We start from the raw sequence: 57,234 nt of genomic DNA on the forward strand, positions 1-57,234 counted from the left end.
TCTGAGGCCCGGGACGGCACCCACCGTTTGATAGGCGACCCGATACACTTGATGCCTGTGGCGGCTAGGGTCGGGATTTGCTTATTGCACGATCGAGGTTTGAAGCGATTTTGTTCGGTGCGAGGAAGCAAGGCGCAGGAATATGTCGATATTTCCAGACTTGCCCACGACGCAATGGACAAAATCGGTCAAATCCCGAAGGGACGCCGAAATGACTTCGATCTCTGGCCCGCGCGGCCCCCTCGACGCCGCCTGCGGCGTCGAGGGGGACAGGCTTACGGGCAGCGATGCTACCCGCCGCCGCCACCCGAACCCGATATCTTCGCCATTTCGACGCCTCGATCGTGCAATAAGCAGGGCCTGACCCTGGTAAGGGCTGGTCGCGCCGACGGGCGCGATGAGCGTGGCAAGGCGATGAAAAGGACAGAAGTCCCGGATCGGCCCCTAAGCGGGCTAGGTTGGGCTGAAATACCGCCTTCCTGAGTAGTCATCCCGGCGAAGGCCGGGATGACGAAAAGGGTTGGGATCGGTGCTTCAGATCAGTCCCGCATAATTTTGGATGCCCGGAAAGGCGAGCTTGGCCCCCCCATTGCGCCGGATTGCCCCGATGGCTTCATCGACACGCAGGTATCGCGCCCGCGCCTCAGGTTCGAGCATGATCGCAGCCGGTTCCGGCCGGTCTGCGGCTTCTTTGACCAGCATCCCCAACTGCGCCAGATCGACCGCCTCGTCATTCCAGCGGATCACGTCGGCCGTGTCGATCGTCACGCGATTTTCGTCGAGTATCTGCGTATGCGGCGGAGCCTCTCCCGGCAGCGTGACGTCGACACTGTGCGTCGGTGGCGGGATGGTGATGATGAACATCACCAGCATCACCAGCATCACGTCGATCAGCGGCGTTGTGTTGATATCGGGATCCCCATTGGGGTCGGCGCGAAAAATGCTTCGATGGAACATGCTGCGGCGTTTGCGCATCGTCTCTCTCCCGCTCGGGGGACATGCTCCGCGATGACGAGCGCCTGCCCCGCATCCTGGGCCCAAGATCACCTCGCGCCCATGTGTGACGGTATATCATAAAATTGAACTGGCAAGAAGAAACTGGAATTGACGCCGAACAATAGTCCCCAAGCAAAGCGCGCATAAAGAAAGGGCGGCACCTTTCGGTACCGCCCTTCTTTTTCGTTCCGTCCCTGTCGGGAGCGGAAACCGGTCTTACATGCCCGAGTTCGGACCGTAAGTGATTTCCACGCGACGGTTCTGGTCGTTGCGGACGCCATCGGCGGTTGCAACGGCCGGACGGGTTTCGCCGAACGCCTGCGCGCTGATCGAGCCATCCGAGATACCGCGAGCGGTGAGATAGCTGCGAACCGCGGTGTTGCGGCGTTCCGACAGGCCGACGTTGTACTTGGCCGAACCCGAACGGTCAGCGTGACCGGCGAGCATGACCTGCGTACCCGTGCAACCACGGTTGTAGGCGCTGATCGCGTTGTCGAGCGTCGAAGCCGCTTCCGGCGTGATGTTCGACTGATCCCAGTCGAAGTACACGATGTACGGTCCCGGTGCGCATTCCACGACCGGCGGCGGCGGCGGAGGCGGCGGGGGCGGCGGGGGCGGCGGCGGCGGCGGCGGCGGAGCCGGTTCCACCGGAGCCGGAGCACCACCGAAGTTGAACGTCAGCGTGCCGAGAAGCGAGTGCGAACGGAAGCGCGTCGAAACGTCGCGGCCGAGCTGGTCAACCAGACCAACCTTGTCGGCGTTGAAGAAGCGATACTTCAGGCCAACGTCGATGCTGTCGGTCAGCGGAGCGCGGACGCCCGCAATCGCCTGCCAGGCAAAGCCCGTGTCCGAATCGTCAAGGAAGTTACCGGCGAAAACCGGCTCGACCGAAACGCGAGCAACACCGGCACCACCGCCGACAAAGCCCTGAAGGCCGTCGTCGTCACCGAAGTCGAGCAGGCCGTTGACCATGAAGCTCAGGACGTTCGTGTCGCCGGCCAGATCGGCCGTGCCCGTGAAAGGCACTCCGGTGCCGCCCGCGGTCTGCGGAATACCGGGAGCCGTGAAACGACCCGACTTGATGTCGGCTTCGCGATAGCCGACTTCGACTTCCGCACGGAAACCGCCGAAGTCATAACCGACGGTGCCTTCGACATCATAGCCAGCGCGATGATCGAGCGAACCTGCGTTGTTGGCAGTACCAATATCGAGATCCAGGTCCTCGATGAGCATTGCGCCAGCACCAACACCAACATACCAGGAGTTGTCGCGCGCCAGAACGGGCGACGCCAGGGTGGTGGAGGCCAACGCCAGAGCGACGGCAAGCTTCCTCATAGTAATTCCCCTTTCAAATTGAGATATACGTCTCGGCAGACGTCCTACCCGCCGCTTTGGTTCCGTGCAAGCTAACAAATCGTCAATATGTTGCCAAAAAGTCGCACTGACGATGCCAATTAGCACAAATTCAGCCTGAAATCAGAAGACCCTGCGCGGCGAGGTGAAGGATCAATGTAGAGATCGCCCTACGCGCTTCGGCATCGATTGTCACGCCGCCGGATGGCGTTCCCATCGTCCCAGGCGGAGCCCACGCGCCGCCATCGAAACGAAGCATCACGCCATCGGCAAGGCGCGTCGCCCGCATCCCTTCGCGGGGCGGCGCAAATCGCCATCCGCCGCCCGTGTAGATCGCGATCGCATCTTCCTGACCCGTCCAGGCGCCGGCCGGATCCGTCCCGACGATCCAGCATTGCCCTTCGGCGGGATTCGCGGGTGGCGCGTCAACCGGCCCCGCCTCGACGGCTGCATGAAGCAGGGCGTCGATCAGGGTCAGCGCCTCGTTGTGCGTTACCTCTTTTTGCGCCTGCGCCACCGCAAGTAACGGTAACGCGAGGCGCGGCGTAGCCGGCATGGCGGTCATGGCATTATCCTTTCAGGTCAACGGCAAAGACAAAGGGGGCGACAGCGCGAAGTCCCCCGCCTGCCGAATCTCGATCATGTGGCGCGGGGGCACCGCCGCCAGTTCGGCGGCATCGATAGCCCAGGCCGACGTCGCACTTTCCCACGGCCCGATCCCCGGAACGGGCGGTGACAATGTGATGCGCCACGCCTCGCGGCTTTCGCCGAGCGGCAGGTCGATATGGTCGCGCCAGCCCGTGTCGACGCGGCTGCGCCGAACCCAGCTGATCGTCACGCCGCCGATGCCATCCGGGCGGACCTGACCGTGCACTGGGGCCAGCGGCCGCAGCGCCCGGCCGGCGGCCGGCACGCCAACCTCGGTCAGCCTGGCCCCGCCACGCGGAGCCCATTGGAAGATCGCCGCGCCGCTCTCCGTCAATTCTGCGAGCGGCTCGGGCAACGCCAATAGCGCGGGGTCGTCGAGCAGGACGAAGAAAGTTCCGGCCGGATGGGCTGCATCGCATTCGGTCCCCGCGCGCCCGCGCAGCAATCGCGACAAACGCCAACGTCCCGCCCCCACGACATCGGCGACGCCAAACTGCAACAGTTCGCCGCCCATCATCGCCCGGTTCGCCCCGCCCAGCAGCGCGGCGTCGGTGACGGATTCAAGCGTCATCGCCGGGTTTGCCAGTCGCACTTCGATGCTGTTCGAAAGATCGAACAGCGCACCGCTTCCCGGCCCCAACGGCTCGGCAAGTTCGCCCAGCCCTCTCGCGGGGCGCACCATCCCAATCGGGATCGGCTCGGCGCCCGCCCAGGGGACGATCCAGCAATCGGCGCCCCGCCAGCCGTCGTTGCTGCCGGCACCGGCGATCGACAACCGCGGCGCCGATGCCGCCGGGCTCCCGATGTTGGGAAGCTCGAACAGGCGGACCGTGCCGACGGCATCGGGCCAGTCGGGCGCCCCCACCCCAATTCCCGGCTCCGCCGAAAGGTCGGCCACGGGAAGCGGCGCATGACGCTTCAGTTCCAGCAGGATTTCGCTCGCGCGAACCGTCCGGCCTGCCAGCCGCCAGCGGCTGCCATCGTCCATCGCGACGACATGCCCGACCGTCAGCGCCAGCGCCGCAAGGTCGGCGCGGTACAGCAGCGTCTCGAGCCCGTCGGCCGCGGCGGCGGCAAGCCGCTGCGCCAGCGCCCGTGCGGAAGTCGCGGGCAGCACCGCCGGCAAATCGATCCGCTCCTCGCGAAGAGCGCCGCCCGCGACCCGGCTCGTCTGCTGGCCGAGCTGGTAATCGCGCTCGGGCTCATAGTGCCGCAGCCTTATCGTCCCGGGCAGCGATGACAGCGGCGCACGGCGATGCTCGATCCGGTCGCCCGGCGCATCGCTCCGCCCGCGCTCGCGAAAATCGGCGAGCGCCAGCGGCTCGCCCGCCGATGTCGGCGGCGTCAGCTTCCACCCATCGGGTCCGCTCATCAACCGCACCCCGTCGACCTCGACCAGCGGTGCCAGCGCATCGCGCAACCGGTCCCCCGATGCGGCATAGCCCGCAAAGCGCCATTCGCCGGCGCAGCGCGCGCTTCCTGCGGACAATATGTTACCGACCAGCCCGGCATCGACGCCGCCTTCGTCGGCCTCGACCTCAAAGGTCAGCGACGGGATGCGGTTGCCGAACGCGCCCAGTTCCAGCTCATCGAACACCACATAGGCGCAGCCGCGAAATGCGCTCGCCGACGCGATGCCCAGCGCCGAAGCGATCAGCGGATCGGCCGCCTGATCCTCGCTTCCGTCGTACCAGCGAAACTTGCAACGCTCCTTGAATGTCCCGCTCGACCCGCGCAGCAGATTGCCGTCGGCCCATATGCGCCCGATACCCCGGATCGACCGCGACGACAGCGCGACCGCCATCGACACGGCATAGCTATATTCGGTCGTCGACGCCCGCCCCTTGCCCCCGCCGTGTTTGCTGCGCCGCTCGATCAGGTCGGTCGCCCAGATCACGCTGCCCGCGACCCGCATCGTCCCGAAAAGCTGCGGGATTTGCTGGCCATAGGTCGACGCCTGAATCTTCAGGTCGGCCAGTCGCGGCCCTTCGCGTCCCTTGGGTTTGAAAATCTGCGCATCGATCTGCTGGCCCACCGCCGCGCCGATCGCGGCACCCATCGGACCTCCGACCATTCCGCCGACCACCGTCAACACCAACGTCGCCATCAACCTGCTCCCGACAATCGCCACCGCGCCGCATCGCGCAATTCCAGCATTGGCGTCTCGACCACACGCCGCAGCCCGGCATGGGCATGCACCAGCCGATCGCGCCCCATGATGCCCAGATGAAACTGCCCCGCCGGATAGGCGATCAGCGCCACATCGCCCTCCCGCCCTTCGCCCCCAACCGGCACGAAATGCGCGCGGACCAGCCCCGCCTCGACCTGAGCCCGCGACCAGCCGCGCAGCGGATAGCCGCGCGGCCGTTCCAGCACGCACCCCACCGCCGCATGGGCCGCCCACACCAGCCCCACGCAATCCAGCCCCGTCGCCGGGTCACACCCCTGTGGCCGAAACGCCACGCCGACCATGTCTCGCGCCGCCGCAAAGGCGCGCGGCCCGACATCATCCACCGGGATAGCGCGTCAGCAGGTCATTGCCCGGCAGATGCGCCTCGCCGCGGAAATTGACCGCGTTCGCAAAGCGGCCCCGGCACGTCGCAAGCTGCTTGTCGCATCCTTCGGTCAGCCGCACGCGCACCGGCTCCGCGACCGCGAAGGGAGGCGCCTCGGCCAGATGCAGCACCGCCGCCTCGACCGCGATCACAGGGCTGGCCAGTCCGCAATTGGCGCCCTCCATCCATATCAGCTCACCGAACGCCATTCCGGGCGCCGCGCCATCGAGCGTCGCCGTCCGCCCGTCGACCGCCACGACGCGCCGCGCGTGCGTCAGCGGCGCCAGATCGACCCGGCACGCCCGGTCGCCAAGCATCGCGCGGCACGATGGCGAGGTGGCGGGGCACACCGGCCGGTCGAGCAACCGCGTCACGCCCTGCAGCTCGGCAGCAAAGGCCGGCCCGCGCCGCTCGATTGCCCCAAGCGATCCACGCGCGACCATGACCGGCGCCACCTCGGCCGATGTCCAGTCGGTAACGAACAGCTCCAGCTCCGCCCCATCCCACCGCCCGGCGTCCAGATCGCGCGCGGCAATGGCGTCGCTCGTAACCGCGCCCTCCAGGTCCATCGTCGCGACATCCAGGCTGTCGCTCGTCTCCAGCGCCGAAGGCTTCATCCCCGGCGCCGCGCGGTACATCGTCCCGCCGACCATCAGGTCACGGTCGTGCGAGGTCAGCCCGACGACCACCCCGTCGCGCCGCGCCAGCCGCCAGCACCACGCCAGCGTCACCAGCTCCTCGCGCAACCAACCCGGCGCCGCGCTCATCCTTTCTGGCATCGCCTCCGGCATCACCATGGCGCCCGCACCTCGACCAGCGGCACGCTCGCTATCTCACCCGCCAGAAAGGTCGCGCGGCTCGCCTCCAGCCGATCCTCGGCAAACCGGACCGGCACGTCGAACAGAAAGCCCGCGCGCACCGCGACCCCGAACGGCGGCGCATGATCGAGCATGATCTCGCCATCATCGGTCATCAGAAACGCCGCCGTCTCGATCCCGTCGACCGACACGCGCACGCTGCCCTCGACCGGCAAGCTTATGCTGCGCACCTGCGCGGCATCGCCATCACCATAGCGTTTCACCAGCGCGAACTGCCGCCGCGCGCCGTCGCCGACCCCCAGCATCTGGTCGACCGCCGTCGGCAGGCCGCCGTCCTCCGCCGACCTGTCATCGAACGGATCGCGAAAGCGGAACGCGCGCGCCGCCCCCCGGCGCGCGCGAAAGAATGCGGCCAGCGCCCGCACATCGGCCTCGGACCGCACCCCCGGCCCCGCGTCGTAACGCATCCGCGCTTCGGCCCATTCACTCGCGCGCTGCTCGTGCCCCGACGGAGCGCTCACGATCTGCGTCGAAAATTCGGTCAGCGCCATCGCCTCGCGCCCGATCGCGATCGGAAAATCCACTGCATCGAAAGCCTGCACGTCATCCTCCCCATCGAATGTGACGAACCCGTCGCGCGCCACCTGCGGCAACGCCCACATGAACGCCCGCGCGACCCCGGCGCGCCGCGCGCCATCGGCCGCCTTCGCGATCGCCGCCCATTGCGCGCGATCCGCCGCCGCCAGCACAAAGCCCGAAAAATAATGCTGCTCATGGGCCGGGTAGCCGAGCCGCAGCACCATCGCCGCGCGCGCACTTGCCGTCTCGGCCCCGCGCCCCTCGGTCATCCGTCGATTCATCCATCGCCACCTCCCAAAACAAACGGGGCCAAAACTAACGGCCCAAAGCAATCGGGCCGGAACAACCTCCCGCAAACGGAAGGCCGCCGGCCCGACTCGCAATTCTTCATGATGTGGTATTTGTACCATATCAGCGTGACGATGTCAAGTTAAATAACCTATATGGTTTCTTTCAACAAAAATCCGAACATCAACGCCACGGCTCGCGCTTGTCAAAGCCCGGGCGCCCAACTATCCGTCGCGCACTCATAACCGGGGCTCCCGACCGGCGGGCTCCATCACCAAAGATTGCTTCTGCTGAGCCCTCTTCCCGCCACGTCCCCCACCAGGTCTCACGACTCTCCCTATGTCGAACAGCTCAACATCGGTGCGGGGCGCCGTACGCTCGCCATCAGCCTGGCCGTGGCGATCGCGGCGCTGCTGCTCCTCCTGCTGCTGAACTGGGGTGCCGAAGAACAGCCGGGCAAAAAGGATGATTATGTCAGCGTGGTGAGCCTGGAGGCCACCGAGGCGCCGAATGATGCGGCCGAGGCGAGCCAGCCAAAGCCGCAGAAGGCCGAGGATCGCGATTCGTCGCCGGAGCCCGAGCCGGACAAACCGCAGCCGCTGGAACAGGCCGCCCCGCTGCCGCCGCCGCCCATCGTGCCAAAGGCTGCTCCCCCGATGGCGCCGCCCGCCGAACAGCCGCCGTCACCCCCGACGCCCAAGATCGGGGCGCGGCCGCCCGACGGACGCGTTTACGGGCCGCCCAATACGGGCGGGTCGCCCGCATCGCGCGATTCCGAGCGGGTGGGAACGGCGCCCAATGGCGAGCCGCTCTATGCCGCGGCCTGGTATCGCGAGCCGAGCGATGACGAACTGCGCGGCTATCTTGCGACGGCCAGCGGGCCGGGATGGGGGCTGATCGCCTGCCGCACCGCGCCCGATTACCGCGTCGAAGATTGCGTCGGGCTCGACGAATATCCGGCTGGTTCGCAGATCGAGCGCGCGGTGCTTGCGGCCGCCTGGCAGTTCAAGGTCCGCCCGCCGCGCCTCGGCGGCCGCCAGATGGTCGGCGCCTGGGTCCGAATCCGGATCGATTACGGCATCAGGCGGCGCTGAACGGGGCGCCGCCCCGGCACCCGCCCGTCAGCCCGCGATCGGCGCCAGGCCGTCCATGATCGCAGTCAGCGCCAGCGCATTCTCGCGCTCCATCGCGCTGTGCCCGGCGTTGGTCACGACATAGGTCGCGGGCGCGCCGCCTGCATCATGCAGCGCCTCGACCAGCCGCGACGCCTGTGTCAGCGGGCATACTTCGTCGAAGCGGCCGTGGACGATATGCACCGGGATGCTCGCCAGCGTGGCGATATTGTCGAAGAAATGTCCCGCGGGCAGGAACAGCTCGTTCGCGAAATAATGCGCCTCGATCTGCGCAAAGCTCAGGGCGAAATCGGCCTCGCCGAACTTGCCCGTATCGGCGGTCTCGGGGATCATGTTCGAGATCACGCCTTCCCACAAGGACCAGGTCAGCGCCGCCTTCAACTGGCGTTCCTTCTCGGCCGCGGTCGCGGGCACCATGTCGAAGATCGCCTTGTACGACTTCATCACATCCTTGCGTTCGTCGGCGGTCAGGAGCGACAGCAGTTCGGCCCACTCCGCGGGATATTTCATATAGGCGCCGGGCTCGGTCAGCCCGTACGGGTCGGCATCCCACGTCGCGGCGTTGCCCTGGTACAGATAAAGCAGATCCTCGGGCGCGCCCAGAAAGATGCCGCGCAGGATCAGGCTTGCCGTATGCGCGGGGTGCGCGATCGCATAGGCCATCGCCAGCGTGCTGCCCCAACTCCCCCCGAACACATGCATGGGCCCCGCAATTTCCAGCTCCTCGCGCAATTTCTCGACATCGCCGATCAGGTCGGCGGTCGTGTTTTTGCTGAGCGCGACCGCCGGCCCCGCCGACGCGACGGTCGGCTCGCTCTTGCCGCACCCGCGCTGGTCGAACAGGATGACGCGATAGCGCTTCGGATCGAAGAAACGGGCCATGACCGGTGCGCATGCGCCGCCGGGTCCGCCGTGGAGGAACATCACCGGTTCGCCCGCCGGGTTGCCATATTCTTCCCAATAGATGCGGTGCGCCGGATCGCGGTCGACCTCCAGCCAGCCGAAATTCAGGCACGGCGGCTGCGGATAGACCCAGTCGTCGCCGATCTTGCTCGAAGCCTGCAACCGCGAAAAATCCATGCCCATCCGCCTTATCTGGTGACGCAGCCGCCAACCGGTCTGCGGCGTCCGACTTAGCCTCTCGAACGCCCATGTCCACTGCTCGCATTTTGACCCGCATTTTGGGTTGAAGAAGTCGCGATAGTTTGCGACCCGTTGGGCGGCTGGCCGAAAGTGGGATCGGGACAGACCGGAACAATCCAACAAGGGGCTGCTTTTCATGCACAAACTCGCATTTATCGGCGCGAGCCTTCTCGCGCTTATCCCGCAAACGAGCTTCGCGCAGGAAGAGCCGGCGCCCGCTGCAGCCGAAGCCGCCGCCCCCGCCCCCGAGACCGCCACCGCCGCCCCCATGTCCGCCTCCGCAGCCGGCAGCGCGCGCACGGCGCCCGAGCGCCGCCTCACCGGCGCCGACCTCTTCGACCTTTCGATCGCCGCCGATCCGCAGATCAGCCCCGACGGGCGCCATATCGCCTATGTCCGCCGCTCGAACGACATCATGTCCGACCGCGCGGTCAGTTCGATCTGGCTGATCGACACCGCCACGGGTGAGGAAACCCCCGTGGCGGGGCGCAGCGGCGGCGCCTTTGCGCCGCGCTGGTCGCCCGACGGCAAGCGCCTCGCCTTCGCCTCGACCGAGGGCGGCAGCGCGCAGCTCTGGGTGCGCTGGATGAACGGCGGCGAGGCCGTCCGGCTCACCGGCTTGCCGACCAGCCCGTCCAGCCTCGCCTGGTCGCCCGACGGCCGCTCGATCGCCTATACGATGCTCGTCAAGGACGACGGCCCCAGCTTCGGCGCGGCGCCGAAGAACAAGCCCGAGGGCGCGAAATGGGCCGACCCGCTAGAGGTCCATGACCTTCTTGCCTATCGCGCCGACGGCGAAGGCTATCTCGAACCCGGCTTCGAAAAGATCTTCGTCGTTCCCGCGACCGGCGGCTCGCCGCGCCAGCTTACCTTCGGCCCCTATCACGACGGCGGCCCCTTGAGCTGGTCGCGCGACGGCCGCACCATCTATTTCAGCGCGAACCGCAAGCCCGACTGGGAACGCGACCCCGTCGAAAGCGAAATCCACGCACTCGACGTCACGAGCGGCACGGTCACCGCGCTGACCGACCGCAACGGCCCCGACACCGACCCGCTCGTCTCGCCCGACGGGGGCAAGATCGCCTATCTCGGCTTCGACGACAAATTGCGCGCCTACGAAAACACACAGCTCTACATCATGAACCGCGACGGATCGGGCAAGCGCAGCCTGACCGGCAATTGGGACTATGGGATCGACGCGATCAAATGGGCCGCCGACGGCAAATCGCTCTATGCCCAATATGACGATCACGGCGAAACCAAGGTCGCGCGCATCGGCCTCGATGGTACCGTACGCACCGCCGCGACGGGCCTCTCGGGCGGCGGGCTCGACCGCCCCTATACCGGCGGCAGCTTCTCCGTGTCGGACGGCGGCGCGATCGCCTTCACCGGCGGCACCGCGACCCGGCCGGCGGAGGTTCAGCTCAATCGCGGCGGCACCGCGCGCATCCTCACCGACCTCAACCGGAGCCTACGCGAAGTGAAATCGCTCGGCGAGGTGCGCAAGATCACCGTCGCCTCCAGCCACGACGGCAAGACGATCGAGGGCTGGCTGACCCTCCCACCCGGCTATCGCGACGGCCAGCGCGTGCCGCTGATCCTCGAAATCCACGGCGGCCCCTTTTCGGCCTATGGCGGCCATTTCTCGACCGACAATCAGCTTTACGCCGCGGGCGGCTATGCCGTTCTCTCGGCGAACCCGCGCGGGTCGACCAGCTATGGCGCGGCCTTCGCGAACGAAATCGACAAGGCCTATCCGGGCAATGACTATTTCGACCTCATCAGCATCGTCGACTGCGCGATCGAACTCGGCTTCGCCGATCCGAACGCCCTCTTCGTCACCGGCGGCTCGGGCGGCGGCGTGCTCACCAGCTGGATCGTCGGCAAGACCAACCGCTTCAAGGCCGCCGTCACCCAAAAACCGGTGATCAACTGGACGACGCAGGCGCTCACCGCCGACGGTCCCGGCTTTTTCGGCCCCTATTGGCTCGGTGCCGAGCCTTGGGAAAAGCCCGAACTCTTCTGGTCGCGCTCGCCGCTCTCGCTCGTCGGCAATGTCGAAACCCCGACGCTCGTCATCGTCGGCGCCGAGGATTACCGCACTCCGGTCAGCGAATCCGAACAATATTACACCGCACTCCGCCTCCGCGGCGTGCCCAGCGCGCTGATCAAGGTTCCCGGCGCCGGCCACGGCACCATCGCCGCACGCCCCTCGCAGTCCGCGGCCAAGGCCTCGGCGATCTTGGCTTGGTTCGAAAAATACAAGAAGGGCTGGGCGCGGCCCGCGGGCGACGCGGCAACGAAATAGCCCGCCCGTCCCGCGGGGGGCTCGGGGGTTGGAAGCTCAGATTTCATCGCCAAAGCCCCTCCTCTTCAGGGGAGGGGCTATGTTGGCGCTACGGCAGCGTCCGGTCGTTACCCGAACTTCGTCATCCCGGGCTCGACCCGGCATCCCGCTTTTCGAAACACCCACCGGCTTCGAAATCAAGCGGGACCCCGGATCAAGTCCGGGGTGACGATATGGAGAGGTCTGCAACCGGTCGCTTTGAGCTCCGCCCTTTCTCCGTTCGTGTCGAGCGAAGTCGAGACACCCATCGACGAAACGCCCAGCCCGATGGGCATCTCGACTTCGCTCGATGCGGACGGTTTAGATTGGGTGGAGTATCCACTCCCAGTCGTTTCCCGTCATTCCATCCAGATTAGCGGTAAACGGCCGATAGGGGGCGCGAAGCGGGCATTCAGCCACCCACTTCCGTCATCCCGGGCTCGACCCGGGATCCCGCTTTCCTTGCGCATCGACCGGCTTCGACTTCAAGTGGGGCCCCGGATCAAGTCCGGGGTGACGAGGGATAGAGAGGCCCGCTAACGGTCGAAATCCGCCACACAACGACCCCAAAAGCCCAAAACCACATCCATCGCAAAATTATATCAACTCGATTCCAATATCTTATAATTATATCGCATACGATTTAATCGCAACCGCTTGACCTCAGCCACCGACTCGCTTAATTACATCGCATCCGATCTAAACGGATACGATCATAACCCCCGAAAGGAACCTGAAATGGCTGACAAAATCATCTTCACCGGCACCACCCACGTCAAAGGCGGCCCCGACGGCTATGCCCGCAGCACGAACGACATTCTCGACCTTGCGCTGCCCCAGCCGCACCCCGCCGCCGAAAATCTCTTCGCCGCCGCCTGGTCGGCCTGCTTCATCGGCGCGCTCGAACTCTCCGCCGGACAGCGCAAGATCAAGCTGCCCGCAAGCCCCGAAGCCGACACCACGATCGAAGTTCTGATGAACGATGGCGGCTTCTTCCTCCGCGCCCGCCTCGACATCGCGGTCCCCGGCATCGACCCCGTCACCGCCCGCGAACTGATCGACAATGCGCACAAGATCTGCCCCTATTCGAAGGCGGTCGAAGGCAATATCGACATCGAACTCAACCTCGTCTGATGTCTCTCCGGGCGGTGCTGCCCTCCCCCCTGGCAGGCACCGCCCGGTTGACACCCGCGAATTCCGATTTCATCGTATGCGCTTGAATTATCGGACGTTCGCCAAGGAATCCCAATGACCCAGTCGCCACCCACCGAACGGCCCAAACTCGGGGAATTCCTCTGCTTCGCGGTCTATTCGGCGAACCTCGCCTTCGGCCGCGCCTATCGCCCGATCCTCGAAAAACTCGGCCTCACCTATACCCAATATGTCGCGCTCGTCGCCCTGTGGGAACAGGACGATCAGACCGTCGGCGAGCTTGGCGATAAGATGTTTCTCGAATCGAACACGCTCACCCCCATTCTCAAGAAGCTCGAACAATCGGGCTTTATCGAGCGCCGCCGCGACCCCGCCGACGAGCGTCAGGTTCGCATCCGGCTGACCGCCAAGGGCAGCGAGCTGCGCAGCCACGAGATCGGCAATGAATTGTTCGACGCGACCGGGCTCGGCGACAGCTTCTTCGACGTCCAGAAATCGGTCGCCAAGCTGCGCGACAATCTGATGCGCTCGCTGGACGACTGACCGCCCGCTCAAGCGGCGTCGTGGAAAATGACGCCCAGCGTGTGCCGCCGGCCCGACCGGATTTCGCTGACCCCATGGCGCATCGCGACGCGATAGTCGCCGCGCGCGCCCTTTACCGGGCGCGCATTCACCGCGAACACCACCGCATCGCCTTTCGCCAGCGGCACCACGGCGGCCCGCGATTGCATCCGCGGCCTTTGCTCGGTCAGCACGAATTCGCCGCCGTCGAAATCCGCTCCCGGGGCCGACAGCAGCGCCGCGACCTGCAACGGAAAGACATGCTCGCCATACAGGTCCTGATGCAGGCAATTATAATCGCCCGCGCCATATTGCAGCAGCAAAGGCGTCGGCCGACGCTGCCCCGCATCATGGCACCGCGCCAGAAATTCCGTGTGCGCGGCGGGAAAGCGCACCGCCATCCCCATCCGCTCGTGCCAGCGGTTCGCGATCGGCGCCAGGTGCGGATATAATCCGTCCCGCAAATCCGCGACGAGCGGCGGCAGGGGATAAGCGAAGTAGCGATATTCCCCGCGCCCGAACCCATGCCGCGCCATATGGACATGGCTGCGAAACCCAGCCTCGCGGCCATAGAGCGCGGCACTCTCGTCGCATTCGGCATCGCTCAATATGCGCGGCAACACCGCCCAGCCCTCGCGGTCGAGCGCCGCCGCGACATTCGTCCAGTCCAGCGTGCAGAGGCGCGCCGCGATAGTCTTTTCGATCGTTTCGGTCATGACCCCGCCATGCCACGGCCGGCACGGCCGCACGCCCCGTTTCTTGCTGTCAAACCGCCGCGCGCGCGCAACCGGGAACCGCAAGCTTGCCATATCGAAGCGAGATTGTTACCTCTCCCGTCCATTCCAACGCGAAGAAAGGAGGGCGTAAATGAAATATTCGTTCGCAGCATGCCCTCCCGGAAGGTTTCGATCCTTCGAGCGCTTCGACCACTAGGTCCTGAAGCCTCCGTGATCCGGGTCCCCGACCCGATCGCTCCCTGACTTAACGCTTTGGAGACGGCGCCCCGCGCGCCGGTTCATGATATGACATCGACGCCTCAAAAGGGCCGCGCGGATTCGATCCGCCGCGTCCTCGACTTTACCTTTCGCCACTGGGCCGGGCAGCGCGGACGCGCGGCCTTCATCGCCCTGTTCATCACCGCCGCGACGCTCACGGAGGTTTTCGTGCCGCTGTTTGCGGGACGCCTGATCGACGCGCTCGCGGCGGGCCGGAGCGACGGCGCCTTCGCGCTGTTCGCGGCAATGGCGGCGCTCGGCCTCGCGATGGTGCTGCTCCGCCACGTCGCCTGGGCCGGCATCGTCCCCTTCACCCTGCGCATGATGCGGGGCGTGACGCAGGACAGCTTTCACCGCGTCCAGCGCTTTTCGACCGACTGGCACGCCAATGCCTTTGCCGGTTCGACCGTGCGCAAGATCACGCGCGGCATGTGGGCGTTCGACACGCTCAACGACGTCCTGCTGCTGCAGTTGCTGCCTTCGGTCGTCGTGCTCGTCGGCACGATGCTCCTCCTTGGCTGGCACTGGCCGCTGCTCGGGCTTGTCATGGGCGTCGGCGCCGCTGCCTATGTCGCGATGACCGTCGTGCTTGCCACACGCTGGGCGTCGCCCGCCGCGACCTTGTCGAACGCATGGGATACAAAGCTTGGCGGCCTCCTCTCGGACGCGATCGGGTCGAACGCCGTCGTCAAGGCGTTCGGTGCCGAAGACCGCGAGGAAGCGCGCGTCGAAACGCTGCTCGCCAAATGGGCAAAGCGGACGCGGCGCACCTGGATGCGCTATACCTGGTCGGGCAGCGCGCAGATCCTTCTCCTCTGGGTCGTGCGCAGCGCGATCACCGGCGCGGCATTATGGCTGTGGTGGCACGGCGCCGCCACGCCGGGCGATGTCGCCTATGTGCTGACCAGCTATTTCGTCGTCCACGGCTATCTCGTCGATATCGGCTTTCACATCCACCATCTGCAGCGTTCGGTGAACGAGATGGAGGAACTCGTCGACCTTCACGACCAGCCGCTGGGGATCGAGGACCGGGCGGATGCGCAGCCGATCCGGATCGATGCCGGCGAGGTGCGTTTCGACGACGTGACGTTCCGCTATGGCGGGCACGATACGCCGCTCTACGAGCATCTCGACGTCCTGATCCGCGGCGGCGAACGGGTCGGCCTTGTCGGCCACTCGGGGTCGGGCAAGACCAGCTTCGTCAAACTTATCCAGCGCCTCTATGACGTCGGCGAGGGCCGGGTGACGATCGACGGGCAGGATGTGTCGCACGCGACGCAGCAATCGCTGCGCGCGCAGATCGCGATCGTGCAGCAGGAACCGATCCTGTTCCACCGCAGCCTGGCCGACAATATCGCCTATGCCCGCCCCGACGCGACCCGCGCCGAGGTCGAGGCGGCGGCGCGGCTCGCCAATGCGCATGATTTCATCGCGCGCCTGCCGCGCGGCTATGCGACGCTCGTCGGCGAACGCGGGGTCAAGTTGTCGGGCGGCGAACGGCAGCGCGTGGCGCTCGCGCGCGCGTTCCTTGCCGATGCGCCGATCCTGATCCTCGACGAGGCGACGTCGAGCCTCGATTCGGAAAGCGAGGCGCTGATCCAGCAGGCGATGGACCGGCTGATGAAGGGCCGCACCGCGATCGTCATCGCGCACCGTTTGTCGACGGTGCGGACGCTCGACCGGATTCTGGTCTTCGATCAGGGCCGCGTCATCGAGGACGGCGACCATGAAACGCTGCTCGCCAATACAGGGGGGCAGTATCGCCGGCTGTTCGACCGCCAGTCGGGCAACATCGTCGACGAGGCGGACGCGCTCATCGACGGCTAGAAACGATGATCCGGGGCGCCTTCCTTTTCGGCGCCCCGGCACATCGGCTTCGCAGCCATCCCCACCGGCCAGCTCAGCTCATAGGTGACGAGGAAGCCGTCATGATCCGACAATTGCGGCCCGCTCGCGCCGCCGTCGAACAAGGCTTCGACGCGGATCGGCCGCACTGTCAGCTCCGCGCCGTCGGCGAAGAATTGCAGGTCCTGCGTGTCCATCCACGGCGCGTCGCCGTCCCACGACATCTTCACCTCGCACGCCGACGCCGGATCGATGCAGACTTCGTGGACCAGCGTCAGCGGGTGATATTCTGAAAACTCCGCCCAGCGATCTTCCGAATGGCGCATGTTGAAATCGCCGCCAAAGATCAGCGGCACCGCCATATCCTGCGTCCGCGCGATGAATTCCGACGCCGCGATCGCCTGCCGCGCATGCGCCTCGCCGTCGCGCGCCTCCGACACCCCCGACGCGCCGCGCGAATTCATGTGCGTGTTATAGATGTCGATCGGCGCGGGGACGCCCGGCATCGCGATTCGCGCCAGCATCACCCCCTTGTTCGACAGGCAGTCGAGCCCCGCGCAGGCGCGCCGGCCATAGGCGTCGAGCGCCGTCTCCACGATCGGATAGCGCGACGCGATCGCCAGCCCGCCGCCGACCAGCTTGATGCCCAGCTCGCCCTTCAGCGGCTTTGCCTTGCCCGCCATCTTGCCCTGATCGGCGATATAGGGCCTGGTCGTCCGCCGCGGCCCCGGCGCGATCGCCGGATACCCGCTTGCTTCGACCGCGCGCTTCGCCGCGCCGCTGAACATCTCCTGGAACAGGATGACGTCGGGGCCCCTGCCCGCCTCGCGCATCGCCGCCAGCCGCTCGCCGATCTGCTTCAGCTCCGCCGACCGCCCCTTGCGCGCCGGCCAGCCCAGCCCTTCCAGATTATAGGTCAGCACCGACAGCGTCGCGCTTGCCGATTGCCCGTCCTTCGCGACCGTCACCGACGCAGCGGGCGCCGCGTCGCACGCCATCACGCGCAGCGGCGGCTTCGGCCCACACGCCGCAAGCGCGAGCGCGCCTGCCGCGACAAAAGGCCGCCGGAAAAACGAAGCGCGAAGAACAGCAGTCATCACCCGCCCCTAACGCACGCGGCTGCCCTCGTCACCGCCCGGGCGGTTCACAATGCGCTCCGCCGTGCTAGGGCAGGCCATCCAGTCAGCAGCGGAACCGATTCATCATGACCCTACGCCACGTCGCCGCCCTCCTCCCCTTCCTCCTCGCCGCGCCCGCCGCGGCGCAGTCCGGCATCGACGCCGCGAACCTCACCCAAACCGTCCGCACCCTCGCCTCCGACCAGTTTCAGGGCCGCGCGCCCGGCACGATCGGCGAGGAGCGCACGATCGGCTATCTGATCGGTCGGTTGCAGGCGCTGGGGCTCGAACCCGCGGGTACCGGCGGCGGCTGGACCCAGCCCGTCCCCCTGCTCCACACCCGCCTCGGCACCCCGACGACGCTCGGCTTCGACCGCAAGGGCACGGCAACGCCGCTCACCTTCGGCACCGACATCTATCTCTCGACGCTGCAGCCGAAGGATCAGGCGGTGATCGCGAACGCCCCGCTCGTCTTCGTCGGCTATGGCGTCGCCGCGCCCGAACGCGGCTGGGACGATTTCAAGGGTCAGGATTTGAAGGGCAAGGTCGCGGTCTTCCTGATCAACGACCCCGATTTCGTCGCGACCAAGGGCGAGGATAGCTTCGGCAAGTTCGGCGGCCGGACGATGACCTATTATGGCCGCTGGACCTATAAGTTCGAAGAGGCCGCGCGCCGCGGCGCGATCGGCGCGCTGATCGTCCACGACACCGACGGCGTCGGCTATGGCTGGAACGTCGTCAAAGCACCGGGCGGCGAAAATTACGGCCTCGTCATGCCGCCCGAAAAGGTGACCAGCCTCGCGCTCCAGGGCTGGATTTCGGGCGAGACCGCGACCAGCCTGTTCGCAAACGCCGGACAGGATCTGGCAAAGCTGCGCACCGCCGCGCGCCGCAAGGATTTCAAGCCCGTCGACCTCGGCACCGGCTTCAACGCCGCGATCCCGGTGACGCAGGAAGTCGTGCAAAGCCAGAATGTCCTCGCCAAGATCCCCGGCGCCAAACGCCCCGACGAGGTCGTCATCTATGGCGCGCATTGGGATGCCTATGGCGAAGGGGCGCCCGACGAAAAGGGCCGCATCTATCGCGCCGGCGCCAATGACGACGCGCTCGGCGTCGCCGGCCTGTTCGAAATCGCGCGCAATTTCAAAGCCGCTCCCGCCCCCGACCGCACGATCGCCTTCGCCTTCTGGACCGCCGAGGAACGCGGGCTGCTCGGTTCGGAGGCCTATGCCCAAAACCCGATCTTCCCGGCGGAAAAAACCGTCGCCAACTTCGGTCTCGACATCCTCCAGACCGCCGGCAAGGCAAAGGACGTCGTCCTCGTCGGCAAGGGACAGGGCACGCTGGAGGACGATCTCGCGCGCGTCGCCGCCACGCAAGGCCGCACCGTCAGCGTCGAAAGCCTCCCCGAACGCGGCCTCTTTTACCGCGCCGACCATTTCAGCCTCGCCAAGCGCGGCGTCCCCGTCCTTCTGATGATGGGCATCGCGGGCGCCTCCGACCTTGTCGAGGGCGGCAAGCCCGCCGGGCAGGCATGGGTCGATGCCTATACCGGCAAATGCTATCATCAGGCGTGCGACGCGTGGGACGAAAGCTGGAACTTGGACGGCGCGGTGCAGGACATCTCGATCTTCTATACGATCGGCGACGAACTCGCCCGCTCGGCCAAATGGCCGGGCTGGAAGGACGGCAGCGAATTCAAGGCCGTTCGCGACAAGAGCGCGGCATCGCGGAAATAAGCGGGCGGCGGTGACGGCTGACGGCCGGACGTGGACCTCCTCATATCGTCACCCTCGAACGCGACGCGCGGCTCGTTCGACTTGACCCGGGGTCCCGCTGATGCCGAAGCCGGCGATTGCGGCAAAGAAGCGGAATCCCGGGTCAAGCCCGGGATGACGAAGTCCGGAAACGACCGGTTGCTGCCTTATCTATCTTCGTCACCCCGGACCTGATCCGGGGTCCCACTTGATGCCGAAGCCGGTAGATGCCGAAGAAAAGCGGGATCCCGGATCAGGTCCGGGATGACGAGGGTGGGGGGTCGAGCGGCCCTTCCCCACCCCCAAACCAGCCCTCTACGCAGCACAAAGACAATCACACGCTGAAATAATATTGCGCCCGGCCCGTCGCTGCGCAACAAGCCCGTCATTCGATAGGAGATCCCGATGCGCTTTGCCGTTGCCCTGATGCTGCTCCCCGTCCTGCCCCTCGCGCCGATGACCGCGCCTGCCTTCGCACAGGCTGCACCGCAAGCCGGGGCGCAGGACCAGGTCCTGCTCCAGTTCCTCGATCAGGCGTTCGAAGAGCGGCTGGGCCTCAGCCCCGAATCGCAGACCCAGCTCGGGCTCAAGACCAACTACGACAAGCTCGATGATTACACCGACGCCGCATCGGTGCGCGAACAGGACCTCATGGAGCGCCAGCTCAAGGACATGCGCGCGCGCTTCAAGCCCGACCAGCTCGGCGAGAGTGCGCGCGTTAGCTACCGCTTGTTCGAATATGAAGTTGAACGCGGCCGCGAATCGCTCCGCTTTCGCAAGCTGCGCTTTCCCGTGTCGACCAACGGCAGCCCGGCGGGCGCGATCCCCGTCCTGCTGATCAACAATCACAAGGTCGACAGCGTGCAGGATGCCGAGGCCTATATCGCCCGCCTGCGCGACACCGATCGCGTGATGCGCGAAGTCGCGGCGACGATGCGCGAACAGGCCGCGGCGGGCATCATCCCCAACAAGGTCAATTTCGCCCCCGCGCGGGCCGATGCGCTCAAGGTGATCACGGGGGCGCCCTTCGGCGCCGGCGCCGATTCGACGCTGATGGCCGACTTCCGCAAAAAGGTCGACGCACTGGACGCGCCCGCCGCGACCAAGGCCAAGCTGATCGCCGAAGCAGGCGCCGCGCTCACCGGCCCGTTCAAGCATGGCTATGATACGCTGGTCGCCGCGATCGACGCGATCGAGCCCCAATCGAAGGGCAATTTCGGCGCGTGGAACCTCCCCGACGGCGCCGCTTATTACGCCGACCGGCTGAAAAGCTCGACCACCACCAGCCTTACCGCCGACCAGATTCACGACCTCGGCCTCGCCCAGGTCGCGGCGATCCGCGGCGAGATGGAGGCGATCAAGCGCGAGGTCGGCTTTACCGGTACGCTCGAACAATTTTTCGACCACATCCGCACCGATCCGCAATTCAAATATCCGAACACCGAGGCGGGGCGCGAAACCTATCTCGCCGACGCGCGCGCGGTGATCGCATCGGTCATGGATGTCGCACCACGCTATTTCCGCGTGCTGCCCAAGGCCGCGCTGGAAGTGCGCGCGGTCGAGAAATGGCGCGAGGGGACGGCGTCGACCGCTTTTTACAACCCGCCCTCGGCCGACGGCACGCGTCCCGGCATCTATTACGTCAACCTCGTCGACATGAACCAGACGCAAAAGGTTCAGGTCGCCGGCATCGCCGCGCACGAAGGCGCGCCGGGCCATCATTTCCAGATCGCGCGCCAACAGGAACTCACGGGCATCCCGAAGTTCCGCAAATTCGGCGGCTATGGCGCCTATATGGAGGGCTGGGGACTTTATTCGGAACGGCTCGCGAACGAGATGGGGGTCTACAAGACCCCCTATGACCGCTTCGGCATGCTGTCGCTGCAGGTGTGGCGCGCGATCCGCCTGGTGCTCGACACCGGCATCCATTCGAAACGTTGGACGCGCGAACAGGCGATCGCCTATTTCAAGGCGAACAGTTCGGTGTCGGACACCGACATCGCGCGCGAAGTCGACCGCTATTTCAACTGGCCGGGTCAGGCGACGAGTTACATGGTCGGCCAGCTCAAGATCGCCGAACTCCGCAAACGCGCCGAAACGGAACTCGGCCCACGTTTCGACATCCGCGACTTCCACGAAGCGGTGCTGAGCGAAGGCGCACTACCGCTCGACATTCTCGAAGAACAGGTGACGCGCTATATCGCGGCAAAGAAGAAGTAACCCCGCGCCACCGACGGCCGGTTTGGGGTGGGAAGCTGCCATTGACGGGCTAGGTGTAAGAGGTAGTTTGAGGAGATGCCCACGAAGTCTCTCTATCTGTTCGGCTATGAGTCTCCAGCCGAGTTTCGGTCAAACGCTGACGCGGGCACCGATTTTGAATCTAGCACTGGCGTTTGGATTTCCGGGGCGGGTGAAGAACAGGCGCTCCAGTGGGGAAGAACCGTCGCCGAGCATTTCGTCGCGTGGCTGTTCGAGCATTCAGGCAACGAGCCTTACTCGTGGGAAGCGGCGCAATTCGCTGATTGGATCGAGACAAATCCTTCCATCCAAAAAGCGGCAACGAGCTTTCCAATTGTTGCTATCGGCGAGCTGCCGGATTTCGCGCAGCTCTTACGGCAGGCCTAAACGTCCGCAATCGGTCGTTTCCTGCCATTCGATCCAGATTGGCGGCAAATGACCGATATGGGGTGGTGAGCGGACATCCCACTTCCGTCATCCCGGGCTCGACCCGGGATCCCGCTTATTGAAGGCACTGGCACGCTTCACGAAATAGCGGGACCCCGGATCAAGTCGAACGAGCCACGTGTCGCGTTCGAGGGTGACGATATTGGGAAGTCGGCAACCGCTCGAAACCCACCTTGCCCCGCTCCTCACGCGCGCTTAATCCACGCCCATGACCGGCGAGAAAATCTTCATCAGCGCGAACGATCTGCTCGCCGACTCCTTCCGGCTCGGCATGCAGGTGCTGGACAGCGGCTTCCAGCCGACGCACCTCGTCGGCATCTGGCGCGGCGGCGCGCCGGTCGGGATCGCGGTGCAGGAATTGCTCGACTATCACGGCCGGCATTGCGACCATATCGCGATCCGCACCTCTTCCTATCACGGCATCGACAAACAGGATGCGCACGTCAAAGTCTTCGCTTTGGGCTATCTGATCGACACGCTGAACCCCGAGGACCGGCTGCTGATCATCGACGATGTGTTCGACAGCGGTCGCAGCATCCGTGCCTTCATCGCCGAACTGAAGGCGCGCTGTCGCAACAATATGCCGCGCGACATCCGCATCGCGACCGTCTGGTACAAACCCGGCCGCAACGTCACCGACCTTCGCCCCGACTTCTTCGTCCACGAAACCGATCAATGGCTGATCTTCCCGCACGAGGTCGACGGGCTGACGGTCGACGAAATCCGCCGGCACAAGCCCGAGGCCGCCATCATCCTGCGCGAAGAGGACACGCCCGATGCCTGATGGTTTTGCGTCGGCGGCAGAACGCGCCGCCTTCATCGCCGGCCTGCCCAAGGCCGAACTCCACCTCCATATCGAAGGCTCGCTCGAACCCGAACTGATGTTCGACCTGGCGCAGCGCAACGCCGTCGCCATCCCCTTCGCGTCGGTCGAGGATGTGCGCGCCGCCTATGCCTTCTCGAACCTCCAGGATTTCCTCGACATCTATTATCAGGGGATGGGCGTCCTTCGGACCGAGCAGGATTTTTATGACCTGACCGCGGCCTATCTCGCGCGCGCTCACGCCGATGCCGTCCGCCACGTCGAAATCTTCTTTGACCCGCAGGGGCATACGACACGCGGCGTCGCCTTTGAAACCGTCATTGCGGGCATCACCCGCGCGCTCGGCGATGCGGCGGCAAGCCATGGCATGACGTCGAAACTCATCATGTGCTTCCTCCGCCATCTCAGCGAGGCCGAAGCCGAAAAGACGCTCGACGAAGCGCTGCCCTTTCTCGAACGCATCGACGGCGTCGGGCTCGATTCGTCGGAGGTCGGCCACCCGCCCGCCAAGTTCGAACGCGTCTTCGCGCGCGCCCGCGGCCTCGGCCTCAAACTCGTCGCGCATGCGGGCGAGGAGGGCCCGCCCGCCTATGTTCATGAGGCGCTCGACCTGCTCAGGGTCGACCGCATCGACCATGGCAACCGCAGCCTCGAAGACCCCGCGCTCGTCGCGCGCCTCGCGGCAGAGGGCATGACGCTTACCGTCTGCCCGCTCTCGAACCTGAAGCTTTGCGTGGTGGACGACATCGCCGGCCATCCGTTGGGGACCATGCTCGCCGCCGGGCTCCGCGCGACCGTGAACAGTGACGATCCCAGCTATTTCGGCGGCTATGTGAACGCCAATTACCAGGCGGTCGCCGACGCGCTCGACCTGTCGAAGGACGACCTCCTGACGCTCGCGCGCAACAGCTTCACCGGATCGTTCCTGAGCGATGTCGACAAGGCCAAGAACCTGGCCGCAATCGACGCCTACGCCTGAGCCGACTCAGGAAGCAGAGACGACGGATAACGACCGGTTGTTGCCGTAAAATCCTCCCCGCTTGCGGGGAGGGGGACCGCCGAAGGCGGTGGAGGGGGCTCGCGGCTTTCGGCGAGGCTGCGCAGTTGCGCTCCCCCCCTCCGTCAGCGCTTCGCGCTGCCACCTCCCCACAAGTGGGGAGGATTTCATCGTCCGCTCCCCACGCCAAAGCCGCTATTCAAGGCCGGCTTCCAGCCGAGCCCCCTCGGCTCAAGCCGCGATCAGCACGCCGTGATAGGCGCGGTCCTCGAACGCGCGGCCCGCGCCCATCGCGACGCAGATCAGCGCATCGTCGGCGACCACGACAGGAAGCCCCGTCGCGCGCGCGATCGCCTCGTCCATCCGGCGCAGCAGCGCGCCGCCACCGGTCAGCGTAATGCCTTCGTCGATGATGTCGGCCGACAGTTCGGGCGGCGTCTGTTCAAGCGCCGCGCGCACCGCGCTCACGATCTGTCCGACCGGCTCGGCAAGCGCTTCGGCGATCTCGGCTTCGGTCACCTGCACCTCGGCCGGGCGCCCCGTGACCAGATCGCGGCCCTTGACGCCCATGGTCATTCCGTCGCCCACCGGGGGCGTCGCGCAGCCGATCGTCAGCTTGACGCGCTCGGCGGTCATCTCGCCGACCATCAGATTGTGCCTGCGGCGGATCGACGACGAAATCATCTCGTCCATCTTGTCGCCGCCGACGCGCACCGAATTGCTGTATGCGATACCGCTCAGCGACAGCACCGCGACCTCGGTCGTGCCGCCGCCGATATCGACGACCATGGCCCCTCTCGGTTCGGTGACGTGCAGCCCGGCGCCGATCGCGGCGGCTAGCGATTCCTCGATCAGTTGCACCGATACCGCGCCGGCATTGCTCGCCGCATCGCGGATCGCGCGGCGTTCGACCATCGTCGAGCCCGACGGCACGCAGATCACGACATGGGTGCGCTGCATGAAACGGCTCGTGCCGCCCTGCGCCTTGTCCATGAAATGCTTCAGCATCTGTTCGGCGACGTCGATGTCCGCGATCACGCCATCGCGCAGCGGCCGGATCGCCTGGATGTTGTCGGGCGTCTTGCCCATCATCGGCTTCGCTTCGTTGCCGACGACCTTCACACGCCTCACGCCGTCACGCGTTTCCAGCGCAACGACCGACGGTTCGTTAAGGACAATACCCCGATCCCGAACATAAACCACCGTATTCACTGTACCCAGGTCGATGGCCATGTTGTGCGCGGCCGACGCAAACCGATTAAAAAACTTCATATACGGGGCAAATGCCTTCGGGAATGAACGGAAGAATCAGGCGTGCTGGGCCTTTGTCGCCTTCAACGCTTGTCACATATCGACTGCGCTGCACGCGCACCCGCGTCAACGAAAGCCGCCGCCAATACTGCCAGAGCGGTGGTTTCTCAGGCCCGGCCGTGCGACCGGTTCAAAATTCGGGACCGATCGAGCCCGGAACGATGAACTTCAGGCCCTGCAACCGAACGACATCATCGCCCGCACAAACCGGCGCAGCGATCAATCGCATCCACCGCCGCGGCGCCCGCGCTGGTTTGATTTCGACGTCGAGCGTGAAGCCGCGGCGATGCCTGATCGCATAGGCGCGCAGCTTCTCCATCGCCGCGCGCGATCCCTCGGTGTAGAGCGCGACGGCCTCGTGGCGCGCCACTGCCACCCCGCGCGGAATGCCGAATATGTCATAGACCTCGTCCGACCAGCTCAGCCGGTCATCGTCGGTCAGATCGCATTCCCACTGGCCCAGCCGGGCAGGCCGAACCGGCGCCACGACATCGTCCAGATCGGGAACCGGGTCTAGCATCTCGTTCCCATGCAACTGACCGAGCTCGAAAAAGCGATCACGCTCATACAGCGGCCAGCTGTGATGTACGGGCAAGGGATAAGTTTGCTTCAACGCGCCGGTCTTCCATCAGGTCCCGCCAAGGATAGGCGCGCGGCGCTTAACAACTCATGATGTCGATTGACAGTCCTTCCACGTTCTACCGTCCGCGCGCCAGCGCGATGCCCGCCAGATTTTGCGTCCGCTTGATGTGACGCACGATCGGCAGCGGCCCTGCACCGACAAGGGCTTGAAACGCAGCCAAGTGATCCGCCGCTTCGCCCCGCGCCCGCACGGCGCCGGTCGCCTGCTCCACCACCGCCACCGCATCGCCGAGCAGAACGAAGTCCGTCAGTTCCAGATCGCGTGCCAGCCGCAGTGCCGCGATCAGCGCCAGCCACTCGGCATCCATGCTGCTGCCGATCCCGGCATCGCGCACGACCACGGCCGCGCCGCCCGTCACGACGGCGGTTTCCATCCGCCCCGGATTGGGCCGACATCCACCATCGAAATAGATTTTGATCCGGCGCGCCATCATCCCCTTCCCTTAGCTGGTCAGAACTTTCCGCGCACCGAAAAGGAAAAGATCGGGCCGATCAGCCGATCGCGTTCTTCGACGAAGCTGACTGGGCTTTCCCCACGGACGCCGGTATAGGCCGTCCGATCGCGCTTCGAACGGGCATTCGCAATGTTGCGGATCGACGCCCGCACGGTCAGGCCCATTACATCCTTATGCTCGACAAAGACCGAGGCCCAGACCGGCCCTTCCCAGACCTTATCGACCTGGGTGCGCCGATAGTTGGGCTGATAGTGCGAATATTCGACATCGCCGCCCCACGCCCAGTCGCTGGCCGGAATATCGTGGCGCAGGCCCAGGCTGATCACCGTGTCGGTGAAGCCGTTCCATTGCCTTTTTTCGCCGGTGAAGGGGTCGCGAAGCGAACTCTTCTGCAGCAGCATCCGGGGTTCGAGCCGCATTCCCTTGATCCCGGCGGGATCGAGGTTGATCGTCGCGGTCCAGTCGATCGCGCCCGCCTTGGCCTTCGCAATATTGCCGACCGCTTCGCCATTGGCGCCGATCGGGATCACATCGACGCGGTCCTCGACGTCGCGATAGATCAGGATGACCTTGGTCGAGCCCCAGGCGCCAAACTTCTTGTTGATCTCGGCCTCATAGGTCCAGTCCTGCTGCGGCCGCAGGTCGTTGTTGCTCTCATTCTGGTTGCCGTCGTTCAAGAAGGCACGCGCGAGGAAATCATAGAAGCTGAGTTGTAGCACGCGGCGCCGCAGCTTCACCGATACATCGAAATCGGGCGATGGCGTCCAGGCGAGCGAGATCGACCCCTTTGGCCGGAAAAAGCTGCGCGTCAGCCCGTTCATCCCGGTCTGGGTGATCGTCGAATGCTCGGCCCCCGCAATGATCTGGAAATTCAGCTTGTCGGTCAGCTTGCGCCCAAAGCTTAGCAAACCTTCATAGCGATCCTCGCTGACCCCGCCGGTGCCGCCCTCAAACGGCTGGTCGACCCATGCCCCTGACGGATCGAGAACCGCGATCGACGCAACATTGTCGAGCGTGTTGAACGCCGCCTCGCCCGACAATTGCCAGTCGCCGCCGAACATCTTCCACTGATATTCACCGCGCCCGATCGTCTCGCCCAGATCGCCGGTCTGTGCAAAGCGGTCGCCGGTGGCGACACCGCCTTCGGGCGTCGTGACGATTTCCTGCCGGTAAGGCTCGTGACTGAAGCGGCGGAGGCCGATCAGTTTCAGCTTTCCGGGGCCGAAACCGAACTGGTAATCGCCGCTGACCTCGTAATTCCAGCTATCGGCATTTTCATACACCGTGCGAAGGCGATCGGGCAGGCCGGGGCCCGTGCGCAGGCCGTCCTCATAATAGCGGTCATATTTGCGCTGATAATGGCCGCCAAGGTTGGCGACGGTGTCGCCCGCCGGGTCCCAGGTAATCCGCCCCGACAGCTTCGGCGTGTCGTAATGCGTGTTCCAGATATCCTTGCGCCGTTCGGTGATATTGCCCGCGCCATCATAGATCAGCGTTGGCCCGCCCGCGCCGCTACGCGCCGAATCATCATTGTTCAGCGCAACCTCATATTCGACCGCCCCGGTGCGGCCGCGCACCGACACGTCGGCGCGAGTGAACAGCGGGTCGGTGTAATGCGCGCGGAACTCGGGTTTCCAAGAAAATTGCCCGGAAAAGGCGTCGGCGCGATAGACGATATTGGCGACCTGCCCCGACAGCCCGGGAATGTTGAGCGTTGCGCCATCGACAATCTCGATCCGCTCGACATTGCCTGCGGGGATACGCGACAACTGGGTATACATGTCGTCGCCCTTGTTCGACGGCCGCTCGCCGTTGAACAGGACATTGCCCGTCGCCTGCCCCAGTCCGCGCAGATTTTCGTTGTCACGAATCTGGAAGCTCGGGACCTGGATCAACATGTCATATGCATTGTTGGGCGCGTAGCGTGCGAAGTCAGCGGGGGCATAGACCTGCCGCGCCGCATTGCTGATGCCCCCGGCGGGCGCTTCGGTCGCCGCAGGCGGCGGCGTGTCGCCGGTCGGGGCCGCGACCTCCTGCGCCAGCGCGGGGGCAGAAATCGCGGCCGCGACCGCGATCAGGCTGGTCCATCGCTTCACTTGGAAATTCCCCCCGCCGCGCGGTTCATTGCCTGCGCATATTCACCCGTCACGCCCATCGCTTTCATGCCGACCACGTCGTCGGCGCTCAGTTTCCGGTATCCCGCCGCGGCAAGCCCACGCACATAGGCGCCGTCGACGCCCAGCGCCTTGCACGCGATCGCATCCTCGACATCGGTTAGCACCAGTGCCTCGGACTTCAGGTCGCGAACATATTCGGGCCGTACGTCGAGCGCCGCGGCCGCGATCAGGTCGTCGGCATCTTTCGGTCCCACGCCCTCGTTCGCCAGCCCGTCGGCAAGTTCGATCGTCGCATCGACGAGCAGCATCGCGAGCAGGGTCGACCGCCGATCGGGCGCCAGTCCGCGTTTGCCGAGCGCGCGCTCGAAAGCGGGGTCGGAGGTAAAGCGGCATTCGCCCTTCCCCGCGAACGCGCGGGTCAGTGTGCCAGTGCAGGTCAGCGTCCCTGCATCATGCGTCACGGTAAAGCTGACCGGTCCCGGCGTGGTCCGGCCGAGCGCCGCTTCCGCAGCGGCGAAATAGGGACGCGAGCCGTCGAGTGTCTGGTCGCTGCTCGACTGTTTGTGCTGGATGCGAACGCGCGGCGCGCCCTTCTTTCCGCTTGTGGGCTCGGCGATCCAGCTGACGTCGCTGAGCACCAGCGGGTCGGCGGCGGCAGTCGGCGCCGAACAGGCGAGGATCGACAGCAGCGTGGCGCTGCCGGCAAATAACAGAGCTTTCATTTGGTGCACTCCTCCCTCCGTGCGCCAGGCGAGCGTCATCGCTCGCCGCCGCAGCAGCAATTTTGAATCAGGTTTCGATTAATCGTCGGTCGCTACGGACGAATGTCCGGGCGTCAGTCGCGGACGGGCGGCTCGGGCGGTTCCGGTGCTGCCGGGAATTCGACCCGCGCGGTCCGGCCGTCGGCGCGCCGCGCTTCGATCACGCCGCGCTCCATATCGACCACGGCGACATTCCCGTTGCGCACCGCCTTGGCAACCGGTCGCGGCGCGGCGGCAGGACGCGGTTTCACGGGCCGGAATCCGCTCGTCGCACGCAGCTCGATCGCGTCGTCCGCGTCGCGCATTCTCACGCCCGACTTCTGCATGTCGGTCACGAAGTCGCAGTCGACCCCCATCGCCTTCAGCGCGATCAGATCGTCCACGCCGATATCAGGGAAATGCGATTTCATGTCGCGCGCAAAGGCCGCATTGACGCCGACATGCCGCGCGCCGACCAGCTCGTCGAAATCAGCGCCGGGAATAACCTCGCGCATCTGCCGGATATAAGCGGGATCGATCCCGCTCGCCTTTGCTGAAATGATGTCGTCGGCGTCCATCGATCCGCCGCTCTCGCGTATCTTTTCGATATATTCAGGAGTCACCCCGACCGCACGCATGCTCACCAGTTGTTCGGCGCTCAGCGTCTTCGCCGTCGCGGCGGCGGTGGCCGCATCCTCGGTCGCTAAGGCCTTCGCAGCTGATGCGGACCGCGATGTCACAGTCGTCGTCTCCTTGGCCGTCGAGGCGACGACGGAGTGGACGTCCGCCGTCGCCGCGGGCCTTGCGGTTGCCGAGAAGGCCGCCAGCGGCGCGGTCACGCCCGCCAGCACCACCAGGCTCATCAATATCCAGCTCGCGCTCGCCGGGCCGCGCTTCAAGCTGCCGTCGAGCACGCGGGTGATGCGACGCTTCAGGCTGTCCTTGCCCGGTGCGACACCATGCGCGGCGAGCAGCGCGCCCTGATTGTCGTGGCGCGCTGCGCCGACCAGCAGGGTCGCATAATCGGGCCCGTTGATGTCGGCCATCAACACCGCATCGTCGGCGGCTTCCTCGCGAAGCTGATGGCTCTCACGCGCCAGCATCCACACCAGAGGATTGAACCAGAAGACTGCACAGGCGACGCGCGCACCGAGCAATTTCGCCCAGTCCAGCCGCGCGACATGCGCCAGTTCATGCGCGATGATCGCCTCGGCCTCGCCTGAGGCCGCCACCGCCTTCGGGCTCAGCACGATGGTCGGGCGCAGCACGCCCCAGCTGATCGGCGAGCGCAATTCCTTGCTGACCAAAAGCGCGGTGCCATGCTTGAACCCCATGCGCCGCTGCGCCTCCGCCAGCGCCGACAGCCACGAGCCCTCGACCAATATCTCCGCACGTCCGCGCATCGCGAACAGCCGCACGACGGCCAGCGTCATCATTCCAGACAGCAGTGCGAGCGGGATAAGATAGAGAAAGGGGGCAAGGTCGCTCCACGGAAAGGCTATCGGCGTCGAGCCGACACTGTCCGCGACGACGGGGACCGACGTCGCGGCAGGTGTCGGGTCGATCGCCGCCCCCTTCGTGGTTGCGGTTTGCACCACTGGCGCGGCGGCCTCGAAGGACCAACTCGCGGGCAGCGGCGTCCATTGCGGCAGCAACAGGATCGCGGCGGGCAGTGCGAGCAATGCCGCGAGCCCCGCATGCGCGATCATCGATCGCTCGCCGGCAGAACGCCAACGCGCTAGGCGCAACAGACCAAGCGTCAGCCCCGCGACGACGACGGATTTCCAGGCCAAGCCCAGCAACATGGCGGTGGTCAGCATCACCCTCTCCCTTCGCGCGCTTTGGCGATCATCTGTTCAAGCTCGTCGAGTTCGCTATTGCTCATCTCGTCCTGCATACCCAGCAGCGCGGCCGCGGCGCTCGTTGCCGATCCGTTGAAGAAGACACGCACGACCTGGCTCAGCGCCGACTTGCGCGCAGTCTTGTCCGACACGCTCGGCGCATAGACGAAACCGCGCTCCGACTGCTCCCGGGCAACAAAGCCCTTGGTCTCGAGCCGCTTCAGCATCGCGCGGATCGCCGAACCCGACAGCTCGTCGGCCAGCGCCTCGCCAATCTCGGTCACGGTCGACGCCCCGCGCTCATAGAGAATGTCGACTATTTCGCGTTCCCGCGGGGGCAAACTGGACAACATACGACTCACCTCATGCGCTACATTTGTAGCGTGCTACATTTGTAGCGCATGCTTGGCAAGGGGTTTTATTCGGGTAACACAGGAGAGCTGCGTGAGGGGTTGGGGTGCGCGGGGGCACCTATGTTCAGTCACGCAACTTCCGTCATCCCGGGCTTGACCCGGGATCCCGCTTTTCTTCCGCATCGACTGGCTTGGTCTTAAAGCGGGACCACGCATCAAGTCGGGGGTGACGGGGATTGAGGGGTCAGCAGTGGGTCGAAATGCAGCCACACCACAACCCCGATTGCGCCGAACCGCCAAGCCCCCTACATTCCCCTCTCAATCAACCGGAGACTTTCGCCATGGACCGCAACCTGACCGCAACGCAGCCCCGCCTTGCCGCCAGGAAAGTTCATGTTCATGCCCCCCTTCTCTCCGTCCATTACGATCTCCAATCTCAGCTGGTCTACGCCTGACGGCCGCGCCGTCCTTTCGGACCTCGACCTTAATTTCCAGCCCGAACGCACCGGCATCGTTGGGCGCAACGGTGTCGGCAAATCGACGCTGCTGCGCCTGCTGACAGGCGAGCTCGCGCCCGCATCGGGCAGTATGGCAATCGACGGCAGCATCGCGATGCTCCGCCAGACCGTGCAGGTCGCCGCGCATGAAAGCATCGCCGACCTGTTCGGCGCGCGGAGCGCCCTTGCGTTGCTTCGCAAGGCCGAAGCGGGCGAGGCGACCGTCGAAGAGATCGGGGACGCCGACTGGACGCTGGAAGCGCGGATTGACGAGGCGCTGGCAGGCGCCGGCCTGCCCCTTCCCGCCGACACCCTGCTCGCCCAGCTTTCGGGCGGTCAGCGCACGCGCGCCGCGCTCGCTGGCGCGATGTTCGCCGCGCCCGACTTCCTGTTGCTCGATGAGCCCACCAACAATCTCGACCGCGAGGGCCGCGAAGCTGTGCGCGACCTCCTGGCCCGCTGGCGCGGCGGCGCGATCGTCGTCAGCCATGACCGCGAGCTGCTCGAGGAATTGGATGCGATCGTCGAGCTGACCAGCCTCGGCAGTGCGCGTTACGGCGGCGGATGGAGCGCCTATCGCGCGCGCAAAGACATCGAGCAGGCAGCGGTCGAGGCCGAACTCGCGGGCGCCGAAAAACGCGTCGACGCGGCACAGCGGCAGGCGCAGGCGGCAACCGAAAAACAGGACCGCCGCGACTCGCGGGGGCGCGCAAAGGCGGCACGCGGCGACATGCCGAAAATCCTGATCGGCGGACTCAAGCGCCGCGCCGAGGAAACCCGCGCCGCGGGGAACCGCCTCGCCGAGCGCCAGCATGGCGAAGCCGAAGAGCAGCTATCCGCCGCGCGCGCGAAAATCGAGATCGTCGACCCGCTATCGGTGGGCCTGCCCTCCACGGGTCTAGCGGCGTCGCGAACGGTGCTTGCGCTCGACCATGTGACCGCTGGCTATACCGAAAACCTACCCGTTATCGCGGACCTGTCGCTCGCCATCACCGGCCCCGAACGCGTCGCCATCATCGGCCCCAACGGGTCGGGCAAGTCGACACTGCTCGCACTGATCGCAGGCGCGCTCGCCCCATGGTCCGGGCAAGTGCGGGTGGGCGTTCCATTCGCGCTGTTTGACCAGCGCGTCAGCCTGCTCGATCCCGCGCTGTCGATTGCCGACAATTTTCTTCGTCTCAACCCAGGCACGACGAACAACCAATGCCGCGCCGCGCTCGCGCGCTTCCGTTTCCGCGCCGATGCCGCCGATCGCATCGTCGGCACGCTCAGCGGCGGCCAGATGCTCCGCGCCGGTCTTGCCTGCGTGCTCGGCGCCCCGCAGCCGCCGCAACTGCTGATCCTCGACGAGCCGGGCAATCATCTCGACATCGAGTCGCTCAACGCCGTCGAAACCGGTCTTGCCGCTTTTGACGGGGCGCTGCTCGTCGTCAGTCACGACACGGCATTTCTGGAAGCGATCGGGATCGAACGGACCGTCGAATTGACCGGCCGACCGAAAAACGAAGTTTAGCCAGCGCTCACCCTGCTTTTGCGTCGGCACGCCATCTTTCGGCGCCGCCGCTAACTTTCTTTTAACCAGCCGACCCCAACAACCGCATATGGCCATTTCCGGATATTTTCTTCCATCGGCGCCAGGCGCCGACCGACGTTACGACGATCGCCGGAAACTCAGCCTTCTCGCCCGGGGTTCGCACCATGACGGCTCCGGCATCGAGGTTCAAATTCACAATATCTCTGGAACCGGGCTGCTGTTCGAAAGCGACGTCAAGCTGGCGGCCGGCGACCGGATCGAAATCGAGCTTCCGCACGCCGGCGACATCACCGCGGTCGTCATCTGGGCGAGCGGGCGGCATTTCGGATGCCAGTTCGAAGGTCCGGTATCACCCGCGACGCTCAGCGCCGTGGAGCTCAAAAGCGCCGTCGACCCGGAGCCCCTCATCAAGGAGGAGGAGGAGGAGGCCGAACCCGCGATCGACGAAGCGTTCGGCGATCGCCTGCAACGGCTGCGCACCGAAGCCGGGCTCAATCAGGCCGAGGTTGCCGAACAGATGGGCGTCAGCGCTCCGTCGGTTTCGAGCTGGGAAACCGGTCGGTCGCGCCCCAAGCAGGGACGCATGGCGAAACTCGCCGGCATATTGGGCGTCCCGGCGACCGACCTGGTGGACGAGACGACGCCCGAGGACGCGCAGGAGCTGATCGAACGGAGCCGCGAAGAAATCGCGCACGCCATGGGGGTCAGCGTCGATCGGGTCCGGATCTTCGTCGAATATTAGGGTCTGACCCTGCGGCTTTTACGCCGCCAGCACACGCGCGATCAGTTTTTCTTCCTTTGCAATCCACGGTGCCATGCTGGGCCGCGACAATATGGCCTCGCTCCACGCCGCGATCCGGGGATGGACGGCTGCATCGATGCATGCACCGCAATGGCGGAAATTCATGAGCGGAGAGGCAGCCGCTATGTCGGCGAGCGTCAGCCGGTCGCCGACGAGGAACCCCGACGCCGGAATCGCGCTTTCAAGATAGGCGAGCAGCTTCGGCAATTCCTCGCCCTCGGCCTGCGCCGCGGCGGCAAGATCGCCTTCGCGTCCCAGAAATTTCGGTGCCACGATGCGGTTGAAGAACATCTTGCCGCTGCATGCCGCGAACACCGTGTCGCCGAATTCCTCCCACCATATCACGCGGCCGCGTTCCTGCGGGTCGGTGGGGATCAGCGCAGGCTCGGGATATTTTGCCTCGATATATTGGATGATCGCGCTCGAATCGGCGAGGAGGAAGCCGTCGTCGTCCATCGCCGGCATTTTCCCCAGCGGCGACGCGGCACGAAACCCCGGGTCGGGATCGCCGATGCCGACGCCCTTCAGCTCGAACTCGATCCTCTTTTCGCCGAGATAGCCCAGCAATTTGCGCACGAACGGCGACACCACCGAACCGTAAATGATCATCCCGTTTCTCCCGTCCATAACCTGCATCATAGGCAATGAGTTTTTACTTGCAACCGGCCTCGCGATGCGGCCGGAACGGAATGAAATTAACTTGCTATCAGTCCCTCCGCGTGAAACATCAGGCCTTGGAGGGGGACGCTGCTGCGGCGGCCACAGGCGGGATATCTTCAATGCGCCCTTCCACATGGGCAGATCGGCTGCTGGCGCTGCTGGTCCGGTTCGTCGGGCTGGTCATTCTGTTTGCGACCATCGTCGCGGCCAGTGCCAGCTTCCTCTATAATCAGGCCGAAGAAGCCGACCAGGCCGAACGCGTCGCGGCGCAGTTCAACATGCGGCTGCGCGACCATGTCGCGATCCTCGAAGGCGTGCGCGCGCTCTATCAGTCCGACGCCGCCGCCAGCGGCCCCGGCATCCGCGCCTATCTCGGCGCGCTTCAACCGCAGGTCCATTCGCCCGGCATGGAAGGAATCGGTATCGCGGCCGCAATGCGTGCCGGAGCGCCAGCCGAACTCGAAGCGCGACTCAAGGAAAATTACGGCGAGGACATCAAGGTGTGGGGCGAGACTGGCCAGCCGGTCGGCTTCGCCGTCGTGCTCGTGGAGCCCTATACACCCCGCCGCCACGTCGCACTCGGTTTCGACATGTATAGCGAACCCGTGCGCCGCGAAGCGATGCGCCGCGCCTGGCAGACCGGTCGCCCCGCCGCGAGCGGCATCGTCCATCTCGCGCAGGAACGCGCCGCAAAGGTCAAGCAGCCGGGATTTCTCATCTATCTTCCCGTCTATGCTCGGGGAATGGCCAGCGACACCGCGGCGGGCTTGACCGCGACGGCGCCAGGCGTCCGGCCGATCGAAGCTTTCATCTATGCCCCCTTCCGCATCAATGACATGATGAAGGCCATACTCGGGCCGCAGCTCGGCCAGATCAACGGGCTCGAAATTCGCGCCGGCGCCGGCCCGTCGGCACCGATCGTGTTCCGGCACGGCAAGATGGGCTGGGACGCGCAGGAACAGATGCTGCGCATCGCCGATCGCCAGTGGACGATGCGTATCTCATATGGTCGCCTGCTCGAACGGCTCGGCCGACCGCTTGGCATCTTTCTGTTCGGTCTCGCGCTGGCGTTACTCGCGACGCAGCTCCATCGCGTCCAGCAGCGCCGCGTCGGTGAGGCACAGGCGCTTGCAGAGGAAAAGGCGCGGCACGCCGAGGATCGCGAACTGATGATCGGCGAGATGGCGCACCGGATGAAGAACGCCTTCGCACGCATCGGTGCGCTCGCGCGCATAACGCTCCGCGAATCTGCTACGCTCGAGGAGTTTGAGGCGCGGTTCGATGGCCGCATGCGCGCGCTCTCCGACGCCAAGCAGATGCTCGTCACCGGCGCGGTGGACAGCGTCGATCTGGGGCGGATCGTCCACCGCGAACTCGAACTCGCGGGCGTCTCGGCCGAACAACTTGCCGCCATCGCAGGGCCCGAGGTCCGTCTCGACGACGAAGGCGCACAGGCGCTGTCGCTCGCGATCCACGAATTCGTCACCAACAGCATCAAATATGGCGCGCTCGCGGGCAAGGGCCGCCTCACCGTCGGCTGGCACCGCGACGATGGACATATCGAACTCGACTGGGTCGAAGCCGACCTTGCCGAAACGCCGCATATCGAAAGCGAAAGCTTCGGCACGCGGTTCATCCGCACACTCATCGAGCGGCAGCTCAAGGGCAGCTGGGAACGCACCGCGGTTGACAACCGCCTCGCCATCGTCATTCGATGGCCGGACAATGGCATCCCCAACTGACAAGCGCTGGCACATCTGGATCGATCGCGGCGGCACCTTCACGGACGTCGTCGCGCGCCGCCCCGACGGCACGGTCGTCACCACCAAATATTTGAGCGAGGACCCGGCGCGCCCGGGCGACGCCGCGGTCAATGCGATCCGCGATCTCACCGGCGCCAGCGCCGGCGCGCTTCCTCCGCTCGCCATCCGCATGGGCTCGACGGTGGCAACCAACGCGCTCCTCGAACGCAAGGGCGAGGCGACCCTGCTCGCGATCACGTCGGGCTTCGGTGACGCGCTGACGATCGGCTATCAGGACCGCCCCGAACTGTTCGCGAGGCGGCTCGATCGCACGCCCCCGCCCCACGCGGCGGTGGCCGAGATCGCCGAGCGCATCGGCCCCGATGGCGATGTCCTGATTCGGCTCGACGAGGAGCAGGCCCGCTCGGCGCTGCAAGCCGCCCGCGGCAAGGGCCTCACCAGTATCGCGATCGTGCTGATGCACGGTTACCGATACCCCGAGCACGAGCAGCGCCTCGCAGCCATCGCATCCGAGCTCGGCTTCACCCAGATTTCGACGAGCCACGACGTCAGCGCCCTCATCAAGCTCGTCGGGCGCGGCGACACGACGCTCGCCGACGCCTATCTCTCGCCCGTGCTACGCCACTATGTCGATCAATTCGTGGCGCAATTGGGGGACGGCGTCGCTCCCCAGTTCATGAAGAGCTCGGGCGGCCTCGCCTCTGCCGCCGCTTTCCACGGCCGCGACGCAATCCTCTCCGGCCCCGCCGGCGGCATCGTCGGCATGGTCGGCAGCGCGGCGCCGCTCGGCAAGGACCGCCTGATCGGCTTCGACATGGGCGGGACTTCGACCGACGTCAGCCATTATGCCGGCCACCTCGAACGCGATAACGAGACCATCGTCGCGGGCACGCGCATCCGCGCGCCGATGCTACGCATCCACACAGTCGCGGCGGGCGGCGGCTCGATCTGCCGCTGGGACGGCACGCGCCTGCTCGTCGGCCCCGAAAGCGCCGGTGCGAACCCCGGCCCCGCTGCCTATGGCCGCGGCGGCCCGCTCACAGTCACCGACTGCAATGTCCTGCTCGGCAAGATACAGCCCGAACATTTCCCCAAACTCTTCGGACCGAACGGCGATCAGCCGTTGGACCGCGCCGTCGTGGTGGAAAAATTCGCCGCCATGGCGGCCGATGTCGGAGGCATCACGCCCGAAGCCCTTGCCGAGGGCTTGCTCGCCATCGCGGTGCAGCAGATGGCGAACGCGATCAAACGCATCACCATCGCGCGGGGCCACGACGTGACACAAGGCTACAGCCTCGTCGGCTTTGGCGGCGCGGCGGGACAGCATGTCTGCCTCGTCGCCGACGCGCTCGGCATCGACGAAATATTGCTCCACCCGCTCGCGGGGGTGCTCTCGGCCTATGGCATGGGCCTCGCCAAACCCTCGTCGATCCGCGAACGCACGCTGGCGCTGAAGCTCGACGAGCATTGCGCGGCCACGCTGGCTGCCACCGAAAGCGAGCTGGCGGAACAAGCCCGCGCCGACCTTGCGCCCGGCGCAGCAACGACGCGCGAAACCCTGCTCTTCGTCCGCCTGGCCGACAGCGATAATGCGATCGAACTTCCGCTAGCCTCGCCCGCCGAGGTCAGGCAAGCCTTCGCCGCCGCCTTCCGCCAGCGCTTCGGCTATGCGCCGCACGACAATCTGGTGGTCGACCGGATCCGTGTCGAATTGACCGAGGCGGGCGACGCCCCCGCGACACTCCCGCCGGCCACGCCACCGACCGAGACCGCGCCCGAGATGATTACCTCCTGGCTCGCCGGCGCCCCGCATGAAGTCCCGCTGCACCAGCGCGCTGCGCTCGCCCCCGGCCGCGCCCTCGCCGGACCCGCGATCATCATCGACACGCTCTCGACCACGATCGTCGAACCGGGCTGGCGTGCCGAGGTCCAGAGAGAAGGCACCTTACTCCTCACCCGCACCCGAGGCGCCGAAACCCACGCCGTCACCGCCGACGACCTGATTAGCCCCGATCTGATCCGCCTCGAAATCTTCAACAGCCTGTTCATGGCGATTGCCGAGGAAATGGGCGGCGCTCTCCAGCACAGCGCCTCGTCGATCAACATCCGCGAGCGGCTCGATTTTTCCTGCGCGATCTTCGACGGCGAAGGCCGCCTCGTTGCCAACGCACCGCACATGCCGGTGCATCTCGGTTCGATGGGCGAAAGCGTCCGCACCATCCTTCGACAGCGGACCAGCGACGGCCGCGGCATTCGCAGGGGCGACGCTTACGCCCTCAACGCCCCTTATGATGGCGGCACCCACCTGCCCGACATCACTGTCATCATGCCGGTATTCGTCGCCAAAGAAAATGGCGGGGATGATGCACCCAGCTTCTTCGTCGCCGCGCGCGGCCATCACGCCGATCTCGGCGGCATCGCCCCCGGCTCGATGCCACCCAACAGCCGCAGCATCGACGACGAAGGTATCCTCTTCGACAACAAGCTGATCGTCGACGACGGCAACTTCCTCGACGCCGAAGTCCACGCACACCTGATCACGGGCGATTACCCCGCCCGCAACCCGGCGCTCAATATCGCCGACCTCAAGGCGCAGGTCGCGGCCTGCCAGCGCGGCACAAGCGCCCTTGCCGACCTCTCGGCCCGGCACGGCGCCGCGACCGTCGCCGCCTATATGGCGCACGGCCAGCGACAGGCCGAAGCGGCGGTGCGCCAACTCATTGCAGGCCTCGGCGACGGCCGGTTCACCTATGCGATGGACAATGGCGCCGAGGTTGCAGTTGCGGTGACGGTCGACCGCGAAGCGCGCCACGTCACGATCGACTTCACCGGGTCGTCGGCAACGCTACCCGACAATTTCAACGCGCCCACACCCGTCGTCCGCGCTGCAGTGCTTTATGTCCTCCGCACCATGCTCAACGACCCGATCCCGATGAACGAAGGCTGCCTTGCCCCGGTCACGCTGATCGTCCCCGATAATTCGATGTTGTCTCCCCGCTATCCCGCCGCGGTCGTCGCGGGCAATGTGGAGACCAGCCAGGTCATCACCGATACGCTCTTCGCCGCGTTCGGCGCGATGGCCCCCGCGCAGGGGACGATGAACAATTTCACCTTCGGCAACGAAGCGTACCAATATTACGAGACCATCGCCGGGGGCTCGGGCGCCGGGCCCGGCTTCGACGGTACCAGCGTCATCCAGACGCATATGACCAACAGCCGCATGACCGACCCCGAAGTCATGGAAACGCGCTTCCCGGTCATCGTCGAGCAATTTGCGATCCGCCAAGGTTCGGGCGGCGCGGGTCAATGGCACGGCGGCGACGGCGCCACCCGCAGTATCCGCTTCCGCGAGCCGATGGCCGCAAATATCCTTGCGAACCGCCGTCAGATCGCACCGAAAGGTCTCGCAGGCGGCGCCGACGCCGCCCCCGGCCGCAACTGGGTCGAGCGCGCCGACGGCCGGGTCGAAATGCTCGCCGCCACCGGCAGCGCAGAGCTTGCCGCGGGCGATGCCTTCGTGATCGAAACGCCGGGCGGCGGCGGTTATGGGAACCCTAGGGAGAGATAATTTGGCGACAGCACGGTCTACCCCACGCGGGGATGACGGAGTGAAGGGATATCGATCATGCTCGTCCTGATCGGCATCCTCATCATCATCGCGGGCTTTCTGCTCCGCTTCAATCCGCTGCTCGTAATCATGGCCTCGGCGCTCGCGACCGGGCTTGCCGCGGGGCTCGACATAAGTGCGATCATCGCCGCCTTCGGCAAGGCGTTCAACGACACACGCTATGTCTCGATCGTCTGGATCGTCCTGCCCGTCATCGGCCTCCTCGAAGCTTACGGCCTTCAGCAACACGCCCGCACGCTCATCGGCCGCATGAAGGGCGCGACGCTCGGCCGCCTGCTCACATCCTATCTCTTGCTGCGTCAGGCGATGGCGGCGGTCGGCCTGACCTCGGTCGCAGGCCATCCGCAGACCGTCCGGCCGCTCGTCGCGCCGATGGCCGAAGCCGCCGCCGAGGCAAAGAACGATGCGCTGACCGACGATCAGCGCGAAGAGGTTAAGGCCTTCTCCGCCGCCACCGACAATATCGGGCTCTTTTTCGGCGAGGATATCTTCCTCGCGATCGGATCGATCCTGCTGATGAAGGGCGTGCTCGAAGGCTATGGCTATCAGATCGAACCTTTGCACTTCTCGCTCTGGGCCATCCCGACCGCGATTGCCGCCTTCCTGATCCACGGCTTCCGCCTTCGCCGCCTCGAACGGCGCATGGCGAAGAAGGAGGCCAGCGCATGATCACGCTCGGCTTCGTCTATGTCCTCGCGGGACTGACCTTCGCACTATTTGCGATCCTCGGCCTTCAGGACCGCAGCAACCCCAAGCGTTTCGGCAACGCCGCCTTCTGGGGCCTGCTTGCCCTGTCGATGCTAGCGGGCGACCGGCTCGGCGACTTCGGCAACGGCCTTTTGGTCCTTGCGCTCGTCGCGATCGCCGGCACCGGGCAGATCGGCCGCGCGCCGGACGGCGACGTCCCCGCCGACGTCCAGACCGAACGCGCCGCAAAACACGGCCCCTTCCTGCTCCTGGTCGCGCTGATCATCCCCGCGGTCGCTCTCGCAGGCACGTTCCTCTTCAAATGGGTCCCCGGTCTTGCCGACCCCAAACAGGCGACACTGATCTCGCTCGCGATCGGCGTTCTCATCGCGCTCGCCGTCGGCATGGCGCGGCTCAAACCGCCTCCCCTGCTCCCGCTTCAGCAGGGACGCCGTCTGCTCGACGCGGTCGGCTGGGCCGCGATCCTGCCGCAGATGCTCGCCAGCCTAGGTGCGGTTTTCGCGCTCGCGGGCGTCGGCGAGGTGGTCGGCGACCTCATCGGCACCACAATCCCCGAAGGCAGCCTGTTCGGCGCGACGCTCGCCTTCGGGCTCGGCATGGCGCTCTTCACGATGGTGATGGGCAATGCCTTCGCCGCCTTCCCCGTCATGCTCGCCGCGGTCGGCATGCCCTTGCTCATCAAGCAATATGGCGGCGACCCAGCGGTCGTCGCGGCGATCGGTATGCTAGCGGGCTTCTGCGGCACGCTGATGACCCCGATGGCCGCCAACTTCAATCTCGTCCCCGCCGCGCTGCTCGAACTCAAAAACCCCTATGGCGTGATCAAGGCGCAAATCGGAACGGCACTCCCATTGCTGGCCGTGAACATCGTCTTCATCTGGCTATTTGCCTTTTAATCATCATTGCGAGGAGCGAAGCGACGCGGCAATCCAGAGCATGCGTAAACCGCTCTGAATTGTTTCCCCCGGCTTTCGCCGGGGTCGCAATGATGACCACAGGATATGGAATGACCATTCTCACCCCCGACCACGCCGCCCGCTTCGCCAACGCGACCCTCGCGCATCTCGGCCGCGAATATCCGTACAAGATGGACCTTGTGCTGAACGGCCCTGAGGATGCGAGGCCGCCGCGCGAGCACCACCCGATCTTTCATGGCAGCTTTGACTGGCATAGCTGCGTCCATGGCTGGTGGCAGATACTTCGCCTCGCGCGCCGCTTCCCCGATCTGCCGATCTCCGCCGATATCCGCGCCCGCGCCGACGAAATGCTCGTGCCTGGGAAGGTGGCCGGTGAACTCGCCTATCTCGAACGCCCCTATGCTGCGGGCTTCGAGCGCCCCTATGGCTGGGCTTGGCTGCTCGCACTCCACGCCGAGACCGAGCGTCACGACGCCCCTTGGGCCACCGCGCTCGAACCGCTTGCCGCCGCCTTTGCCGCGCGCTTCCACGCGTTCCTCCCCAAGCTCACCTATCCGCTGCGCGTCGGCACCCATTTCAACATCAGCTTTGCGCTCCTTCTCGCGCGCCACTGGGCCGAAACCCGCGATCCCGCGCTGGTCACCCTCATCGACGCCCGCGCGCGCGGCTGGTTCGCCGATGATCGCGACTGTCAGGCATGGGAACCCGGCGGTGACGAATTCCTCTCCTCCGCGCTCACCGAAGCGCATCTGATGGCCGTTGTCCTATGCGAAGATTTCACGCCATGGTTCGACGCCTTCCTCCCTCGCGCCACCGCCGAGCAGCCCGCGACGCTTTTCATGCCCGCCACCGTCTCCGACCGCAGCGACGGCAAGATCGCGCATCTCGACGGCCTCAATCTCAGCCGCGCGTGGAGCTGGCGCGCGATCGCCGCCGGGCTCGGCGCCGACCATCCCGTCAGCCCCGTCGCCGAAGCCGCGGCGCAGCGCCACCTCGCCGCCGCGCTCCCGCATGTCACCGGCGACTATATGGGCGAACATTGGCTCGCGAGCTTTGCTTTGCTGGCGCTCGACGGCCTCGCCGATTGACAAGCCCCGCCCTCGCGGCGAAGGACGGCGCAAAGGGATGAAGGACTGCCAATGAAGACGCTGCGCCCGACCTCGTTCGACGTCGCCGAACGCGCCGGGGTTTCCCAATCGACGGTGTCACGCGCTCTCCGCAACAGCCCGGGCGTCAATGCCGAGACACGCGCGCGCGTCTCGGCCGCGGCGCGCGAGCTGGGTTATGTCGTCGACCGTCACGCCTCGTCGCTGCGGCTCAAGAGCAGCGAGACGATCGCGCTCGTTACCATCTGCCGCCCCGGCGAGGACCGCAGCGCGATCAATCCATTCTATTTCGCGCTTCTGGGCAGCATCGCGGCCGCCACCTCGGCGCGCGGGTTCAACCTGCTCGTTTCCTTTCAGGAAAATGCCGACAATTTCCGCGCCGATTTCGTCGCCTCGGGGCTCGCCGACGCGATGATCGTCATCGGCACGACCAGCAACCGAGAAGCGTGGAAATATTTCGCCGAGGCGCAGGCCTCCGGCCTCGACTTCGTCTGCTGGGGCAGCCCGGGCAGTCCCTTCCACTGGATGCGCAGCGAAAACGACATCGGCGGCCAACTCGCCGCCGAACATTTCGTACGCGACGGCCGCCGCCACATCGCCTTCGTCGGGCCGCAGCAATCGCCGCAGCGCCAGTTCGACGAACGCCGCGACGGCTTTACCGCCGCGCTTGGCACGCACGGCCTCACCCCCATCGTCGCCGAGCCGCCGGCCGCCGCCGACCGCCACGCGCAGGGCGTAGCCGCGGTGCAGGCGCTGCTGGAGGCGCACCCCGAAACCGACGCGATCTTCGCCGCGTCCGACATGCTCGCGCTCGGCGTGCTGCAGGGGCTCAAGGATGCGGGGCGCCGCGTTCCGCAGGATGTCGCGCTGATCGGCTTCGACGGCATCCGCGCCGGTACGCTCGCCGACCCCGCGCTCACCACGCTGGAGCCCGACCTCGATGCCGCGGGCGAGGCGCTCGTCGCGATGGCGCTCGAGGACGACGAGCATACGCGCAGCGGCACGCGCATCCCCGTCCATCTCGTCGTGCGCGGCACCGCCTGAGCCCTGTCCGCACCGGGTTACCGTGACTTAACTCCCCGAAAAGTAACGCTTCGTTATCCGTGTCTCTGCTACCCATCGGGGCGGGGGCAGAAAGCGGTAGTGTGAACGGACAATTTTTCATCTCGCTGCTCAACCCGGGCATCGGCTTCCTGTTCGCCACCGCCTTTTTCCTGCTGTGGCTCAACCGCCGCGAGCGCTACGTCGCTTATGCCGCCGCCGCCTATACGGCTTCGGCCCTCGCCTTCCTGATCCAGGACGTCGGCCCGGTGTTGCCGATGGAACTGCAGCGCCTACCCGCGAATGTCGGCTTCCTCGCGACCGGCATGCTCTTCGCCGCCGCGATCATCAAACGCTACGACCTCCCCGTCCCCTGGCGCGCGATGGGCATCACCGCGGCCGTCTCCACCACCATCTTCGTCTGGTTCCTTCTCGGCCGACCGAGCATCGCCGCGCGCATCCTGACGATCAGCACCGGCGCGGGTATCATCGCGACCATGGTCGTCATCGCGCTCTGGCCGGTCGAAAAGCGCCACCTGATCGACCGCGTGCTGTTCTGGGTCGCCGCCTTTTCGGCGCTCAACCTCATCGTCCGACCCGTCGTCCTGCTTTCGCTACGCGGCGGTTTCGACAATTATGTCGGCTTCCAGCAGTCAATCTATTGGACCACCGTCCAGTTCACGCAGGCGATGGTGTCGATCGTCGCGGCGATCAGCCTGATGGTCGCGGTTGCGATCGACCAGATCGCCGAGCTGCGCCGTCAGGCCGACTATGACAATCTTTCGGGCCTGCTCAACCGCCGCGGGTTCGAGGCGCAGGCCGAAACCGCGCTTCGTCGCTGCCAGGACGAAGCGCGCCCCGTCGCGCTGCTCGTCGCGGACCTCGATCATTTCAAGCGCATCAACGACAATCACGATCACGCGGTCGGTGACGCGATCATCGCCGCTTTCGGCGCGCATGTCCGGCTGATCGGCCCCGCAGCTATGGTCGCGGGCCGCATCGGCGGAGAGGAGTTCGCGCTGCTCGTCCCCGGCGCGGGGATCGAGTCGGCGCGCCAGCTCGCCGAAGCGGTGCGCACCGGCCTTCAGGCCGCCTGCGCCGACCGCATCCCCGCCAGCCTCTGCCCGACCGCGAGCTTCGGCATCGCAGTCGGGACGCCCGGCGGTGGCACCAACCTCGCCGCACTGATGCACGAGGCCGATCAGGCGCTCTACGAAGCCAAGCGCACCGGCCGCAACCGCGTGCGCTCCTATACGCCGAAGCCCGTGCGCCTTACCGCGAATGGCGGCTGAGCCGCCGCGCTATTTCGCGCGCCGCACCGCCACCACCTTGATCTCGACGACCGCGGTCGGTTCGTACAGTCGCGACACGCCGATCGCGGTCCACGCCGGAAAGGGCGCCTTGACATAATTGTTCTTCACCGCCGCAAAGCCGTCGATATGCGCGGCAAGGTCGGTGTGAAAGGTCGTGATGTCGACGACATCGTCCCAGCTCGCGCCCGCGCGCGCCAGCGTCGCGGCGATATGTTTGAAAGCGCGCTCATACCCAGGCGCCAGATCGCTCTCGCCCTTCGCTGGCGCCGCGACCACCCCCGACAGATAGATGATGTCGCCGGCGATCACCGCATCGGCATAGCCCACCGCCTCCTGAAACGCGCGCGCTTCCGCATTTTCGGGCATCAGCACCGATCCCGCCTCGCGCGCGCCCGCCGACCCGGCGCACAGCCCCGCCACCAGCGCCATTCCCACCATCCTTGGCATCGCCCCTCGCATGATCCGCATCCCCCGTCTCGATCCAACCACGCCCGCGAACCTGACAGCGGACGGTCGCGAAGGCCAGCCCTTCGTCACCGGCCACGAACCGGCCCCCTACAGACCGACCATGATTTTCTTCGCTTATCAGGCCATTAATCCTCTTCCGCAGGAAAAGCCGCAGTCCCGCCAAGCTATTCCCCGCGCGGGACCATGAACGGAACAGAGACAAGGGAACAGAAACATGCGGACCCGACGACCATCGAACCTCCTCTGCGACGAACGCGGCGCGACCGCGATCGAATATGGGCTGATCGCCGCGCTGATCTCGCTCGCGTGCATCATCGCCTTCCAGATGCTCGGGCTCAGTCTCGAATCTATCTTCACGACGATCGACGAGGCGCTGAACCGATAATCCTACATCATATAAAGAATTCTTTATATGTCTGTTGACAATCACTGAGCGGCCTCTATCCTGAAAGCTGTCGAGGTTCTTCGCGTCGTCATGCGCCGCGAAGCTAAGACGGGAAGCCGGTGCGCCTCGCAAAGGGGCAATTCCGGCGCTGCCCCCGCAACTGTAAGCGGCGAGCGGCGGTCGTTACGTGTCACTGGTTCGGCAAGGAACCGGGAAGGCCAGACCGCAGCATTGACCCGCGAGCCAGGAGACCTGCCTCGTCAGATAACGTCCTCCGGCGGGGTGTCCGGTCAGGCCGCATGCATGGCTGCGCCCGACCTTGCTTCGCGGGCGTGGAATCCTGTGCGTTCGCGTCTGCCCGGCGCCTTGCTCCTTGCAAGGTGCTTGAAGAATGACTGTCAGCGTCGCCACTCTCGGCTTCCCCCGCATCGGCCTCCGCCGTGAACTCAAATTCGCGCTCGAAAGCTATTGGGCCGGGAAATCCTCCCTCACCGACCTGCAAACCGCCGCCGCGGGGCTGCGCGCGCTCCACTGGACGCGGCAAAAAGCGCTCGGCGCCGACATCCTGCCCTCGAACGACTTCTCGCTCTATGACCATGTGCTCGATACCTCGGCGCTCGTGGGTGCTATCCCTCCGCGCTACGACTGGGCAGCCGACACCGTCGACCCTGACCTCTATTTCGCGATGGCGCGCGGCGCGCAGAACGCCTGCTGCGGCGGCGATACGACCGCGATGGAAATGACCAAATGGTTCGACACCAACTATCATTTCCTCGTCCCCGAACTCACCGCCGGCCAGACCTTCCGCATCGCCTCGACCAAGATCTTTGACGAGTTTGCGGAAGCCAAGGCGCTCGGCCATGCGACGCGCCCCGTCCTGCTCGGCCCCGTCAGCTATCTGATGCTCGCCAAGGGCAAGGCGGTCGAGCCGCTCGCCCTGCTGCCCCAGCTCCTCGACACCTATGCAGAGATTCTCGCTCGCCTCGCCGCGCTTGGTGCCGACTGGGTCCAGATCGATGAGCCCTGCCTCGTCCTCGACCTGACGGGCGACCAGCGCACCGCCTTCGAGCGCGCCTACGCCCGGCTCGCGACGCGCGGGCCCAAGCTGATGCTCACCACTTACTTCGGCGGCCTCGGCGACAATCTCGATCTCGTCGCGGACCTTCCCGTCCACGGCCTGCACCTCGATCTCGTCCGCGCGCCGGATCAGCTCGCCCCCGCGCTGGCGAAGCTCCAGCCGCATGTCCTCCTCTCGCTCGGCGTCATCGACGGCCGCAACATCTGGCGCGCCAACCTCCCCGACCTCTATTGGCGCCTCAAGGAACTTGCGGCCAGGCGCGACGTCATCCTCGCGCCCTCATGCTCGCTCCTCCACGTCCCCGTCGACCTCGCGCTCGAAACCGGCCTCGATCCCGAAATCGCCCAGTGGCTGGCGTTCGCCGCGCAGAAGGTGGAGGAACTCGCCGCGCTGGCCAAGGCGCTGAACGAAGGCGAGGACGCAAGCTTCGCCGCCTTCTCCGCCTCGCGCATCGCCGCGGTCGCACGCCGGACCTCGCCCAAGATCCACGACGCGCAGGTGGCGCAGCGCCTCGCCGCCCTCGACGCCGGCGCCACCCACCGGACCTCCCCCTTCGCCGTCCGCCGCGAAGCGCAGCAGGTCCGGCTGAACCTCCCCGCCTACCCCACCACGACGATCGGCAGCTTCCCGCAGACCGCAGAGGTCCGCAAGGCGCGCGCCGCGCACGTCAAGGGCGATATCGACGACGCCGCTTACGCCCAATATCTCCGCGTCGAAACGCGCGCCGCGGTGAAATGGCAGGAGGAGGTCGGCCTCGACGTCCTCGTCCACGGCGAGTTCGAGCGTAACGACATGGTGCAATATTTCGGCGAGCAGCTCGCGGGCTTCGCCTTCACCCGCGCCGGCTGGGTGCAAAGCTATGGCTCGCGCTGCGTCCGCCCACCGATCCTCTATGGCGACGTCTCGCGCCCGCGGGCGATGACCGTCGACTGGTGGCGCTTTGCGCAGGACCAGACCGACTTGCCGATGAAGGGCATGCTCACAGGCCCCGTCACCATCCTGAACTGGTCCTTCGTCCGCGACGATCAGCCGCGCGCGACAAGCTGCCGCCAGATCGCGCTCGCGATCCGCGACGAGGTACAGGACCTCGAGGCTGCCGGCGCCGCGATCATCCAGATCGACGAGGCGGCGCTGCGCGAAGGCCTCCCCCTCCGTCGCAGCGAATGGCAGCATTACCTCGACTGGGCGGTCGAAAGCTTCCGCATCGCATCGTCCGGCGTGCGCGACGACACGCAGATTCACACGCATATGTGCTATTCGGAGTTCAACGACATCATCCGCGCGATCGGCGCGATGGACGCCGACGTCATCTCGATCGAGACCGCACGCTCACAGATGGAGTTGCTCGACGCCTTCGCCTCCTACGCCTATCCCAACGAGGTCGGCCCCGGCGTCTATGACATCCACAGCCCCCGCATCCCGGCGGAGCGCGAGATGACCGATCTGCTCACGCTCGCCGCCAAGCACGTCCCGCCCGCGCAGATTTGGGTGAACCCCGACTGCGGGCTCAAGACGCGCAAGTGGGACGAGGTGCGCCCCGCGCTGGTCGCGATGGTCGCCGCGGCCAAATCGATGCGCGCCCGCGCGCTGGTGAAGGAGGCCTATCTTGCCAAGTGATGCCGCGCATCAGGCCATGCCAGCGGGCCAGCCCGCCGTCCGCGTCACTGCCATGCCCGCCAACGCCAATGTCTATGGCGACATTTTCGGTGGCTGGCTGATGGCCCAGATGGACCTTGCCGCCTCGTCGGTCGCGTCGCTCCACGCGCGCGGCCGCGCGGTGACGATCTCGGTGGAGGGCATGTCCTTCCACCGTCCCGTCTTCGTTGGGGACGAGGTTTCGGTCTTTGGCCGCCTTGTAAAAGTCGGCCGCACCTCGATGCATGTCGAGGTCGAAGCCTGGGCTCGCGACCGCCATGCCGAGGAGGCGCACAAGGTCACGCAAGCGGTCTTCATCTTCGTCGCGGTCGGCCCGGACCGCCGACCAAGGGCGGTGCGGGCGCTATCCGGCTAAGCCCCCCTTCCTCGTCACCCCGGGCTTGATCCGGGGTGACGAGCGTAGAAACGCGGCGGTTTTCCTTTGCGTCTTCGCGCCTTCGCGTGAGCCAAATCTTCCCCCCACCCCCTTGCATTTCCCCACCCTCGGCGTAAGGCGGCGCGGACATAAACCTGCGCGTGCGACTCCGCTTAGCTCCGCTCTCCCGAACGGGCATCGGCCGTCATTCCCCGCCGCGCCAACATGGGGACTGCAATCCTATGACCACCACCGGCCACGACACGCTGGGAACCCGTTCGACGCTCGACGTCGGCGGAAAAAGCTATGCTTATTATTCGCTCGACAAGGCTGCGGCCAAGCTCGGCGACGTTTCGCGCCTGCCCTTCTCGATGAAGGTACTGCTCGAAAACCTCCTCCGCTTCGAGGATGGCGGGTTCACCGTGTCAAAGGATGACGTGCAGGCGCTGGTCGACTGGCAAAAGGACCCGCATTCGAACCGCGAGATCCAGTATCGCCCCGCGCGCGTGCTGCTTCAGGATTTCACCGGCGTTCCCTGCGTCGTCGATCTTGCCGCGATGCGCGATGCGATCGCAAAGCTTGGCGGCGACACGACCAAGATCAACCCGCTCGTCCCCGTCCACCTTGTCATCGACCACTCGGTCATGGTCGACGAATTCGGTCATCCCAAGGCGTTCGAACAGAATGTCGAGATCGAATATTATCGCAACGGTGAACGCTATGACTTCCTGAAATGGGGCTCGAAGTCGCTCGACAATTTCAAGGCGGTGCCCCCGGGCACTGGCATTTGCCACCAGGTCAATCTGGAGCATATCGCGCAGGCGGTGTGGTCGAGCCAGGACGCCGACGGCACGACGGTCGCTTATCCCGACACCTGCGTCGGCACCGACAGCCATACGACGATGATCAACGGCCTCGGCGTGCTCGGCTGGGGCGTCGGCGGGATCGAGGCTGAGGCCGCGATGCTTGGCCAGCCCGTGTCGATGCTCATCCCCGAAGTCGTCGGCTTCAAATTCACCGGCAAGCTCAAGGAAGGCGTCACCGCGACCGACCTCGTGCTCACTGCGACGCAGATGCTGCGGGCCAAGGGCGTCGTCGGCCGTTTCGTCGAATATTTCGGCCCCGGCCTCGCGTCGCTGTCGCTCGCCGACCGCGCGACGCTCGCTAATATGGCGCCCGAATATGGCGCGACGTGCGGCTTCTTCGGCGTCGACGACAAGACGCTCGACTATATGCGCCTGACCGGCCGCAGCGACGAGAATATCGCGCTGGTCGAAGCCTATGCCAAGGCACAGGGCCTGTGGATCGTCGAGGGTGCCGCGGACCCCGTGTTCACCGACACGCTCGAACTCGACCTTGCCACCGTCGTGCCGTCGCTTGCCGGTCCGAAGCGTCCGCAGGACCGCGTTTCGCTTCCCGACGTCGACGATGTGTTCAACGCCGACATGGCGAACACCTATAAAAAGGCGCAGACGCGCGTTCCGGTCGAGGGCAAGGATTTCGACATTGGCGACGGCGACGTCACCATCGCCGCGATCACGAGTTGCACCAACACCTCGAACCCCGGCGTGCTGGTCGCCGCGGGTCTGGTCGCGAAGAAAGCCGACGCGCTTGGGCTGAAGCCCAAGCCGTGGGTCAAAACCTCGCTCGCCCCGGGGTCGCAGGTCGTCACCGACTATCTGGTCAAGGCCGGGCTGCAGAAGCATCTCGACAATATCGGCTTCAACCTCGTCGGCTATGGCTGCACGACATGCATCGGCAACTCGGGGCCGCTGGCTGAACCGATTTCAAAGGCGATCAACGAAAATGGCCTCGTCGCCGCGGCGGTGATTTCGGGCAACCGCAACTTCGAAGGCCGCGTGTCGCCCGACGTTCGCGCGAACTTCCTCGCCTCGCCGCCGCTCGTCGTCGCTTACGCGCTCAAGGGCACGGTGATCGAGGATTTCACCACCACCCCGATCGGGCAGGACCAGTCGGGTAACGACGTATTCCTCGCCGACATCTGGCCGACCAATCTGGAAGTTGCCGAGGCGGTGGCGGGCGCGGTCGACCGCGACATGTTCGAGGCGCGCTATGCCCATGTCTACAAGGGCGACGAGCATTGGCAGAAGATCGAGGTCGAGGGTTCGGACACATATCAGTGGCGCGCGGGCTCGACCTATGTCGCCAACCCGCCGTATTTCGAGGGCATGACGATGACCCCGGCGCCGGTGTCGGATATCGTGAACGCCAAGCCGCTTGCGATCCTCGGCGACAGCATCACGACCGACCACATCAGCCCTGCCGGCAGCATCAAGGCGGACTCGCCGGCCGGAAAATGGCTTATGGAACATCAGGTTAGCAAGGCCGACTTCAACAGCTACGGCGCCCGCCGCGGCCACCACGACGTTATGATGCGCGGCACCTTCGCCAACATCCGCATCAAAAACGAAATGGTCCCCGGCATCGAGGGCGGCATGTCGCGCTACGGTTCGGAGGTCATGCCGATCTACGACGCCGCGATGCGTCACAAGGCCGACGGCACCCCGCTCGTCGTTATCGCGGGCAAGGAATATGGCACCGGCTCGTCGCGCGACTGGGCGGCAAAGGGCACCAACCTGCTCGGCGTCCGCACCGTGATCGTCGAAAGCTTCGAGCGTATCCACCGTTCGAACCTCGTCGGCATGGGCGTGCTGCCGCTGCAGTTCCTCGAAGGCCAGAGCCGCGAGACGCTGGGCCTGACCGGCGACGACCAGTTCACCATCACCGGCGTCGCGGACCTGAAGCCGCGCCAGACGGTCACGGTGAACGTCACCCGCCCCGATGGGTCGACGTTCAGCTTCGATACGCTCTGCCGCATCGATACGGCGAATGAGGTCGAATATTATATGAACGGCGGCATCCTGCACTATGTGCTGCGCAAGCTCGCGGCCTGATGATACACGGGGGCGATGAGCGGACTTCTTCTCTTCGCCCTCGGCTTTCTCTGCGGCGCCGGCCTCGTACTGGCGCTGCGGCGTGACAGCGGCGCGCGCGACCTGACGGGTCCGCCGCCGCGGGCGCCCTCCCCGCCCCGCAGCGTGCAAATCGACGCGGCACCGGTGACCGTACAGGTCCATACCGAAGTCCATAGCGACGACCAGATTCTCGAAATGATCCGCCGCGGCCGCAAGATCGAAGCGATCAAGCGGATGCGCGACCTGACGGGAATGCGGCTTTCCGAAGCCAAGGATGCCGTCGAGGCTATCGAACGGACATTGCGCTAAGCGCGCTCTTACTGACAAAGGAAAACGCGATGGGTCCGCTCGAAATCCTGATCGAGGTCATCGGCTGGACCGCTGCCGTAATCATCCTCGCTGCCTATGTCCTGCTGTCGATCGGCAGGCTCGATGGCCGCAGCTATCTCTATCAGTGGATGAACGTGGTGGGCGCGGGCGGATTCATCATCAATTCGGGGTATAACGGCGCGATCCCGTCGGCCGTCCTCAACGTCATCTGGGCCGGCATGGGGATATTCACCTTATGGGCCGTGTGGCGCGGCCGGCGGGCGGCGCGCGCCATCACTCCCTAGGGCTTGGCCGCCGCGTTCCACGCCGCGACCTTCGCACGCGTGTCGGACAGCATCTTGTCGATCGCTCGACGGTCCTGAACGACCCCGCGCATCACCACCGCATCGATCGCGCGCGTTGCTGCAATATCCTCAAGCGGATTCGCGCGAAGCAGGACCAGATCGGCCGCCATACCGGGTTTCACCGCGCCATAGCGATCAAGCTGACCGAACCACGCGGGTCCCGCGCGCGTTGCCGAGACCAGCGCCTGCGCGGGGGTCAACCCCTTTTTCTGGAACAGTTCGACCTCGTCATGCAGGCCAAAGCCCGGGTAATTGAAGCTGTTGAGGAAACCCGCGTCGGTCCCGGCGATGATCGGCACGCCGGCTTTGGCGAGCATCGGCAGGATCGTCGCTACGTCCTCGATCTGCTTGTGCCGCGCCGCGATCGCCGCGGCGTCGGCCTTTGCCGCGCGCTCGATCCGCCAGTCATAGGTCTTGCGCAGCTTCGGCCCGATATAGGCGAGGCCCGCATCCTTCGAATGATCTTCGCGATCGAGATTGGCGATGATGCGGCTGCCGTTGAGCGTCGGCGTCACAAAAACGCCCTTCGCGGCGAAATGGCGATAGGCCGCCATCGCGGTTTCGCGATCGAACCCCGCATCGAGCCGACGGTTCGCCTCGGCGCGGTCGATGCGCTTCGCGGCGAAATCGGCGGCAATCGCGGCTTCGTCCTTCGCGCCCGCATTATAGGCATAGTCGAGATGTTCGATCGAGCTGATCCCGGCATCGACCGCCTGCTCCGTAGTCAGCGCCATCGGGATATGGCCCGAAGTCCTGAGCCCGAGCGCCTTCGCCCGCCCCAGCGCATAGAGAAACAACTCGGGTTTCAGCGTGCTGTCGGTGATCTTGACGAAATCGACCTTGTCGCGCGTTTTCAGACGCTCGAGCGCTGCATCGACATCGGCCTCGCTTCCGACTTCGATCGTTCCTTTCCATATCGGTGCGATCCCCTCGATCTTCGCGCCCGAGGTCAAGAGCCGCGGACCGAAAAGGCTACCGCTCGCAATTTCGCTGCGCCATGCAAGCACCTGTTCGGGCAAATCCCCCGAACAGTCGCGGATCGTCGTGATTCCGTTCGCGACATAGAGCGGCAGCAGCGCCTTATTCTCTTCGATCAGTTCGGGGCCGCCGCCGAAATGCACATGCATGTCCCACAATCCCGGGATCAGGTAGCGCCCCTTGCCTTCGACCGTGCGCCCGGCGCGCCATCCTTTGGCGATCGCGGCGTCGTCGCCCACCGCGACAATATCGTTACCCTTCAGTACCACCGCTTGCCCAGCCACGGGCTTCGCCGCTTCGACGTCGATGATCGTGACGTGGCGGATGATGACATCGCCCTGCGTCGGGGCGGCAAAGGCGGGGGACGTCAAGGCAAGCAACGACGACGCAAGGGCAGTGACTAATTGTTTCATGGGCGACCTTTCCAGACTCGGGAAATGCCTTAGCCCCGTCGCGGTCGATACAACAAGGGGAGGATGGTGGGCGCTGACGGGCTCGAACCGCCGACCCTCTCGGTGTAAACGAGATGCTCTACCAACTGAGCTAAGCGCCCCCGAATGTCGCCATATGCGGGAGGTGCGCCCCTGCCATAAGCCGCGCCCGCTGGCAAGCGCGACCTCACGCGATCAGAGCCAGCCGATCCGTTTGAAACGAAGATAGAGCATCAGGCAGATGCCGCCCATGGTGCCAACGATCAGCGGGTAGCCGAAGGCCCATCGAAGTTCGGGCATATGATCGAAATTCATGCCATAGATGCCGGCAATCGCGGTCGGCACCGCCAGGATCGCCGCCCAAGCCGCCAGTTGGCGCGTGATCACGCCCTGACGCTGTTGTTCGAGCATGCCGTTGGTTTCGATCACCGATGCAGCGATATCGCGCAGCCCGGCGAGCCGATATTCCGCGCGCTGCACATGGTCCCATATGTCGCGATAAAATGGGCGCACGACGGGGTCGATATTCGGCAGCTCATCATCGGTCGCAAGGCGCCCCGCGACCTCCTTCATCATCCCGACGAGACGCTGGAAGCGGATAATCTCGTGCCGTTGCTTGTAAAGGTGACGAATTTCGGCGGCATCGAGCGGCGTATCCATGACGCTGTCCTCGACCCCCAGCATCCGCTCCTCGATCGCATCGACCACCGGGAAATAACCGTCGACGATGAAATCGAGCACGGCATAAAGGACGTAATCGGGTCCATGCGCGAGCTTTGCCGGCAAGCTTTCGAGTCTTGCGCGCACGTCCGTGTGCGTACGCGCCGACCCGTGGCGGACGCTAACGAAGAAATGCGGGCCGATGAAAAAAGCCGTTTCGCCGGGTTGGATCGTATCGCCATCAAGATTGGCGGTACGCGTGATCAGGAACAACTGGTCGCCATAGGCTTCGACCTTCGGCAATTGATTCGCCTTCAGCGCATCCTCGACCGCCAGCGGGTGGAGGCCGAAACGCTTTGCTATGCCCGCAAGCTCTTCCGGTGTCGGCTCGTAGAGGCCGAGCCAGAAGAAATCACCCGGATCGCAATCTTCGGGAATCGCTTCGTCCGGACCCAGTTCCCGAACAAGCTTTCCATCATGATAAACGCGGGCGGCCATGATCGGCATAGACAGAAACTCCGTTGAATGGCGCTTACATAGTGCGGCCAATCGCGAAGGGAAATGCGCCCCGCGTCGCGGCTAGATATCCCGGCTGTCATACGCCCACTGCAGCAATGCCTGCCGCTGTTTCGGCCGGCAAAAGGGATCGCCCGGCTCGCAATGTTTGCGCACTTGCGCGGCGTGACGCCGGAACGCGCGCCACCGCGCAATCTGGCGGTGGTCCTCGCCCGGCATCCGTCGCCCCGAATAATAGCGGCAATACCATTGGAACCAGCCGCGCGGGTCGTCGGGGTGGATCCACCCTTTCTGCACCCAGACTTGCAAGGGAACACTCGCCCTTATGCCGAAATAGTTGAGCGTGCAGTCGGCCCTTTCGGGCGCAAGCTTCGCGTTTTTGAACCAGCTTGCCGGAAATTCGGCGGTGCAGTCGGTCATATATTTGCCGCAGAATACCCCGAGTTCCAACATCTCGGCAGGCGTGAGTTCGGGTTCGAAATCGGGATCGAACGCCTTTCCCATCGGGGCGGTCCGCGTATAGCGATACCCCTGCTGCATCCGGTCAGTCACGACCACTTCGACGGCATTCTTCATGACCGGAATCATGCCGCGCCAATCGGTATGAACCAAGCCTATTCTTCGAGCGCCTCAAAATATCGGGCCAGCGCATCATAGGCGCCTTCGGCTAGGGCGATGAAGATACGGCGGCCATCTTGCGGATCGTCCCCGCGCACGAACAGGCCGGCGTCGGTCATCGTCTTGATCCAGCGCAGCGCAGTCGTCGCGGGAACCGCAGCGGCGATGCACAGGCTCGACACCGAGACCGGCTGGCGTTCGAGCCGCGCGGCATAGAGGTCGAGCAACATGTCCCACGCCGGATCGGCGAACAGGTCGGCGGGGAAATATTGTTCGCGCATCCGCCGCTGGCGCAGCATCCGTCGCACCGCTTTGGCACGCTGCCGGTCGAGCGTGCGCTCTTCGGGAACGAAGCTGCGCGGCATCGCAGTAAAGTCGCGCGACGGCGTGCGGACCTGTTCCGGATAGTCGGAAAGATCTTCGGTCCGCGAAATATAGCCCGTCGGCGTACCGGGAAGACCGCCCCTATGTCCGGCGAGGTCGCCGAGCAAACGAGAGATGCGCGCGACTTCTTCTTGCAGCCGATCGATCCGCTCCATCGCATCGTCTCGTGCGACATCGTGGAACACGCCGTCCCGCGCGCGCCGCGCCGTCGCCAACGCGACGAGCCGGTCGGTTGGATCGGCGTCGACCAGAAACTGTGCGTTGAGCGACGCGGGAATGACTGCCATGATCCGGTCGAGATCCGGAAGCTCGGTTTCGAAAACCAGGTTGCACCCCTGCGCTTCCGCCGCCGCGCATATGTCAGCCAGCGTTTCGCGTTCGACCGCGTCCGCCCGCGACACCCAGACAATGTCGAGCGTGGCGGTTTTCCGAATATAATTTGCCGCCAAAGGAGCCGATATTGTTTTCGCCAAGCGTACATCTGCAAGCGAAGTCAGATCGGGACAATCGCCCGGTAACCCCACGAACAAAAGTGGCGACGCAACAGCTTCAGGGAGCGACCCACGGAGCGCTTCGGGAGGCTCGTCATGCTCCGCGCCGAAACCGTTCGGCGGAAATGCCGATGTTTCCAATGGCTGCAGGTCTATCATGCTGTCGTCCCCCCTTTCCATAACTCCACCTTGGCGTAAGCATGCCGTCATTTCGGCGATATTCACTTTTCTATTCGCTCCCGTTTGCCGCCAATCCGGACCCAAGCTTGTTCTCGGCATGAGTGGGCGTGCATCGGTCGTCGGGTAATCTGTCCATTCTGGACATGGTTTGTTCTCATCGTCAATACTTAAATCATCCTTGCAAAGCCCCCTTCATCGAGTCAGGCGACACCTATGGTTTCAGG

At 65.4% G+C, this 57,234-nt stretch carries 51 protein-coding genes, 1 tRNA gene and 1 riboswitch (2 of these 53 running past the window's edge); of the genes, 28 read left to right on the plus strand and 24 right to left on the minus strand.

Translation table 11 applies throughout. The features are described from left to right. Nucleotides 1-31, plus strand: the 3' portion of a protein-coding gene (locus tag KEC45_RS16375; RefSeq protein ID WP_062176471.1) for a DUF1993 domain-containing protein. It extends 506 nt beyond the left edge of the window; the window shows 31 of its 537 coding nt (coding positions 507-537); the start codon falls outside the window, past its left edge; the stop codon is at nt 29-31. A gap of 503 nt (nt 32-534) precedes the next feature. Here KEC45_RS16375 and KEC45_RS16380 read toward each other — a convergent pair. The 7 genes from KEC45_RS16380 to KEC45_RS16410 all read right to left on the minus strand — a co-directional run bounded on the left by KEC45_RS16380 (nt 535) and on the right by KEC45_RS16410 (nt 7,218). Further along, complete coding sequence (locus KEC45_RS16380) at nt 535-975, minus strand: biopolymer transporter ExbD (RefSeq protein ID WP_062176468.1); 441 nt, start codon at nt 973-975, stop codon at nt 535-537. 237 nt (nt 976-1,212) lie between these two features. Further along, the gene (locus KEC45_RS16385) at nt 1,213-2,331 is read right to left on the minus strand and encodes an OmpA family protein (protein ID WP_062176463.1); all 1,119 of its coding nucleotides are present in this window, start codon (nt 2,329-2,331) and stop codon (nt 1,213-1,215) included. Nucleotides 2,332-2,461: 130 nt separating this feature from the next. Beyond that, nucleotides 2,462-2,914, minus strand: coding sequence for a DUF2793 domain-containing protein (locus KEC45_RS16390; RefSeq protein WP_062176460.1), 453 nt, complete (start codon nt 2,912-2,914; stop codon nt 2,462-2,464). 12 nt (nt 2,915-2,926) lie between these two features. Beyond that, entirely contained in the window at nt 2,927-5,104 is a 2,178-nt protein-coding gene (locus KEC45_RS16395) for a phage tail protein (RefSeq protein ID WP_252171150.1), read from the minus strand. Next, the gene (locus KEC45_RS16400; RefSeq protein WP_238586525.1) at nt 5,104-5,511 is read right to left on the minus strand and encodes a C40 family peptidase; all 408 of its coding nucleotides are present in this window, start codon (nt 5,509-5,511) and stop codon (nt 5,104-5,106) included. The genes KEC45_RS16395 and KEC45_RS16400 overlap by 1 nt, the downstream gene beginning before the upstream one ends. Beyond that, nucleotides 5,504-6,319 carry a DUF2163 domain-containing protein gene (locus KEC45_RS16405; RefSeq protein ID WP_062183313.1) on the minus strand — a complete coding sequence of 272 codons (816 nt, stop codon included), beginning with the start codon at nt 6,317-6,319 and terminating at the stop codon, nt 5,504-5,506. The genes KEC45_RS16400 and KEC45_RS16405 overlap by 8 nt, the downstream gene beginning before the upstream one ends. Nucleotides 6,320-6,342: 23 nt before the next feature. After that, a complete protein-coding gene (locus KEC45_RS16410) occupies nt 6,343-7,218 on the minus strand; it encodes a DUF2460 domain-containing protein (RefSeq protein ID WP_368389948.1) in 876 nt (291 codons plus the stop codon). A gap of 300 nt (nt 7,219-7,518) precedes the next feature. Here KEC45_RS16410 and KEC45_RS16415 point away from each other — a divergent pair, with 300 nt between their 5' ends. After that, nucleotides 7,519-8,331, plus strand: coding sequence for a hypothetical protein (locus tag KEC45_RS16415; protein WP_238586523.1), 813 nt, complete (start codon nt 7,519-7,521; stop codon nt 8,329-8,331). 27 nt (nt 8,332-8,358) lie between these two features. Here KEC45_RS16415 and pip read toward each other — a convergent pair whose 3' ends face one another. After that, nucleotides 8,359-9,450 carry a prolyl aminopeptidase gene (gene pip, locus KEC45_RS16420; RefSeq protein WP_062183301.1) on the minus strand — a complete coding sequence of 364 codons (1,092 nt, stop codon included), beginning with the start codon at nt 9,448-9,450 and terminating at the stop codon, nt 8,359-8,361. Nucleotides 9,451-9,649: 199 nt separating this feature from the next. Here pip and KEC45_RS16425 point away from each other — a divergent pair, with 199 nt between their 5' ends. From KEC45_RS16425 to KEC45_RS16435, 3 genes are all read left to right on the plus strand, one after another. Next, nucleotides 9,650-11,821 (plus strand): S9 family peptidase, encoded by a 2,172-nt coding sequence (locus KEC45_RS16425; RefSeq protein WP_062176412.1) that lies wholly within the window; start codon nt 9,650-9,652, stop codon nt 11,819-11,821. A gap of 756 nt (nt 11,822-12,577) precedes the next feature. Continuing rightward, nucleotides 12,578-12,973 (plus strand): Ohr family peroxiredoxin, encoded by a 396-nt coding sequence (locus KEC45_RS16430; protein ID WP_062176409.1) that lies wholly within the window; start codon nt 12,578-12,580, stop codon nt 12,971-12,973. Between the two features lie 114 nt (nt 12,974-13,087). Beyond that, nucleotides 13,088-13,534 carry a MarR family winged helix-turn-helix transcriptional regulator gene (locus tag KEC45_RS16435; protein WP_062176406.1) on the plus strand — a complete coding sequence of 149 codons (447 nt, stop codon included), beginning with the start codon at nt 13,088-13,090 and terminating at the stop codon, nt 13,532-13,534. An 8-nt stretch (nt 13,535-13,542) separates the two neighbouring features. Here KEC45_RS16435 and KEC45_RS16440 read toward each other — a convergent pair whose 3' ends face one another. Next, the gene (locus tag KEC45_RS16440) at nt 13,543-14,268 is read right to left on the minus strand and encodes a 2OG-Fe(II) oxygenase (protein WP_062183298.1); all 726 of its coding nucleotides are present in this window, start codon (nt 14,266-14,268) and stop codon (nt 13,543-13,545) included. Nucleotides 14,269-14,574: 306 nt separating this feature from the next. Between KEC45_RS16440 and KEC45_RS16445 the strand changes: the two genes are divergently transcribed. Continuing rightward, nucleotides 14,575-16,374, plus strand: coding sequence for an ABC transporter ATP-binding protein (locus KEC45_RS16445; protein WP_062183295.1), 1,800 nt, complete (start codon nt 14,575-14,577; stop codon nt 16,372-16,374). Here KEC45_RS16445 and KEC45_RS16450 read toward each other — a convergent pair. After that, entirely contained in the window at nt 16,371-17,489 is a 1,119-nt protein-coding gene (locus KEC45_RS16450; protein WP_083435612.1) for an endonuclease/exonuclease/phosphatase family protein, read from the minus strand. The two genes, KEC45_RS16445 and KEC45_RS16450, sit on opposite strands and share 4 nt — an antisense overlap. Before the next feature lie 107 nt (nt 17,490-17,596). Here KEC45_RS16450 and KEC45_RS16455 point away from each other — a divergent pair, with 107 nt between their 5' ends. From KEC45_RS16455 to KEC45_RS16475, 5 genes are all read left to right on the plus strand, one after another. Further along, nucleotides 17,597-19,249 carry a M20/M25/M40 family metallo-hydrolase gene (locus KEC45_RS16455; protein ID WP_062176403.1) on the plus strand — a complete coding sequence of 551 codons (1,653 nt, stop codon included), beginning with the start codon at nt 17,597-17,599 and terminating at the stop codon, nt 19,247-19,249. A 423-nt stretch (nt 19,250-19,672) separates the two neighbouring features. Further along, on the plus strand, nt 19,673-21,487 hold the full coding sequence (locus KEC45_RS16460; RefSeq protein ID WP_152682255.1) for a DUF885 family protein: 1,815 nt from the start codon (nt 19,673-19,675) through the stop codon (nt 21,485-21,487). 75 nt (nt 21,488-21,562) lie between these two features. Continuing rightward, nucleotides 21,563-21,892: a hypothetical protein gene (locus tag KEC45_RS16465; RefSeq protein ID WP_062176397.1), complete on the plus strand. Its 330-nt coding sequence runs from the start codon at nt 21,563-21,565 to the stop codon at nt 21,890-21,892. A gap of 268 nt (nt 21,893-22,160) precedes the next feature. Continuing rightward, nucleotides 22,161-22,736, plus strand: a complete 576-nt coding sequence (locus KEC45_RS16470) for a phosphoribosyltransferase (RefSeq protein WP_062176394.1) — start codon at nt 22,161-22,163, stop codon at nt 22,734-22,736. Further along, entirely contained in the window at nt 22,729-23,754 is a 1,026-nt protein-coding gene (locus KEC45_RS16475; protein ID WP_062176392.1) for an adenosine deaminase, read from the plus strand. The genes KEC45_RS16470 and KEC45_RS16475 overlap by 8 nt, the downstream gene beginning before the upstream one ends. A 249-nt stretch (nt 23,755-24,003) precedes the next feature. Here KEC45_RS16475 and KEC45_RS16480 read toward each other — a convergent pair whose 3' ends face one another. From KEC45_RS16480 to KEC45_RS16510, 7 genes are all read right to left on the minus strand, one after another. Further along, on the minus strand, nt 24,004-25,044 hold the full coding sequence (locus tag KEC45_RS16480) for a rod shape-determining protein (RefSeq protein ID WP_062176389.1): 1,041 nt from the start codon (nt 25,042-25,044) through the stop codon (nt 24,004-24,006). A gap of 169 nt (nt 25,045-25,213) precedes the next feature. Next, nucleotides 25,214-25,678: a hypothetical protein gene (locus KEC45_RS16485; protein ID WP_238586522.1), complete on the minus strand. Its 465-nt coding sequence runs from the start codon at nt 25,676-25,678 to the stop codon at nt 25,214-25,216. A 103-nt stretch (nt 25,679-25,781) separates the two neighbouring features. Then, nucleotides 25,782-26,156: a reverse transcriptase-like protein gene (locus KEC45_RS16490; protein ID WP_062183292.1), complete on the minus strand. Its 375-nt coding sequence runs from the start codon at nt 26,154-26,156 to the stop codon at nt 25,782-25,784. A 20-nt stretch (nt 26,157-26,176) separates the two neighbouring features. Next, nucleotides 26,177-28,276, minus strand: coding sequence for a TonB-dependent siderophore receptor (locus KEC45_RS16495; protein ID WP_062176383.1), 2,100 nt, complete (start codon nt 28,274-28,276; stop codon nt 26,177-26,179). Next, the gene (locus tag KEC45_RS16500; RefSeq protein WP_152682254.1) at nt 28,273-29,019 is read right to left on the minus strand and encodes a hypothetical protein; all 747 of its coding nucleotides are present in this window, start codon (nt 29,017-29,019) and stop codon (nt 28,273-28,275) included. Before KEC45_RS16500 ends, KEC45_RS16495 begins: the two co-directional genes overlap by 4 nt. A 113-nt stretch (nt 29,020-29,132) precedes the next feature. Next, complete coding sequence (locus tag KEC45_RS16505) at nt 29,133-30,857, minus strand: M56 family metallopeptidase (protein ID WP_062176376.1); 1,725 nt, start codon at nt 30,855-30,857, stop codon at nt 29,133-29,135. Further along, entirely contained in the window at nt 30,857-31,162 is a 306-nt protein-coding gene (locus KEC45_RS16510; RefSeq protein ID WP_231740080.1) for a BlaI/MecI/CopY family transcriptional regulator, read from the minus strand. The genes KEC45_RS16505 and KEC45_RS16510 overlap by 1 nt, the downstream gene beginning before the upstream one ends. A 462-nt stretch (nt 31,163-31,624) precedes the next feature. Between KEC45_RS16510 and KEC45_RS16515 the strand changes: the two genes are divergently transcribed. Together KEC45_RS16515 and KEC45_RS16520 are read left to right on the plus strand one after the other, a co-directional pair. Continuing rightward, the gene (locus KEC45_RS16515; protein WP_252171151.1) at nt 31,625-33,241 is read left to right on the plus strand and encodes an ABC-F family ATP-binding cassette domain-containing protein; all 1,617 of its coding nucleotides are present in this window, start codon (nt 31,625-31,627) and stop codon (nt 33,239-33,241) included. Between the two features lie 88 nt (nt 33,242-33,329). Then, nucleotides 33,330-34,004, plus strand: coding sequence for a helix-turn-helix domain-containing protein (locus KEC45_RS16520; protein WP_062176373.1), 675 nt, complete (start codon nt 33,330-33,332; stop codon nt 34,002-34,004). Nucleotides 34,005-34,022: 18 nt separating this feature from the next. Here the strand turns inward: KEC45_RS16520 and KEC45_RS16525 are convergent, their stop codons facing one another. Then, complete coding sequence (locus KEC45_RS16525; RefSeq protein ID WP_062176370.1) at nt 34,023-34,673, minus strand: glutathione S-transferase family protein; 651 nt, start codon at nt 34,671-34,673, stop codon at nt 34,023-34,025. A 170-nt stretch (nt 34,674-34,843) separates the two neighbouring features. Between KEC45_RS16525 and KEC45_RS16530 the strand changes: the two genes are divergently transcribed. From KEC45_RS16530 to KEC45_RS16560, 7 genes are all read left to right on the plus strand, one after another. Then, a complete protein-coding gene (locus KEC45_RS16530; RefSeq protein WP_062176367.1) occupies nt 34,844-36,466 on the plus strand; it encodes a CHASE domain-containing protein in 1,623 nt (540 codons plus the stop codon). Continuing rightward, nucleotides 36,450-40,055, plus strand: coding sequence for a hydantoinase B/oxoprolinase family protein (locus KEC45_RS16535; RefSeq protein ID WP_252171152.1), 3,606 nt, complete (start codon nt 36,450-36,452; stop codon nt 40,053-40,055). The genes KEC45_RS16530 and KEC45_RS16535 overlap by 17 nt, the downstream gene beginning before the upstream one ends. A 57-nt stretch (nt 40,056-40,112) precedes the next feature. Further along, nucleotides 40,113-40,784, plus strand: coding sequence for a DUF969 domain-containing protein (locus tag KEC45_RS16540; protein WP_062176361.1), 672 nt, complete (start codon nt 40,113-40,115; stop codon nt 40,782-40,784). Further along, complete coding sequence (locus KEC45_RS16545; RefSeq protein ID WP_062176358.1) at nt 40,781-41,719, plus strand: DUF979 domain-containing protein; 939 nt, start codon at nt 40,781-40,783, stop codon at nt 41,717-41,719. The genes KEC45_RS16540 and KEC45_RS16545 overlap by 4 nt, the downstream gene beginning before the upstream one ends. Before the next feature lie 110 nt (nt 41,720-41,829). Beyond that, nucleotides 41,830-42,828, plus strand: a complete 999-nt coding sequence (locus tag KEC45_RS16550; protein WP_062176356.1) for a DUF2891 domain-containing protein — start codon at nt 41,830-41,832, stop codon at nt 42,826-42,828. Between the two features lie 51 nt (nt 42,829-42,879). Next, nucleotides 42,880-43,890 carry a LacI family DNA-binding transcriptional regulator gene (locus KEC45_RS16555; protein WP_062176353.1) on the plus strand — a complete coding sequence of 337 codons (1,011 nt, stop codon included), beginning with the start codon at nt 42,880-42,882 and terminating at the stop codon, nt 43,888-43,890. A 101-nt stretch (nt 43,891-43,991) separates the two neighbouring features. Continuing rightward, on the plus strand, nt 43,992-45,179 hold the full coding sequence (locus KEC45_RS16560; protein WP_252171153.1) for a GGDEF domain-containing protein: 1,188 nt from the start codon (nt 43,992-43,994) through the stop codon (nt 45,177-45,179). A 9-nt stretch (nt 45,180-45,188) separates the two neighbouring features. Here KEC45_RS16560 and KEC45_RS16565 read toward each other — a convergent pair whose 3' ends face one another. After that, nucleotides 45,189-45,629, minus strand: a complete 441-nt coding sequence (locus KEC45_RS16565; RefSeq protein ID WP_252171154.1) for a RidA family protein — start codon at nt 45,627-45,629, stop codon at nt 45,189-45,191. Between the two features lie 28 nt (nt 45,630-45,657). On the opposite strand from KEC45_RS16565, the gene KEC45_RS16570 reads away from it, so the two are divergent. The 7 genes from KEC45_RS16570 to KEC45_RS16600 all read left to right on the plus strand — a co-directional run bounded on the left by KEC45_RS16570 (nt 45,658) and on the right by KEC45_RS16600 (nt 52,692). Further along, nucleotides 45,658-45,855, plus strand: coding sequence for a hypothetical protein (locus KEC45_RS16570; protein ID WP_152682253.1), 198 nt, complete (start codon nt 45,658-45,660; stop codon nt 45,853-45,855). Between the two features lie 27 nt (nt 45,856-45,882). Next, complete coding sequence (locus KEC45_RS16575) at nt 45,883-46,053, plus strand: Flp family type IVb pilin (protein WP_252171155.1); 171 nt, start codon at nt 45,883-45,885, stop codon at nt 46,051-46,053. Between the two features lie 56 nt (nt 46,054-46,109). Next, nucleotides 46,110-46,328, plus strand: a riboswitch (cobalamin riboswitch). Between the two features lie 116 nt (nt 46,329-46,444). Then, nucleotides 46,445-48,748: a 5-methyltetrahydropteroyltriglutamate--homocysteine S-methyltransferase gene (gene metE, locus KEC45_RS16580; RefSeq protein WP_062176344.1), complete on the plus strand. Its 2,304-nt coding sequence runs from the start codon at nt 46,445-46,447 to the stop codon at nt 48,746-48,748. A gap of 16 nt (nt 48,749-48,764) precedes the next feature. Beyond that, the gene (locus tag KEC45_RS16585) at nt 48,765-49,142 is read left to right on the plus strand and encodes an acyl-CoA thioesterase (protein WP_062176341.1); all 378 of its coding nucleotides are present in this window, start codon (nt 48,765-48,767) and stop codon (nt 49,140-49,142) included. Between the two features lie 242 nt (nt 49,143-49,384). Beyond that, on the plus strand, nt 49,385-52,057 hold the full coding sequence (gene acnA / locus KEC45_RS16590) for an aconitate hydratase AcnA (protein WP_062176338.1): 2,673 nt from the start codon (nt 49,385-49,387) through the stop codon (nt 52,055-52,057). A 15-nt stretch (nt 52,058-52,072) separates the two neighbouring features. Then, on the plus strand, nt 52,073-52,387 hold the full coding sequence (locus KEC45_RS16595) for a ribosomal protein L7/L12 (RefSeq protein WP_062176335.1): 315 nt from the start codon (nt 52,073-52,075) through the stop codon (nt 52,385-52,387). Between the two features lie 29 nt (nt 52,388-52,416). Next, entirely contained in the window at nt 52,417-52,692 is a 276-nt protein-coding gene (locus tag KEC45_RS16600) for a hypothetical protein (protein ID WP_062176332.1), read from the plus strand. Here KEC45_RS16600 and KEC45_RS16605 read toward each other — a convergent pair. The 5 genes from KEC45_RS16605 to KEC45_RS16625 form a co-directional block, all read right to left on the minus strand. Beyond that, the gene (locus KEC45_RS16605; protein ID WP_062176328.1) at nt 52,689-54,143 is read right to left on the minus strand and encodes an amidohydrolase family protein; all 1,455 of its coding nucleotides are present in this window, start codon (nt 54,141-54,143) and stop codon (nt 52,689-52,691) included. The genes KEC45_RS16600 and KEC45_RS16605 overlap by 4 nt on opposite strands. Before the next feature lie 64 nt (nt 54,144-54,207). Further along, nucleotides 54,208-54,283: transfer RNA gene (locus KEC45_RS16610), tRNA-Val, on the minus strand. Between the two features lie 73 nt (nt 54,284-54,356). Continuing rightward, entirely contained in the window at nt 54,357-55,328 is a 972-nt protein-coding gene (locus tag KEC45_RS16615; RefSeq protein ID WP_252171156.1) for a magnesium and cobalt transport protein CorA, read from the minus strand. 72 nt (nt 55,329-55,400) lie between these two features. Beyond that, on the minus strand, nt 55,401-55,913 hold the full coding sequence (locus tag KEC45_RS16620) for a hypothetical protein (protein WP_202966771.1): 513 nt from the start codon (nt 55,911-55,913) through the stop codon (nt 55,401-55,403). Between the two features lie 38 nt (nt 55,914-55,951). Next, nucleotides 55,952-56,812 carry a MarR family transcriptional regulator gene (locus KEC45_RS16625; RefSeq protein ID WP_252171157.1) on the minus strand — a complete coding sequence of 287 codons (861 nt, stop codon included), beginning with the start codon at nt 56,810-56,812 and terminating at the stop codon, nt 55,952-55,954. A gap of 411 nt (nt 56,813-57,223) precedes the next feature. Here KEC45_RS16625 and KEC45_RS16630 point away from each other — a divergent pair, with 411 nt between their 5' ends. Continuing rightward, nucleotides 57,224-57,234, plus strand: partial view of a thermonuclease family protein gene (locus tag KEC45_RS16630; protein WP_062176323.1) — the beginning only. 568 nt of this gene lie beyond the right edge of the window; the window shows 11 of its 579 coding nt (coding positions 1-11); it begins with the start codon at nt 57,224-57,226; its stop codon lies beyond the right edge, outside the window.

Source organism: Sphingopyxis sp. USTB-05, from assembly GCF_023822045.1.
Classification (GTDB): domain Bacteria; phylum Pseudomonadota; class Alphaproteobacteria; order Sphingomonadales; family Sphingomonadaceae; genus Sphingopyxis.

Excerpts from the sequence above, each read along its gene's own strand:
- KEC45_RS16405 (WP_062183313.1), bottom strand. The coding sequence starts at position 6,319 with ATGAGCGCGGCGCCGGGTTGGTTGCGCGAGGAGCTGGTGACGCTGGCG.
- KEC45_RS16385 (WP_062176463.1), bottom strand. The coding sequence starts at position 2,331 with ATGAGGAAGCTTGCCGTCGCTCTGGCGTTGGCCTCCACCACCCTGGCG.
- KEC45_RS16435 (WP_062176406.1), top strand. The coding sequence starts at position 13,088 with ATGACCCAGTCGCCACCCACCGAACGGCCCAAACTCGGGGAATTCCTC.
- acnA (WP_062176338.1), top strand. The coding sequence starts at position 49,385 with ATGACCACCACCGGCCACGACACGCTGGGAACCCGTTCGACGCTCGAC.
- KEC45_RS16425 (WP_062176412.1), top strand. The coding sequence starts at position 9,650 with ATGCACAAACTCGCATTTATCGGCGCGAGCCTTCTCGCGCTTATCCCG.
- KEC45_RS16410 (WP_368389948.1), bottom strand. The coding sequence starts at position 7,218 with ATGACCGAGGGGCGCGGGGCCGAGACGGCAAGTGCGCGCGCGGCGATG.
- KEC45_RS16390 (WP_062176460.1), bottom strand. The coding sequence starts at position 2,914 with ATGACCGCCATGCCGGCTACGCCGCGCCTCGCGTTACCGTTACTTGCG.
- KEC45_RS16565 (WP_252171154.1), bottom strand. The coding sequence starts at position 45,629 with ATGGCGCTGGTGGCGGGGCTGTGCGCCGGGTCGGCGGGCGCGCGCGAG.
- KEC45_RS16445 (WP_062183295.1), top strand. The coding sequence starts at position 14,575 with ATGACATCGACGCCTCAAAAGGGCCGCGCGGATTCGATCCGCCGCGTC.
- pip (WP_062183301.1), bottom strand. The coding sequence starts at position 9,450 with ATGGATTTTTCGCGGTTGCAGGCTTCGAGCAAGATCGGCGACGACTGG.
- KEC45_RS16615 (WP_252171156.1), bottom strand. The coding sequence starts at position 55,328 with ATGCCGATCATGGCCGCCCGCGTTTATCATGATGGAAAGCTTGTTCGG.
- KEC45_RS16540 (WP_062176361.1), top strand. The coding sequence starts at position 40,113 with ATGCTCGTCCTGATCGGCATCCTCATCATCATCGCGGGCTTTCTGCTC.
- metE (WP_062176344.1), top strand. The coding sequence starts at position 46,445 with ATGACTGTCAGCGTCGCCACTCTCGGCTTCCCCCGCATCGGCCTCCGC.
- KEC45_RS16575 (WP_252171155.1), top strand. The coding sequence starts at position 45,883 with ATGCGGACCCGACGACCATCGAACCTCCTCTGCGACGAACGCGGCGCG.
- KEC45_RS16535 (WP_252171152.1), top strand. The coding sequence starts at position 36,450 with ATGGCATCCCCAACTGACAAGCGCTGGCACATCTGGATCGATCGCGGC.
- KEC45_RS16620 (WP_202966771.1), bottom strand. The coding sequence starts at position 55,913 with ATGAAGAATGCCGTCGAAGTGGTCGTGACTGACCGGATGCAGCAGGGG.
- KEC45_RS16555 (WP_062176353.1), top strand. The coding sequence starts at position 42,880 with ATGAAGACGCTGCGCCCGACCTCGTTCGACGTCGCCGAACGCGCCGGG.
- KEC45_RS16395 (WP_252171150.1), bottom strand. The coding sequence starts at position 5,104 with ATGGCGACGTTGGTGTTGACGGTGGTCGGCGGAATGGTCGGAGGTCCG.
- KEC45_RS16520 (WP_062176373.1), top strand. The coding sequence starts at position 33,330 with ATGGCCATTTCCGGATATTTTCTTCCATCGGCGCCAGGCGCCGACCGA.
- KEC45_RS16550 (WP_062176356.1), top strand. The coding sequence starts at position 41,830 with ATGACCATTCTCACCCCCGACCACGCCGCCCGCTTCGCCAACGCGACC.
- KEC45_RS16600 (WP_062176332.1), top strand. The coding sequence starts at position 52,417 with ATGGGTCCGCTCGAAATCCTGATCGAGGTCATCGGCTGGACCGCTGCC.
- KEC45_RS16515 (WP_252171151.1), top strand. The coding sequence starts at position 31,625 with ATGTTCATGCCCCCCTTCTCTCCGTCCATTACGATCTCCAATCTCAGC.
- KEC45_RS16380 (WP_062176468.1), bottom strand. The coding sequence starts at position 975 with ATGCGCAAACGCCGCAGCATGTTCCATCGAAGCATTTTTCGCGCCGAC.
- KEC45_RS16480 (WP_062176389.1), bottom strand. The coding sequence starts at position 25,044 with ATGAAGTTTTTTAATCGGTTTGCGTCGGCCGCGCACAACATGGCCATC.
- KEC45_RS16430 (WP_062176409.1), top strand. The coding sequence starts at position 12,578 with ATGGCTGACAAAATCATCTTCACCGGCACCACCCACGTCAAAGGCGGC.
- KEC45_RS16570 (WP_152682253.1), top strand. The coding sequence starts at position 45,658 with ATGATCCGCATCCCCCGTCTCGATCCAACCACGCCCGCGAACCTGACA.
- KEC45_RS16595 (WP_062176335.1), top strand. The coding sequence starts at position 52,073 with ATGAGCGGACTTCTTCTCTTCGCCCTCGGCTTTCTCTGCGGCGCCGGC.
- KEC45_RS16475 (WP_062176392.1), top strand. The coding sequence starts at position 22,729 with ATGCCTGATGGTTTTGCGTCGGCGGCAGAACGCGCCGCCTTCATCGCC.
- KEC45_RS16605 (WP_062176328.1), bottom strand. The coding sequence starts at position 54,143 with ATGAAACAATTAGTCACTGCCCTTGCGTCGTCGTTGCTTGCCTTGACG.
- KEC45_RS16525 (WP_062176370.1), bottom strand. The coding sequence starts at position 34,673 with ATGATCATTTACGGTTCGGTGGTGTCGCCGTTCGTGCGCAAATTGCTG.
- KEC45_RS16470 (WP_062176394.1), top strand. The coding sequence starts at position 22,161 with ATGACCGGCGAGAAAATCTTCATCAGCGCGAACGATCTGCTCGCCGAC.
- KEC45_RS16455 (WP_062176403.1), top strand. The coding sequence starts at position 17,597 with ATGACCCTACGCCACGTCGCCGCCCTCCTCCCCTTCCTCCTCGCCGCG.
- KEC45_RS16465 (WP_062176397.1), top strand. The coding sequence starts at position 21,563 with ATGCCCACGAAGTCTCTCTATCTGTTCGGCTATGAGTCTCCAGCCGAG.
- KEC45_RS16490 (WP_062183292.1), bottom strand. The coding sequence starts at position 26,156 with ATGGCGCGCCGGATCAAAATCTATTTCGATGGTGGATGTCGGCCCAAT.
- KEC45_RS16450 (WP_083435612.1), bottom strand. The coding sequence starts at position 17,489 with ATGACTGCTGTTCTTCGCGCTTCGTTTTTCCGGCGGCCTTTTGTCGCG.
- KEC45_RS16530 (WP_062176367.1), top strand. The coding sequence starts at position 34,844 with ATGCGCCCTTCCACATGGGCAGATCGGCTGCTGGCGCTGCTGGTCCGG.
- KEC45_RS16505 (WP_062176376.1), bottom strand. The coding sequence starts at position 30,857 with ATGCTGACCACCGCCATGTTGCTGGGCTTGGCCTGGAAATCCGTCGTC.
- KEC45_RS16545 (WP_062176358.1), top strand. The coding sequence starts at position 40,781 with ATGATCACGCTCGGCTTCGTCTATGTCCTCGCGGGACTGACCTTCGCA.
- KEC45_RS16440 (WP_062183298.1), bottom strand. The coding sequence starts at position 14,268 with ATGACCGAAACGATCGAAAAGACTATCGCGGCGCGCCTCTGCACGCTG.
- KEC45_RS16500 (WP_152682254.1), bottom strand. The coding sequence starts at position 29,019 with ATGAAAGCTCTGTTATTTGCCGGCAGCGCCACGCTGCTGTCGATCCTC.
- KEC45_RS16585 (WP_062176341.1), top strand. The coding sequence starts at position 48,765 with ATGCCAGCGGGCCAGCCCGCCGTCCGCGTCACTGCCATGCCCGCCAAC.
- KEC45_RS16460 (WP_152682255.1), top strand. The coding sequence starts at position 19,673 with ATGCGCTTTGCCGTTGCCCTGATGCTGCTCCCCGTCCTGCCCCTCGCG.